The sequence below is a fragment of the Comamonas sp. C24C genome (genome assembly GCF_053345995.1).
In genome coordinates, this window is the sequence record NZ_JBKFBC010000007.1 from 112,168 (window position 1) to 166,605 (window position 54,438).

Here is a 54,438-nt window from a genome sequence, read left to right on the forward strand (position 1 = left end):
GGCCTGCCTGTTTGCAGGTCTGGGCGGAGCGCTCTGGTATGGCATGAGCATCAGCCGCCCCCAAAAGGCCGAAGAGCCCGTCAAGGTGGCAGCGCCTGCGGCAGACACCAGGGCCGTGGTGGTGGCTGCCAAGCCTGGCGAATTCACACCTCCCGGTGTGAGTGACTACCCGGAAGGCCCCATGGGCGAGTGGGTGCGCCGCGGCGAAGCCATCTTCACGCGCACGCCGACCAATGCCGTGGGCTTCTCGGGCAATCCGCTGAGCTGTACCAACTGCCACCTCGATGCGGGTCGTCTGAAAGGCGCTGCTCCGATGTGGGGGGCCTATCCCATGTACCCGGCCTATCGCAAGAAGACCGACCATGTGGACACGTTTGCCGAGCGCATGCGCGGCTGCTTCATGTACTCCATGAACGGCAAGGCGCCGGATGACGGTCATGATGTTCTGGTGGCTCTGGAGTCCTACGCCTACTGGATGGCCCAGAAGGCGCCCACGGGAGAGAAGCTGCCCGGTGCCGGCTTCAAGAAAGCGGGCCAGCCCGAAACGACACCCACTTACGAAGCCGGAGCCAAGGTGTATGAAGCCAAGTGCGCGCTATGCCATGCTGCGGACGGCAAAGGCCAGTTTGTCGGCGATGTGGCCGTGTTCCCGCCGCTGTGGGGCAAGGATTCCTATAACTGGGGGGCCGGCATGCACGATATTGACAAGGCGGCCAACTTCATCAAGAACAACATGCCCTACGGCAATGCAAGCCTGAGCGATCAGGAAGCCTGGGATGTGGCCACCTTCATCAACAGCCAGGAGCGTGGTCAGGACCCACGCTTCAACGGCAATCTGCAGGCCACGGCCGAAAAGCACCACGGCAAGTACTCCATGTACGGCAAGGAAGTGAACGGCAAGCTGCTCAAGGGCCTGTAAATGGACACTTGATCGGGTCTGCTGGATGCATGACCGGGGCCAGTCCTGTAGCAGGGGCTGGCCTTCTTTTTTGATAATCCCGGTGACGAGAATCTGCGCCCCGCCAGGTCTTCGCCGAATCATTAGCGCCGCGTTCAGTCTCGGTCACGAACCTGTGAAGTGGCCGGGTAAAGCAAAAATTTGAATAAAATTGCGCTCAAACGCAGACCCATAAAGCGCTGATAGCTCACTTTTTGTGAGTCGCAAAAAAGCCCGGTGAACCGGGCTTTGGCATGGGCGAAACCTCAAAGATCAGGCCATGAACAGATAGTGGTCCACGAGCAGGGCGAGAAACAGCAGGCTCAGGTGAAGCAGCGAAAACCTGAAGGTGCGGCGCGACAGCTCGTCCGAGTAATTGCGATACAGAGCCACGGCATAGACGATAAAGCCGGCGCCCAGCACGACAGCCGCAAACAGATACAGCCAGCTGCTCATGCCGTACATAAAGGGCAGCAGACCAGCCGCAAACAGCACCACGGTGTAGAGCAGAATCTGCAGGCGCGTGTATTCGCTGCCATGGGTTACCGGCAGCATGGGCAGGCCGGACTGGCGGTAGTCCTCGACACGATACAGGGCCAGCGCCCAGAAGTGGGGAGGGGTCCAGAGGAAGATGATGAGGAACAGAATCAATGCCTCGGGGCCGACATTGCCCGTCATGGCGGCCCAGCCCAGCACGGGGGGCATGGCGCCAGAGGCTCCGCCGATCACGATGTTCTGTGGCGTGGCGGGCTTGAGCACCACGGTGTAGATCACCGCATAGCCGACAAAGGTGGCCAGCGTCAGCCACATGGTCAGCGCATTGGTCCAGAGCAGCAAAATTGTGGCACCGATCATGCACAGAATGGCCGAGAAGGCCAGTGCCTGCTGACTGGAGAGCTCGCCGCGCGCCGTGGGGCGCCAGGAGGTGCGCTTCATCTTGGCATCGATATGACGCTCCACCAGGCAATTGAAGGCCGCAGCGGCAGCTGCTACCAGCCAGATGCCGACGCAGGCAACAACCATATGGATCCACTGATTGGCCGTGGGCCATCCGGGAACGGCCAGCACCATGCCGATCAGGGCGCAGAACACGATGAGCTGCACCACGCGCGGCTTGGTCAGCGCGTAGAACTGGCTGATTCGCGAGGTGTTGTTCAACAAGGCTTCACTTTGACTCATGCAATCACTCTTTTACGCTATGCCTCAGGCTGGGCGGCGCGCCATTTCAGGGTCGGGGGCGGCGACGGCATTTGCGCGTGTCACGGCCAGACTCCAGACCACAATCGTTACCAGGGCCGCGGCTCCACCAGTGTGAAGCACGGCCGCAACCAGAGGCCAGTCCAACACCACGTTGGACAGACCCGTCAAAACTTGCAGCACTGCAAAGAAACCCAGCAGCCGTCGCTGCTTGGCCAGCGCAGGAGCGTGGCGCAATGCCCACCACAGACCGGCCAGTGCCATAACCACCACATAGGCCGCGAGACGGTGGGTGTAGTGAATGGCGGTCAGCGCTTCGAAGCTGATATGGCTGCCGTCCTTGAGCATGCCCAGAGGGCGCCAGATCTGCAGCGCTTCGGCAAAATTCATGGTCGGCCACCAACTGCCCTGACAGCCGGGGAAGGTCGTGCAGGCCAGGACGGCGTAATTGGTGCTGACCCAGCCGCCCAGGCTGACCTGGACGACGAGCAGCGCCAGGCAAAGCCACAGCGCAATGCGCAAGCCTCTGGCGATCAGCGCTGGAGACAGGCCGGCTTGCTGCAGGCTCAGGCCCGAAGCAGGAATGGCCAGCAATGCCAGCAAGCCGGTACCGCCCAGCAAGTGCAGCGTGACGATGGCCGGAAACAGCTTCATGGTGACCGTCAGTGCCCCAAACGCACCCTGGATGCAGACCCATACCAGTGCCAGAGTCGGCCACCAGGGGTTGGCAGCGCCACTGAATGATATTTGCCGACCTGCTCGCCTGGCGGCGCTTGCCTGCTTCCAGCTCATGACCGTCATCGCAATGATGAGCACGCCGACCGTGGTCGCCAGATAGCGGTGAATCATTTCCACCCAGGCCTTGCCATGGGTGACCGGGCCGGTCGGCATGGCAGCCTGCGCTTCGGAGATCTGGGCATGTGCCGCGATGGGGCTGGCCGTGCCATAGCAGCCAGGCCAGTCCGGGCAACCCAGGCCTGAGTCCGTCAGACGGGTGAAGGCGCCGAACAGAACCAGATCGAAGGTCAGAAACAGCGTCAGCACACATAGCGCCTGGAGGCGCCTGCCGGAGCCGGTGCCGCGATTGCGCCACCAGACCCAGCATAAAGGCCCCAGAGCCAGGACCAGACCAAAAGCCATCAGCTCCAGTGCAGGAGCCAGGTCGTATAGCTGCTGCTCTGTCATGCCATTGCTCCGGGGGCCATCTTCCGGCGCTTGGCCGCCTGCACTTCAGGCAGGGCTGGGCGGTCGGCGGTCAGGGCAAAATCGCAAAAGCAAAGCAGCATGGTTCGGCAGGGGCGGCCAGTGCTTGGCCTGTATTTACAGAAATTCTTGAAGATCTTGGTCAAGCGCAGAACGAGAGAAAACCTGACTGTACGTAGCGAGCCTTGTGCGCTCCGGGGCCAGGACTCTGCTCGACGCTTGGAGCAGCAGTTGAATGCAGGCTCTTTGATCCCGCACAATTTTACCCATGTGATTTGAGGCTAGGCAGCCGTGACCTGAGTGCCCCTAACAAAGTGGAAGAAAGACTTGCCTTCCAGACCCGCTTTCGGTGAGGCCAGGATGCAGGAATTGCCTTGATGCTCTGACCTTGGACGAAGGCCTGGGGCAAACCTGCTGCCGAGCATCCGAGAGGATCTAAGGCATGCAAGGCTGGCCAGTGCAGCAAGCATGGCTGGTATCTGTGGTCATTGAGGTCGCAAAGCTGGCGGGGAATGGTCAGCCAGATACGTTGTGCCGTGAAACCCGGTCGCGTGCCTGCTCCCGGCCGAACGCGATCTGTGCCAGGCAGGGGAGCGGCTCAAGCCTGGAGCTGCCAGTGCTCAGTCGCGACCAGACTCCCAACCCGAAGTCGGCGGCGACCACCATCGAGGCGGCCGCGGCCCACTCCCGATCCAGGCTTCAGATCATTTGTCCGACATCGATACGATTGCCATCGGGGTCTTCAAACACGAATGCCCGCAGACCATAGTCCTTGTCCTGAAGGCTCTTGACGATTCTCAGGCCGTATTGACTGCAGATTGTGTGCAGCGCATCAACGTTGTCGACCAGGAGATGCGCGACATTGAATTTCACGGCTTTGTGGCTGGGCTGCAGGCTCAGGTGCAGCTCGCCATGATGCCGCTTCAGGATCATGAACCCGACAGGGCTCCCGTTTTCGAAGACTTTTGTGAACCCTAGAACCTTGGTGTAGAAATCACAGGCTCTGGCAATGTCCTTTACCGGAATCGTCGTGGCGATTCGGCCGAACTGGACACCGTGATCGGTGGTGTTGCTCATTAGATGGTCTCTGCTTGCAAGGCGCGATCAGCTTCCAGGCGGTGCTGTATGACTAATGCGCTTGCGGTTGAGGTCAGCAGGACGGTGCCCACGCGAGGCAGTGTAGCTCAGGGGAGCCCCGTGACGGCGCGTCAATCCACCGCCGCGATCAGGTCGATTTCCACCGGAGCATTCTTGGGAAGTTGATAGACCCCCACAGATGTTCGCGTATGAATGCCGGCGTCGCCCAGCACGGAATACAGCAGCTCGGACGCGCCGTCCGCCACTTCGCTTTGCAGGCTGAAGTCCTCTGAGCATTTGACAAACACGGTGATGCGCAGAATGCGTGAAACCCTGTCCAGAGATCCCAGCTCTTGCCGCAGCAATGCCAGTGCACGCATGGTGCAAATCTTTGCGGCATATCGTGCTTGCTCGACCGAGACTTCAGCGCCGACTCTGCCTGTGACGACCACGCTGTCACCGACGCGAGGGATCTGGCCGCTGACAAATAGCTGCCTGTCGTGGCGAACCACGGAGACATAGTTTCCGCCGATCTTTATCTCGCCGGAAAAGCTCAGGGAAAGTGCCGCTTCCATTGCAGCGAACCTGGAATCTCGTGATTCGGACATGATGTTCTGCTTTCATTGCTGACAGTGAAACTGAGGCCCGCCTGGGCTCAAGCGCCAACAGGCGAAGCGGACTAACCGGGCGCCGCCTCCACACGGGGGCGAGATGCAGCGTTTGCATGGGCGGGATGGACCTGCTCAGGGCGTGCCGTTTCTTCCATGCTGCAGGAATCCCGAGCGAAGACTCAGGCGTTCGTAGTATCCGCGCACCGCAGGCAAGTCCGGATGCTCAAGCGGAGTTTCAAACCAACGGTTCACCGACAGTCCTATAGGTATGTCCGCCAGAGAAAACTCGGTACCGCCTACGTAGGCTCCGGTGGAGCCCAGTTGTCGCTCGAGGATTTCCATGTGCCTTGCCCAGTCCTTGCAAGACAGGGCCAGTGCACGGCGGTCCTGGTGCTCAGGCGATTGCCTGACAAGGGACATGAAGGCATAGCTCCATGACCTGTTGAGGTCCGACGCCTGCCAGTCGATCCATTGATCAATCCGCGCCTTCGCTTTGGTGTCGATGGGGTAGAGCCGGGTCCCGTTGTAGCCATTGGCCAGATAGCGAATGATCGTATTGGACTCCCATAGCGTGAAATCGCCGTCCTGGATCACAGGGACCATGGCATTGGGATTCAACTCGAGGAATTCGGGACTGAGCGTCGACTGGAAACCGCTGCCCCAGTCTTCCCGCTCGAAGGGAATGTCCAGCTCGGCACAGGCCCAGAGTACCTTGCGAACATTGATTGAGGATGCCTTGCCCAAAATGCGCAACATTTCATCTCCGGGTCATTAAGAGGAATGTATTGAGGAAGCGGGAGCTGCGAGCATCGGTGTATCTGTGACCTCGCCCGGAGGCGGTATACAGAATACAAAAAATGAAGCCGCTTGCGGCAGGTACTCTAATTGGTTGAAGCGAGGCTTGTGAGCGTTGCATGGACTTTTGCTCCTGCAACGGATAGCGTGGGATCGATAGCAATCGATCCCTGGCAGTCATACAACGGACGATAAGACTTCTATATTGCAGAGCTTCTACAGCCATCAACCCGCTGAATATATGCTCATAGCCATCGTCATTTCTTAGGTATAGATGCTATGAAGATCAGTGCTCGCAATGTCTTGCAAGGCAAAGTCATCTCGATTGTCACAGGCCCGGTCAGCACGGAGTTGACACTGGAAATTGCTCCTGGTGTCAGGGTCACATCCTCCATCACCTCGACTTCAGCCCAGTCGCTGGGGCTGAAGGAGGGCGACAATGCCTACGCGGTTATCAAGGCGTCGTCGGTGATGGTCGCCGTTGATTGATCGCTCCAGGCTCCGATAGGAGCCTTTTCTATTCTTTGGTCATGGAAGCGTTCCGGCAATCGGGCGCGCGTTCTGAGCGAACCCCGCCTGTCGTAGCCAAGACGTCCGAGCTGATCAGATTTCCAGGAATAGCTCTGCCAGGGTTGAGCGCAGCCATCGGTTTGCCGGGTCCTGCTGATAGCGTTCATGCCAATGCTGCTTGATGGCGAACTCTGGAAGCCTGTATGGTGACGCGATTGCCTTGACCTGGGCGATCTTTACCAGTGTCTGCGCAATGCGATGCGGAACCGTGGCGATGAGATCCGTATGAGCCAGCAGGTTGCCAACCCCCGGGAGTGTGGGCAGAGACAGTGCAACATTGCGCTGCGCCCCTTGGCGCTTCAACTCTTGCTCGACTATCTCGTTACCAGTTCCAGGAGCCGTGATGATCACATGGCGCTCCTTCTTGAACCGAGCCATCGTCAGGTTCTTGTCGATTCGAGGATGCGATTTGCGCACGACGCAAGCAAACCCATCCCTGAACAGCTTCTGCTGGTAGAAGCCGGCATCGAGTTCCGGCATATAGCCTATCGCCAAGTCTGCATCGCCTGCCTCCAGCAATCTGGCTGTGTCGGCCGTGATGCGCAGCACTTCGACTCTCACCTTGGGCGCGATATTCCCTAGCTTGTTCATCAAGGCAGGCAGGAATTCCAGGTGACTGATATCGGTCATCGCGAGCCGGAACGCTCTGCTGGAAGAGGCTGGATCGAATTCCGCTTGCTGCCTGGTCGCTGATTGCAGCAGTTCCAAAGCCTGTCGCAGCTGAGGAACCAGTGCGGCTGCACGCGGGGTGGGAAGCATCCCTTCACTGGTGCGGACAAAGAGCTGGTCATTGAAAGCTCGCCGCAGTCTGCCGAGTGCCAGGCTGACCGAGGTCTGAGCCAGACCCAGGTTCTCTCCTGCCCGGCTCACGCTTCGTGTTTTATAGATCTCGTCGAAGACCGAGAGAAGCTTCATATCCATTATTCGATTTTCCGCTAGGAGATATTGCTCATTATCAATCGACGCAATGATGCTGCTTGCCTAGAGTTCGAACCAGGCGATGAGGAACTCGCCCTGAATACCTAAGAACCTGGAGACATTGTTGTGAAATCGCGCTTGCTTCTATCCCTTTTTTTCGCCTGCATTTCCATCACGGGTGGCCATGCTTACTCACAGGAATGGCCCAAAGTCCCTGTCAAAGTCCTTGTGCCCTTCGATGCTGGCTCGACCCCTGATCTGGCGGCCCGCGTCATCGGCGATAGGTTGGCCAGCAGGCTGCATCAAGCTTTTGTGGTGGAGAACAGGAGTGGCGCTGCCGGCAATATCGGCACCGACATGGTGGCCAAGGCCGAGGGGGATGGACGCACCATCGGTGTCAGCATTGCCGGACCTCTTGGAGTCAACGCGCTTCTGTTTCGGAAGATGCCCTACGACACGTCCAGGGATATCGGGCTGGTGAGCATTGCCGTGTCCCAGCCTTCAGTGCTGGTCGTCGGCTCCAGGCTGTCCACCACAGATGCCAAGCAACTGTCGGCTCTGATGAGGGACAAATCCAAGCTCAGCTTTGCGTCGATTGGTGCCGGCTCCATCTCGCATCTGGCAATGGCTGCACTGGTAGCCCAGGCGGGCGGCGATGCAGTGCATGTTCCATATCGCGGATCGGGTGGTGCAGTGACCGCTCTTCTGTCGGGTGAGGTGGACATGGCCTTGCTACCTGCCGCAGCCGTGATGCCGCATGTGAAAGCCGGGAAGTTGCGTGCCCTGGCCGTGGCGTCCCCAAGCAGATCACCATCACTTCCCGATCTGCCAACTCTGGCTGAGAGCGGCCTTCCTGACATAAAGGGAGATGCCTGGATCGGTTTCATCGTGCCCGCGAAAACGCCTGCAGCCATTGTCGATGCGCTGCGCGACCAGATTGCGCAAGTCCTGGCCGAGCCCGCCGTGAAGGACAAGCTGCGCATGCAGTACATGGATCCGGTGGGGAATTCGCCCGAGGAATTTCGCAGATTGCTGGCTGCGGATGTGGCGCGGTGGAAGCCTGTCGTCGAACGCAACAAGATCACATTGGACTGAAGCAAGAAACCATGAAATCCACGCAAAAATCCCTTCTGGAGCCGGCTCGTCATCTTCCGGTTCAAGGTGAATACGATGTAGTCGTCATCGGTGGCGGTCCGGCCGGACTGGCTGCTGCCGCCAGCGCTTCCCGGCTTGGGGCGCGAACCCTTCTTGTGGAGTCCTACGGTTTCCTGGGAGGAATGGGCACTGCCGGCGGCGTTACCAACTTCGCAGGACTTTATGGCCGTCATCAAGGGGAAATGCGCCAACTGGTGCATGGAGTGGTGGACGATCTGCTTTCACGACTGCAGGCAATGGGTGGGCTGAACAAGCCTCAGGACGGTATGCAGGGCAGGATTCGCGTCCGCTCCTATGACACCTCCATCTATAAATGCGTGGCGGACCAGTGGATGCTGTCTTGCGGCGTGCATTTGCTGTTCCATACCAGGGCCTCATCTGTGCTGATGGATGCCTCACGCATTCATGCCCTGGTCATAGAGACCAAATCAGGACGTCAGGCAGTTCGGGCCAATATGTTCATCGATTGCTCGGGCGATGCGGACATCGCCGCCCTGGCCGGCGTTCCCTATGAGGTGGGCGACGGGCATGGCAGCGGCCTTTTCCCGTCCACGATGTTCCGCATTGGCCATGTCGACGCATCGCAGGCCCTGCCGGCTGTTGGCGATTTCAAGGCAATCAATGACTTCATGGAGCGTTCTCGGCTCCGCGATCCAGGTCGCTACAACTTCCCTCGCGAAGGAGCGATTCTTCGACCGCAGATCAATCCGTCGGAGTGGCGCGCCAATGTCACCCAGATTGCGAATTCGAGCGGTCAGGCCATGAATGCCGTGGATGCGCAGGAGCTGAGCGCAGGAGAGGTTGAGGGGCGGCGTCAGATTGTCGAGTACTTCCGCTTTCTACAGGAACAGGTACCGGGGTTTGCCGACTCGAGAATCGTGGAGATTGCCCCTCAGGTCGGCATTCGAGAGACACGTCGAATCCAGGGGCTCTATGCGCTGACTGGCGATGACATCCTGAATTCGGTCCGCCTTGATGACAGCATTGGCATCAATGCGTGGCCGATGGAGCTGCATCGTGCCGGAGGCATCACATGGGGGTTTCCGTCGGATCCCGAGCGGGGCTATAACGATCTGTCCTGGAGAATGCTGGTGCCGCAGACGGTTGAGAACTTGCTTGTCGCAGGACGTTGTGCTTCCATGACCCACGAGGGGCAGTCTGCTGCTCGTGCAAGCGGAGGATGCTTTGTGATGGGGCAGGCCGCAGGCACCGCGGCAGCGATGGCAGGCAGCGTTGCTGTTCAAGGGATAGACCCAAAGCGTTTGCAGCGCGTCTTGCGTGAAAGCGGCTGCTTGCTTGAGCCTTGAGCGCGCATCTTTTCAGATGAGCTGGCGGGCCGAAAGCAGGCACTAGCCATGTCGCGGATGGTGCTTGCTTCAAAAACATGGCGGGTCGATGATTGGCATCATCAACCACTGGCGTGGATAGGCCTGAGCTTGAAACCCTTGGGCCGAACATCAGCCTGAATGGAGCATGATCATGAGCACCCGGAGCAAGGCCGCTATTGCTGCAGACTTCCTGACCCTGTGTGCAACAGGGCGGGTAAGGACAGCCTACGATCTGTACGTGTCGGAGAGTTTTCACCATCACAATGCGTATTTCCCTGCTGACCGGGAGTCCTTGCTGCTTGGCATGGAACAAAGCGCTGAATCAGAACCCAATAAATCGTTCCTGATCAAACAAACCATTGAATCCGATGACCGTGTGGCGGTCTATTCACATTTGCGGCGTGAGAGAGTCGATATGGATATTGCGGTCGTGCATATCCTTCGATTCGAAAATGGCAAGATCGTCGAAATGTGGGATATAGGACAGCAGGTGCCCAAGGACTCACCCAACAAACTGGGCATGTTCTAAGCATCGCGGACCAACTGATACTTTGGTCCGAGCCTGTTTTGTGGTGCCGACATGGCTCAGGTTTTGAAGCACTGCATATTCTTTTGACTCGGTCGGTCATTGGTTGCCAACATCGGTTGCACTCGATTCTGCTAAGTTTTCAAGGACTTGGTGCTGGCGGCTGCTACGACTAAGAGGCCGTCCAGGCAAATACGTTCAGTGGGCAAATTGTGGATGCGCGCAATGCAGCATCTGAGAAGTGACCGAGCGGACACCGTCACTGATAAGCTGTAGCAATGCGTTTGGCACTGTGCAGAATATCCCGCATTGGCCTATTTATTGAGGCCTGCTTATTTCAGCAAAGGCCAGACTTTCCTGAGCCCGTGTTCGCTGAAGATTTTTTTTTTCCAGTCATTTCCTCAAGGGCTTGAGCAAATGTGCGTTGAGATGCTTTTATGGCATATCAAATCGCAGTCGGTGCGTTACTGGTAAATGTAGAGCGTCATCACCAATGACATCCATGAAAGGCAAGACCATGAATCGTGCAGAGTTCATCACCCGTAGTCAGTCCCAGGCTCCCGTTCGCGTGGAGGCGAATGTCGGCGAGAGCTTTTGGCGCAAGAGTGCGAAAGATACCTTGCCTCCGCCGGACATGGTCGGTCCGTACATGCGCAATCGTCCGGTACCGACCGGGCAGACGTCGGGCCGCAAGGCATGGATCATAGGCAGCGGCATTGCCGGACTGGCGGCCGCCTTCTATCTGATACGCGACGGAGGAATGAAGGGGGAGGACATCACGATTCTTGACAGCCTGAGCATTGCCGGTGGTTCGCTCGATGGCTCGGGCAATGCCGAGGATGGCTACATCGTGCGCGGTGGCCGCGAGATGAACTGGAACTACGACAACTTCTGGGATCTGTTCCAGGATGTCCCGGCGCTGGAGCTGCCTGAAGGCTACAGCGTGCTCGATGAATACCGCTGGATCAACGACAACGATCCCAATTGGTCCAAGGCCAGGCTGATGCACAAGCAGGGGCAGATCCGCGATTTCGCTACGCTGGGTCTGAGCAAGTCGCACCAGTGGGAGATCGTCAAGCTGCTGCTCAAGCGCAAGGAAGACCTGAACGACATCACGATCGAGGAGTACTTCAGCAAAAGCTTTCTCGAGACCAACTTCTGGTATCTGTGGCGTTCGATGTTCGCCTTTGAGAACTGGCAAAGTCTGCTGGAGATGAAGTTGTACATGCATCGCTTCCTTGATGCCATTGATGGCCTTACCGACATGTCGGCCCTGGTGTTTCCCAAGTACAACCAGTACGACAGCTTTGTCGTGCCGCTGGCCCGCATGCTGCAGGAGCAGGGCGTGCGTGTGCAGTTCGACACCCGTGCCCACGAACTGGACATGCGTGAGGAGGAAGGCAGCCGCACCGCGACCGCGATCCGCTGCAAGGTTGCGGGTCGCGAGGAGACCATCACCGTCGGCACCGACGACGTGGTGTTTGCGCTGACCGGCTCGATGACCGAGGGCACGGCCTACGGAGACATGGACACGGTACCGGTACTGGCGCGTGGCAATGGCGAGCCGGGAGAGGGCAGCGACTGGACGCTGTGGCAGAATCTGGCGAAGAAATCTTCGATCTTCGGCAAGCCCGAGAAGTTCTGCGGTGATGTTTCCCGCTCGATGTGGGAGTCGGCCACGCTTACCTGCAAGCCTTCTCCCTTGATCGACAAGCTCAAGGAACTGGCGATCAATGATCCTTACTCGGGTAAGACGGTCACCGGCGGCATAATCACCTTCACGGATTCCAACTGGGTGATGAGCTTCACCTGCAATCGCCAGCCGCATTTTCCCGATCAGCCTGACGACGTGCTGGTGCTGTGGGTTTATGCGCTGCTGATGGACAAGGAGGGCAACCATATCAGGAAGCCCATGCCCGCCTGTACCGGACGAGAGATCCTGGCCGAGTTGTGCTACCACCTGGGTATCGATGATCAGCTCGATGTAGTGGCCGCCAACACCAAGGTGCGCCTGGCTCTGATGCCCTACATCACTGCGCAGTTCATGCCGCGCGCGGCGGGTGACCGGCCTCATGTGGTGCCGCAGGGCTGTACCAATCTGGCCTTGCTGGGCCAGTTCGTGGAGACCAGCAACGATGTGATCTTCACGATGGAGAGTTCGGTGCGCACCGCGCGTATAGGCGTCTACACGCTGCTGGGACTGCCCAAGCAGGTGGCCGATATCAGCCCCACGCAGTACGACATCCGCAATATTCTCAAAGGCGCGCGGGCGCTGAACAACAACGAGCCTTTTCCTGGAGAGCGCCTGCTGCACCGGGTGCTGGGCAATAGCTACTACGCCCATATATTGCCGCCGCTGCCTGAAAACGAGGAGACGCTGCGCGAGCGTGCCGAGACGGAGCTCTCTTCGCTGCTGGGCAAGGGCAGCCAGGCACTGGTGGCAGCCTCGGGCTGGCTGGCGCGCTGGAGCGAAGGCCTGCGCGATAGATCCAGATAGCAGCGTTTGCGCATGACGCGCCTGCCAGACCTCGTTTTGGCGAAACAACCAGGGTCATGGGCGCATCCAAGGCGTGCTCATGGTTCTTCTTCCGTCTCCATGCTGGAGCGCATCGAATTTGGCAGGTCATTTTGTCTTTTCGCGATCAGCGTGTGCGAGGCCATCAGCCGTTGTCCGGTTCGTCTCACCCGCGTCGGTAGTCGCGGCCCATAGCAGCGACGCTGCCCAAGGCCTGCTTTGGGAGCCCGCACTGGCCGTGACGTGTTTCTAACGCGCGAGCGGGCGCCTCAATCAGGCGGTTACGGAGCCAATTGCTTTCGCAAGGTGGCCAGTATTTCTTCAGAAAGAGCCGGGTTGCCCGCTGCTGTTGCGCGAGCGAGAACCAGTGCACCCACCATGCTGCTGAGGGTCACGATAGTCTGGGTACGCCTGGTCTCTTCTTCGCCTTGGAGCACGCCCATAAAGCGTTGGATGTTGCGTTCCACGCCCAGCGCAAATACCTCTGACATTTCGGGGCCTGCTCTGGCGGCATCGGCGGCCAATGCAGCAGCAGGGCAGCCCTCTCCAGGGTGGTCGCGGTGGGTTGCGGAAAGATAGCCATGCACTAGTGCGCGAAGGCTGTGTGCAGATGCGGCGTCGGCCTCCGAAGACTCCAATTCGTCCAGCGGGGTGATTGTCCACTCAAATGCGCGCAGGCATGCCTCGCGTGCGAGGGCATCCTTGGACTCGAAGTGCCGGTACAGCCCGCCATGTGTCAATCCTGCGTCGCGGGTGATCTCCGCCACGCCCACGCCATCCAGGCCTTTTTCTCGATACAGACGTGCAGCAGCATCCACGATTCCCTCGCGATTCTCGGCTGCCTGTGCTTTGCTCACTTTCATGAGTTAGATGATAGCCGTCATCAAAACTCATTTATGATTGCGATCATCATCAATAAAGTCATGCTCAGTCCCTGCTGGAAACTGAGCTTGACAAGCGAAAGGTGCAGCATGGGTCGTCGGGTGGTTATTACCGGCTTGGGTCTGGTATCTCCTTTAGGGTGCAATGTGGAACTGGCCTGGCAGAGACTGCTGGCCGGCCGGTCCGGGGTGCGGACTCTGAGTGCTGGTACTGCCGAAGGGACCGGCGTCTGCGTGGCTGGGCGTGTACCAGGCCAGCAGGAGGATCCAGAGGCTGGGTGGAATGCCGAAGCCATCATTTCAGCGAAAGAGCTACGCCGCATGGATCGCTTCATTGCATTTGCATTGGGCGCAGCCGACCAGGCTCTGGCCCATGCGCAGTGGGCTCATCCATCAGCCGAGCAGCGGGAGCGCGCGGCGACCATCATCGGCTCCGGCGTGGGCGGATTCAGCACCATCGCAGAAGCCGTGCGAACCACGGATGGCAAGGGACCCCAGCGCCTGTCACCCTTCACGGTACCCGCTTTTCTGGCCAATCTGGCCGCGGGGCAGGTATCGATCAGACACCAGCTCATGGGGCCGTTGGGGGCGCCGGTGACTGCTTGTGCCGCCAGTATTCAAGCCATTGGCGATGCGGCGCGCTTGATTCGCAATGACGAAGCGGACATGGCGCTCTGTGGCGGTAGCGAAGCCACGATTGACCGCGTTGCGCTAGGCAGCTTTGCTGCGGCAAAGGCCGTGACGACTTTTTGCGGCGGCGATCCTGCGAGGGCTTCCCGACCTTTCGATCAGGCACGGGATGGCTTTGTCATGGCCGAAGGTGCGGGGCTGCTGGTGCTTGAGGCACTGGATCACGCATTGGAGCGAGGCGCCAAGCCACTGGCGGAGATCGTGGGCTATGGTACCTCTGCCGATGCCTACCATGTCACTTCCGGTCCGGAGGATGGAGCGGGCGCTGCTCGTTCGATGCGCGCCTCGCTGCGTCAGGCACAGCTGCAAGCTGTTGACATTCAACATCTGAATGCCCATGCGACCTCTACACCCGTAGGTGACCGAGGCGAGCTGGCCGCCATTCGTCAAGTGTTTGGCGCAGACTCCGGTCCTTCGATCACGGCCACTAAATCCGCCCTGGGCCATATGTTGGGAGCTGCTGGCGGAGCTGCTGCGATCTTCACCGTATTGGCCTTGCGCGACCAGATCGCACCACCTGTGCTGAACCTGAAGCACCCAGATCCTATGGCTGCAGGTCTGGATCTGATCGCCGGTCAAGCACGTGCCCATGCAATGGAGCACGCCATGCTCAACGGATTTGGGTTCGGCGGTGTCAATGCTTCCCTGATTCTGAAGCGATTTGCGGCCTGAACCATAGTGCGCCGGAGACTCCACGAGGTCGCAACAGACATGTGGCTTCCGGGCGGTGGTGCAGGCTCTCAAGCTGAGCGGTTGCCAATGCGCGAAATGGACAAAGAGCGCCGTGCCTGGATCGCGGATATTGCGCCTGGGCATTGCGACAGCGGATGCAGGACAACGTCCGATCGCTGCGGGGTATTCGGGCAGGGGCGTAGAAACGGAGCTGAGTGCGGTTTTGACAACCGTTGTGCTTGCACCTCCGGAGCTGGCCGAATGCAGTCGTCCCGGTCAGCGGCGTGCCTGCGGCCCCCCGCATCTGTGTTGCGCTGACAAGACTACCTTGTTGCGCCCAGTCATCTTGGCGTTGTAGAGCGCCTCGTCGGCATCGCGGATCACCGCTGCCATATCTGCATCGGCCCGTTCTGGGCCCCATGTGGCACACCCTATGCTGACCGTGATGTGACCGAAAGCGCTTTCTGTATGTTCAACGGCAAGCTTGCAGATTGCGAGACGAATATTCTCAGCAATGAACTCTGCGCCGTCCGAAGACGTGTCGGGCAAAACGACAAGGAACTCCTCGCCTCCATAGCGAGCGGCACTATCTCCGGGGCGGCGAATATTGTTGGCAATGCATTTCGCCACGGTCGCTAGAACGGTATCGCCAGCTTGATGCCCGTAGTTGTCGTTGTAGGCCTTGAAACAGTCAATATCCACGAATAGCAATGACAGGGCACTTTGATGCCGTCTGGCTCTTCGCCATTCCTGATCCAGGATTTCATCGAGCTTGCGGCGGTTGCTCAAGCCCGTCAGCCCATCGGTACGCGCCAACATTGCCAGCTCAGCCTCTGCGCGCATTTTGCGCTTGAGCTGTACTCCAAAAGCGCAGGACAGACCGATGAATGCCAATGTGAGCGTCCCCATGACAGAGGCAATGAGCAATGTTCTTTGCCGCCAAACCGCATAGATATCAGAGTGCGCCTTTGCCACCATGATGATGAAAGGCAGGTTAGGCAGAGTCTTGAAGAAATACAACCGTCTGGCACCGTCGATATATGACGTATCCGAAAAGCTGCCCTCTGGCGCCGCCATGAACCGCTTGAATGTGCTTGCGCTACTGATATTGCGACCTATGACTTTTGCATCGTAGGGCTGCCGCATCACCATGGTCCCGTCCTTCCTGATCAGTGCCAGCGATCCATGTGTGCCTAGTGACAGTTCAGAAAATAGCTTCTGGAAGTACTCCAACTGGATATCAATCATCACAATTCCAGCGAAAGAGCCGTTCGCATGAGAAATCCTGCGACTGAGAGGAATGCTCATCGAGTCGCCATGTAGTGGTGATACATAGGGGTCACCCACATAGAGACCCAGGTTGGGACTTTCCTGGTGTGCCTTGAAAAAATCACGATCAGAGAAGCTGTCGTTCACCAGACTCTCTGCACCCGCCTTGAGGGTGACTTTCCCCTCCGCATTGAGCACCAGAATGGATCCCAAATAGGTCGCGCTCGCCGCCTTGTCGAACAAGGCTGCTTTGCGAACATGTGGCGACGCGGCCATCAATTCAGGATCGCTCAGGCCCTCGACCACGGCTTGCAGCGACAGCGCATAGAGCTCGAAGTTTCGAACCAGGTCATGTTCTGCAAGCAGGGCAACATCCCGCGATGTCTCCACGGCATGCTCCATCGCATCCAGGCGGCTTTGATAAAGGACGAAAGTACAGATCGCCGTCATCGATAGCGCAACAATCCCTCCTACCAGCGGCATCGCATAAGAGGCACTAAGAATGAAGTTGCAGTGACCGAAAAATGCCGACCAGCGAAAGTTCTTCATGTTGTTGCTTTAATGGAGCGCATTAATCTCATCCACTCTGTTTCCCTTTGCCGATTATCTGTTGCAAGTAAATTTCAGGCACTGCTCCATACCTCGTAGTTCTGCACCACAAGCATCTCGTGGCTGAGATCATCAGCGATGTGCCCCATAGTTAAGCGGCGACTGTCAGCGCTTCGCGATAGCGCTTTCAATGTTGATGCGCCTGCTCTCTTCAGCGAATAGTGAGCTTTTGGCGATTTTGGGTTGATGTGTTCAACATCGCCAAGCTGCGGCCTCGCGCTCGCTCAATTATCAAGGTCTGTGTGCAGGTCCTTTCAGTTCCAGCTGATTGCCATCCGGATCGTGGCAATAGATGGAAGGGCCAGTGCCGTCCGCTCCAAAGCGTTGTTCGGCTTTCTCGGCCTTGAGGCCGTGGCCGTTCAAATGGGCCAGGATGGCTGACTCATCGAATGGCTCGATGCGCAGGCAGAAATGGTCCACATTCCTGCGCTCTGTTGAGGCAGCAGGGCCGCCCTCACGTCCAATCGGGCCATGGATATCTACCAGATCAATCATGGATGTACCGGCCCGAAGATGAACCATACCCAGGTCATCACGACGTTTTGCAAGTGCGCAGCCAAGCACTTCCTGGTAGAAGCGGATGCTTTGCTCCAGGTCACTGACGCGCAGCACGATGTGGTCGATGTGTTGAACGCGGAAAGTGCTCATGGCGATCTCCAGTGCAGACTTGGCAGGGGTAATCATAGGCACTATGAGAACGTGCACTCCAAACCAATGAGGTGGGGGCCGGGCAGACCGCACCTGCAAGCATGACATTGAGCACTCTGCTCATGGCCGGTAGTGGATGCTGCCGTTCAGTAGGCTGCGGTCGTTTGAGACTCGTCGGTCGGCAGACATTGGAGCTGCTTGTGGTCTTCTTGTCACTATTTGATAGTCTCTCGGTCGCGCTCAGTCGAGCGGCCCGGCATTGGCAGCCAGTTGCAGCAGGCGAGGCGCCGGAAGTCCGTCATCCTCGCCTCTGAACCGATGTGGCCAGGCAGCAGCAGACTCAGTTTTCGTAATCGGCTTGCATCACCCTGAGGTGTTTGATGCTGGATTCAGAAAGCAGCCGCTGGCAGACAACGGCAAAGCCCAGCAGTAGCAGCAGCACCGGCTGGAAGGCTTGCGCCCCCCAGGCCACGACCAGAAGTCCCCCAGCCAGACCTCCGCCGGCGATGGCAGAGTTCCACGTCGTCACGAGCAGGGACTGGGCCAGGTCGACCTGTTCCCCCGCGACTTGCGCGAGTGAGGTCTGAAACAAGGTGGCTGAACCGCCGAAGGCGAATCCCCAAACTGCCAATGCTGCCAAGGCCAGCGACGAACCGCCCCAGCTCAGCCCCAGCATCAGAACAGCGCAGCAGAAAAGCAGAATGCTCGCCATCGACAGGCGATGCAGATGCCGGTCAACGAACAACCCCGTCAACCAGATTCCAGGCAAGGCCGCAATACCGAAGACCAGCAACGCCAGGTCGATGCGGACATGCACTCCACTGGCCGCCAGAAAGGGCGCGATGTAGGTATAGAGGATGTTGTGGGCAAGTACATAGAAGAGCACCACCATCAATACTGCCAGCACGCCGGGGGTGCGCATCACGGCAGCAATAGGCTTGCGCTGCTTCTGGTCCTGCCCCGGAAAATCCGGAAGCCGCAGCCACATCCACAGCCACAGCAGCAGGGCCAGGGTACTAGCCATGCCGAAGCACCAGCGCCAGCCCCATGCCAATCCCAGCCAGCCGCCTGCGGGAACGCCCAGGGACAATGCCAGCGGCGTGCCAGCCATTGCTATGGCAATGGCGCGGCCACGGAACTGCGGTGCAACCAGGCGGGTGGCGTAGCCCGCCAGCAGCGCCCACAGCATTCCCGCAGCCATACCTGCCACGATGCGCGCGGCCATGATGAGGGTGAAACTGTCCGACAAAGCCGTCACGCTGTTGGCCAGCGCAAAACCCAGCACGGCAGCCATCAGCAGCGGGCGCCTGCGCACGCTGCGTGTCATCGTCACAAGCGGAATGGCAGCCACCAGCGAACCGAATGCATAGGTGGTCACGGTCTGGCCGATCCAGGCTTGAGAGACTCCGAGGTCTTGTGCCATCTGCGGCAGCAGCGCGGCGGGCAATGCTTCAGTGAGGATGGTAATGAAGGCAGCCATGCTCAGGGCCAGCAAGTTAGCCCAGGGCAGACTATTTTGAGAGTTAGAGGCACTCATTCTTGAAGGCCCCGGTAAACCGCATCCCGCAATGCCGAGACAAAACGCCCCGACATTCCCTCATACAAGGTGTTGGTCATGGCAACCACCGTCAGACCCCGGGGGCGGTCCACCCACCAGGCATGTCCGTAGGCACCACCCCAGCGCCAGGTGCCACGGGACTCGGGTGACTGGGCCAGTGCCGGGTCGCGTAGCACGGAAAAGCCCAGGCCGAATCCCAGGCCCGGGCCGGCGGCCAGCTCCTGTCCCTGTGTCTGGTCCCGCGCCATCTCGGCGACCAGGTGCTCGGGCATCCAGCCATCCCGACCTGTGCGCAGCGCCTCCAGCAGACGCAGCAAATCATCGGCAGTGCCCACCATGCCGGCGCCGCCGGAGGGAAACGCACGTTCATCAAAAGCGCGTGAAGGGCTGTAGGCAATACCCACCGTGCCTTCGAAGGGCGCCACGACCTCGCCTTCCTGCAAGCGATGGGGCACCGGGTCGCCATTGACGTAAGCCGTCGTCATACGCGCCGCATCCAGGCAGGTGAAGCCGGCATCGACCATGCCCAGGGGGCGCGTCACCAGAGTCTCGATGGCCTGCGGCAAGCCCATGCCGCACACTGCTTCAACCACCGCGCCTAGTACATCCACGGCCAGTGAGTAGCCCCAGCCAGTGCCAGGTGCATACAGCAGCGGCACGCTGGCAATGCGGCGCAGATTCTCCTGCAGGTCAATACCGCTCGCATCCATGCCATCCGATACACCAGCCCGCGTGTACGGGCCGTGTGCGTCGGGTTCCAGAAAGCGGTAGCCAAGGCCTGCGGTGTGGCTGAGCAACTGGCGCACCGTGATGTTCGTCTCACCGCCATCGGGAAGCCGGGGGCGAAAGGCTGGCAGCCAGGTCGTGACGGGCTCGTCCAGCGCGATGCGTCCCTGGGCCACCAACCGCAGAACGGCAGCGCTTATCACCGGCTTGCTGGCCGAAGCCCAGCGGAACACCATTTTTTCCGACATTGCGACGCCTGCCTCACGGTCGGCCCAGCCGGCGGCCATGCGGCACAGCGTTTGACCGTGCTGATAAGCGAGCACCACGGCGCCCACCAGGCGCTGCTCGGCAAGGGCGTGGTGCACTGCATCGCTCACCAATGCCAGCGGCTCGGAAATGGGGTGCTGCACGCTTTTTGTAGGCGTGCAGGAAAGTGAAGAAGTCATCGGATCACAGTCCTCTTTGCTTGGAAGCCATGACCTTATGCGGCATGCAATCCGAGAAAAAGTAGGATAGAGTTCCGCTCTTCAAGGACGAATATGTCCGCAATCAAGAGACACACTGCCGAAACGAAAATGGCGATGCATGGATAGCCTCAACGCATTTACGGTGTTTGTGCAGGTCGCCGAGACCCGAAGCTTTGTCGCGGCTGGCCGCCTGCTGGGAGTCTCCGCTTCTGCGGTAGGCAAGAGCGTGGCGCGCTTCGAGGAAAAACTGGGCGTGCGCCTGTTTCATCGCAGCACCCGCAGCATCACGCCTACCGCCGAAGGTTTGCTGCTGCTGGAGCGCAGCAGGCGCATTCTTTCAGAGATCGAAGCGGCACAGGCGGAACTGTCTCAGGCCTCATCGGCTCCAAGAGGACGCTTGCGTGTGAGTCTGCCGCTGGTGAGTACCCTTGTGCTGCCGGTGCTTGCCGATTTCATGCACGAGTATCCGGATATTCAGTTGGACCTTGATTTTTCAGACCGTCTGGTTGATGTGGTGGAGGAGGGCTTCGATGCCGTGGTCCGCACCGGAGAGCCTGCTGATTCCCGTTTGGTGGCGCGTAAGCTCGGTCATTTCAAGATGGTGCTGGTTGCGTCTCCCGAATACCTCGCTACCTATGGCAGTCCGAGCAAGGTGCAAGACCTCCAGTCCCATCTCTGCCTGCATTTCCGTTGGCCTCACAGTGGCAAGCTGGAGGCTTGGCCACTTCCTCCAGAGCCGGACGGCGAGCCTCTGAAACTACCGGTATCCATGGTCTGCAACAACATCGAGACGCGTGCATGTTTTGCCCTGCAAGGGCTAGGCATCGCCTGTCTGCCGGACTTTGCCATTCGTGAGGCGCTGGCCGACGGAAGACTGGTGCGTGTCATGCCTGAGCAGGCGCAACGCGAGGGGGTCTTTCACATTTTGTGGCCGGCAGGCAGACATGTTTCGCCCAAAGTCAGAGCCCTGGTGGATTTCCTGTGCTCGCGGGTATTTGCCTCCAACTGACGGGCAGGAGTGCCGAGGTCCACGCAAAGAGCGGGCCTGAGATTGCTTCACTGCACCGAGTTTTTTCGGGCTTGTCGCTATGAGGTCTTCTTTTCACCAAACTTGTCGACAGCTGTTGCCGGTTGTTTGAGCACCCGCACAGCAGCTCTAGGCTGGTGCTTTATGTGAGGCTTGCATTTCCGGACTTCAGCACTCGGTCCCCGCATGAAAAGTCACTGGGTGAATGAACTCACAGGCATTGGCAGGCGCGGCTCTTCCCATCGGTAGGTCTTGCTCAAGACATTGCGCTCAAGGGATTGGCTGCTCCAGCGTATATCCAGCAGATCCGCGATAGTCCATGCGGCCCAATCGGAGCGGAAGGGCCTCTGTGCAACGTCTTCAGGCAGTTTCGGCGAAGAGGGTGTTCGCCAGATAATCGCGGGAATACGGTAACCGGCCTCGGTGCTCTTGCTGTGTCCTGCATGGTTGCGGACATGTCCCACTTCCTGACCATGGTCGGATAGATACATCCATGCCACCTTGCCTTTTGCCAAGGCAGCTGATTGGGTGAGGCGCAGCGTTTCCGCCACCACATAATCGTGATACAGCAGCGCCGCATCATATTCTTGGCGTTGCCGGCGCACCCATAAGGAGGTGCCCTTGCTCTTCAGCGATGCATCAATCGCATCTGCTTCATCATCAAATGGATTCTGGCCCTTGGGGTAGCGCAGGCTGTAGTGCGGATGGGCGCCCAGCATGTGAACCACGATGAACTTGCGCTCGGAAGGCGCATCAAGAGCCGTCTTCAGCTCATCGACCATTTCCCCGTCCAGAGACACAGAGGAGCGCCCGGGAGTGCGATTTACCATCTGCACGATGTCAGCCAGCCTGGCATGCTGCTGCTCGATCCCTACGTCGTCGTGGTTGCTGATCCACCAGACTTTGTAGCCCGATGCGCGAGCTAGTGCGACCAGATGATGGGACTCCGTCGCGCCCGGGGCTCCGAAGCCAAACAAGTTGCGCACTGCGGGCAGAGTACTGGCATCCACAGACCATGCATTGCGCAGCACGGTCATCTGGGCCCCTGAAATCCTTTGATGCTTCTGGAGCTGGGGCGTCGTCTGTCTGTCATAGCCATAGAGCGACAGGTTGTCGCGATTGATGCTTTCACTGAGCACCAGCACGACGGTGGATGGCCCGCCGTCCGCCAGCGTAGGCCTTGCTTGAATGGCGTGATCCAGCAGCCTTGCACGCTCCTCATGCTGGTCGGCGAGGCTGGCTTTCAGTTTTTGAGTGGAGTGAGCCCATTGGGTCCAGAAAATCGCGGGATGCAGCCTGCGCCAAGGCTTGCTGGAATAGGCCAGCGCGCACACAAGGGCTGCAACCAATGAAAGCACCGCCAGCCTTCTGTCCCGGCGCAAGGCCGCCAATGTAGTTCGCCCCGTGAGATGCCACACCAGCAAAGCGAGCAAGGCAAGGCCGCCTCAGATAAGCACAACACTGCGCCAGTGCATTGACAGATATTCGGAGCTTTCTCGCCAGTTGGTGTTGGCCATTGCGCCGATCACCATGGCGCCCTCTGGTGATGACTGGTACAGCTCCATCAGGTAGGCGCGCATGGTGCCGTCCAACGCAAAAAGTATCACCCAGGCAAAGGAAAGCCAACGTCGCACCTTGAGCCATGCAGGGCTGCGTATCGGCCAGGCCAGACTGACGAGCACAGGAACCATGAGTATCAACAACTGTGCAACACGTCGGCCGTCATGCCCCAGAACAATGAAGAACAGGACAATGGCGGCCAAGCCGCTTAGCGCTGACCAGGATACGCGCATGCCGTGAGACGCAGGGGAATCACCGGGGATGGATGTTTGGGACAAGACACTTGACTCATGAGGTTCAACTACCGCAGCAAAATGCTCTTCAAGCATTGGAGGGGTGATAGCTTCACTCCCCGAGCTTTCTTGCTGCATCGAACGCAATAGCTTTTCGACCTGCCTTGTGAATCAGGTGGGCGAATACTTCTGCGGAGTTATGTGTCTTTGGTGCTGAAGTCGGCGCTAGCGGCGCGATCCTAGCATTTTTTGTTTCATCGCAAAGCGGTGCTGGGCGAAGTTGGCTGAGCCCGAAACGAATTGCCAATCAGGGGCGATGCAGTAGCTCGGCATCTGCAAAAAAGCGTCCATTGAGGCTGTGCTGTACCTGGAGTGTGCGCTCAACGACAGCTTGCGCTTGGGAAGGGCTGCCTCAGCTTGAATGTCTTGGCATGTCTCATCGACTCGGCCTTCTTGCAGAGGCCAGGAATTGATGGTGGCACTCGGCATGAAGCCGAGTTGGGCGTCGATTCACTGAAACGGCGCTCCATTGAGATTAGAGTCAGCGGGGCGTTGTTGCGCAAATCGCCTGCGGCCCTCGGGTAGCCTCGGGCAATGAGTCAGCCCGCGTCGCCCAAGCACCGCTACCGCACCACCAACTTGAAGCAGCACAACGCAGCACTCAAGGCTGCCGGAGAACCTATGCCGACTCGCGCAGAGCAGGCGGATTTCATGGGATTTCGTTGTGCTAGAATTTTCGAAGCACAACATTGTTATTTCCAGTAGAGACAATGGTTTGCGGCAGATTTTGCAATGAAATCATGCGGTTAACGTTGTGCGGGCGTCGTTCAATGGTAGGACTCTTGCTTCCCAAGCAAATAACGTGGGTTCGATTCCCATCGCCCGCTCCAGCTTTGCCTTTTAAGAACAAAGACTTATCGCGATCTTTGTTTTTTCGGGGGAGTTCTTGGGGAGTTTTGTCCGATGAAGGACTCCAGCTTCGCCTGCTCTATATCCCCCTGGCCGTCGTCCAGCCACTTGGAATAGACGTTCAAAAACATCTCCACCGAATGCCCCATCTGCTTGGCTGCATAGGCCGGCGTGGCTCCTGCCATGAGCAGCATCGTCGCATAGGTGTGGCGCATGTTGTTGGGCGGGCGGTAACGAATGCCCAGCGCCTTGAGCATCGGCACCCAGAAGGGGTTACGAAACCGCTTGTCATCTGCCCAGGGCTCTCCATGCGTAGGGTCGGCGAAGATCGTTTGTGAATCCTTGGGCGCGGCCTGGTTCATGGCGTCGCTGGCCATGTGGCCGAGTTGCGCCCTCGGGGTCTGCTCCTTTTGTCTTTCCAACGCATCCAGGGCCCGGCTGTTTAGGCTGACCAGGCGGGCCTTGTTGGTCTTGGTCTGCTTGCGCAGACCCTTGACGACTGCTTCATGGATCAGCACCTGCTTCTTGCTCCAGTCGATGCTGTGCCAGCGCAGGGCCACCATCTCGCTGGTGCGCAGGCCTGAGAAGAATCGGAATGCGATCAGATTGGCGACCGTGGGCGCAAATTTGGCACGCGCGTAGTCGATGATCCTCTCCACTTCCTCGCGGTCGAAGGGGTCGGGCGGCTCCCGCTGCCACTTGGCGCTGGGGACCGCCGCGACCGGGTTCTCGCTCAGCAGCTTGTCGAGCACGGCCAGGTCCATCGCGGATCGGAGAGCCGACACATAGTTGTTGACGGTCTTGCCGCTCAGATCCGGCCGGGTCTTGATGGCGCGAAGAATATCCGAGTGCTTCAGGGCTGAGACCTGCTTCTCGCCAATGAACGGCTTCCAGAATTTGACCGCGCTCAGGTAGCCAGCCAGTGTCGAGTTCTCTGCCACCTTCACGGACAGCCAGTGATCCAGCTGGTGGGCCACAGTCGTGCCGGCGGCCACCGTGCCGCCTTCCGGAAAGTACTCGCGCATCACAAAGTTGCCCGCACGGATCTTGAGCTTGATCTCGGCCAGCAGCCGGATGGCATATTTGATATTGGCAGGCGTTGGCGCAATGGCCTTGCCCTCCACCAGAAGAGTGCGGCGAATGCGCTCTCCCCGGTAGGCGAACGAGAGCCGAATGCCGCTCTCGCGGATCTCTACACCCCGCGCATTACCCATTTCTGGACTCCTTCACGGTCGATAAAAATGTGCGAGTCGGGCGACCTGAAGTACTCGCGCCGCTCGATCCAGACGCCGCTCTCGATCTTTCGGCGGATGGCCTTCTCGGTGAAGCCCGAAATGGCCGCAAAAATCTTGATGGTGACAAAGCGGTCCGGTGCCAGAAAGACCGGTGGCGGCTGGGTGGCGGTCAGAAAAGAGTCCATGTCATACCTCCTGAAAAAGAAGAACCCTGCAGAGGGGAGGGGCAGGGCTCGGGTTGCTCGATCGATTGCGTGGGTCACATCGCATGCTGCGGCTGCGTATGCCGCGTTGAAGTACTGGCAGGCTCCCGGCTGCGCGCCGGCACCAGTGCGCAGTGGATGACGCGGGCATGCACCTCGCTACGTGGCGGGCGGCAGGCCAGCGTGTGTATGCGGGCGCGCTCCAGCTCCACCACCAGGGCGGCGCCGGGCAGTAGCGCGGCATGGTGCTCTTGCCAAAAGCGCTGTGCAGCCAAGCCCGTCCAGGTGGCGCGCCATGGCTCGGTGTGGTGCGGGCCCAGGCGGTCCAGCAGCAGCAACTGCAGCTGAAAAGCGCCGCACAGCGCCGTGCTGGCCTGCGGCGGGGTGCGGCTAAGGAAAAGCGTTCCGGTATGGCGCATGCATGCCTCCTTTCTCGGCAATGAAAAAAGCCCGCGCGGCGTGGGCCGGGCGGGCTGGGGTTTGAATGAAGTCAGGCTCTAGCGTTGATGTATCAAGCGCTGGCAGCTATGAAATTGATAAATCTACTGCAGCTGCAGACGGCCTTGGTGGCTGGATTGAGCGGGCTGAGGGGGTTGTGCGGGCTGGACCTGCTGCAGCGCCTGCAGCTCGGCGCGCGTGGCCATGCGCTGGGTGCAGGCTGCTGCCAGTCGGGCCAGCGTGGTATCGCTCACGATCAGATCGGTGCGCACGGCCTGGGTCAGCTGGGCCAGCGTCATCACCATGGCGCCGGCCTCGATGGGCTGCACATACGGGTTCATTGCACCGCCCGCGCCGTGGGTAAAGGACAGCAGCATGCGCGTGGAGTGGGGCGCTTCGCCCTCCAGCATCACGGCATCAAACACCGCCTGATAGACCTGCAGCGTGGCCGCATGGGCCAACTGGTGGGCGTGCTCGACGAGATGAACGTCGCGCTGCGGGGTGCCATAGCCGCCGGTCTGGCGAATAGTGGGCAGTACCTCGCTGGTCACCCACTTGGCAAACTTGCGCGCTTCGGGTTTGCGGCTGCGCAGGACAAGGGCATAGAGGCCGGATTCGCTGATAAACAGCATGCTTCCGCCACGCTCTAACGGTTCGTTATACCGCTCGTCTTCGTCGATGTGATCGCTGATTGCCTTGCTGGTGTTGCGGTAGCCGAGGGCTTCGCAAACGTCGTTGGCGACAAACCAGGGTTGGTTGTCGTGCGTGGTGATGCGAACGGCATGTGTGCCGAAGTTGAAGGGGGTGATGTCAGCCATTGCGGCCTCCGTGAGTTGTGCGTTTGCTACAACCACCGCCTTTGACGCCAACCAAAGGGCGGTGACTCGAAGAGGTTGGCGTACCGGACAACCCTGCGGCAAACCGGCGAGCCTCGCGGCTCCCCCTCCGAGCCACCATAAAACTGGGGGCCACAGACGACAAAGCCGCACGACTGCGGTTCAGGTGCGGCTTTGTTGTCACCGCTAGATTGTTTCAGGACGCCAATCCCGATCACGCTTTACTGGCGTGACGTTGTGGAGTGTAGCGGAATCGATGCCCAGACGCAAAAAAGCCCGCGGGTGCGGGCCGTGGATTGAGTCGCTTTTTAAAAGCTATTTATTTTCGATAATTTTTTGTATTTCTTGACGGTAATTTTTAGCATCGTTCATAATTTCCACGATATTTGGGTTCTGGTCATTTGCGAACCGCTTTTCAGCTTGCTCAAGAACCTTAATGGCTTCTTTGGTACGTTCAACTTCATCTAGTGTTAGGCCTAAGTATAGGAGAGCTCTTGCCACGTTTTCACGTGTTTTCGGTGATTTGTCGCTACTATATTTTCTATCAATTCTTCTATAAATTTCTATGGACTCTGTGCTGCGCCCCAGAGAATCTAACATGACGCCCTTATTACCGAGAGCTCTGGCAACAATTTCGCGCAATTCATCACTATCTTCATTTGCGTAGCGTTTTTCGATTTCATCGTATACTGCGATGGATTCTTCTATGCGCCCTAAATGTCCCAATGATACACCCATGTTAACAAGGGCTCTGGCAACTTTCTCCTGCAATATAGGGTTGCTATTGCCTGAGTATCGAATGTCGATATTTTTGTATGTCTCAATCTCTTCTTCACTTCGATTGAGTTGATCTAATCGTAAGCCCTTGCTTATAATTGCTTCAGCTACTAATGCCTGGATTTCAATGCTGTTGTCATTGCCGAAACGTTGACTGAGCTTTTCGTAGATCTCAATTGCTAAGTTGTGGTCTAGTTGATTTGATGCTTCTCGTAGTAAATTTTCAATTTCTGCAATAAGAGGGTTAGCACTAGAAGAGGGGGCTCCATCCTCGATGGGGGACGCAACTTTCGGTGAATTTAAATTTCGCAATAATTCAAAGGAACTGGATTCTGTGGCCTTTTTTATAAGCTCTCTTGCATTGTGTGCAGTGGCTTTGACACTAGATTCCTCTTGATTTATTGAATCCTGAATAGTTTTTGAGGTTCTCTTAAGTTCGAGAACTAAAACCTGCAGTGCATCAGTTTCTTCTTGAAAGGTGGAGAGCTTTCTCTTGATGTCATCACGGCTTTTTTCTAGATCTGCTATTTGTCTGGTGTGGTTTGCACTGTTTTCATTAAACCACTTTTCAACAGCCTCCTTAGCCTCAGTGACGGCTTTGCGTTTGGCGCTTACATAACCAATAAAACCTGCAACGAAGGTAATGACTGTAATCGCAAAGCCTACGATTGTTGAGAGATTCGATATTGCTGAGAGATTGTTGGCAGTAGATGCATTTAGATCATTTACGCGAGAATCTTGGATGCTCAATCGGTGAAGAGTGATCTCTCGAAGTACGGAGAGGTCTTTTTCCTGCGTCCGTAACTGCTGATGGAGTTGCTGGATGTCAGCCTGCGTGACAGGCTGGGTGGGCGCTGCAAATGAAGTAAGTGCCGCAAGGCCAAGGCTAAGAAATAAAAGGATTTTTCGCACGATCATTTGGATTGGGTAGGCCGCAATGTTGTCTCAGTGGTCTGAAACAATTGTAAGCGTGACCCATCACAGCAATCTTTCAGTTCGCGTTGATGCAAAAAAGCCCGCCGAGTTTGGAACCTTGCTGGCTTTTGTTTGGGTAGGGACTTCTCAATTTGTGAGCGCGCTGCGCTTGCTCTAGCTGCATTTGAAAGTAGTTTGCAGCCGATAGCGTTACTGAGCTGGCGGTAGCCGCTTTGCTTTCCATAGCGCGTAGCAGGCGGCTGCACTGGTGGCCGCGGTGTTGCAGCTCATGCAGCACGGTTCGGCAGGGTGTCGGCTCTCCTCTCAAGCCGTCGGCTGCGGCCATACCGGCCCCATAATGCGCCACCCATTGCTATCAAGAATTTGGCTTCTATGTCTTCCAACGGCTTTCACGTCCACGGCCCGCACGATCACGAACTAGAACATGCCGCCCAGGGCGAACATGGCGCAACGGCCCACCACGGCATCGGCGGCGGCAGCCTGACCAACCAGATCGCCATGTGCACCGCCGTCATCGCCACGGTGGGCGCCATCTTCTCGTACATGGGCGGTGCGACCCAGGCCAATGCCGGGCTGTACAAGAACGACGCAGCCATCAAGAAGACCGAGGCGGCCAACCAGTGGGCCTTCTACCAGGCCAAGAGCACCAAGCAGTCGATGGCCGAGTTCGCGCGCGATCTGGTGGCCACCGAGGACAAGCGGGCTGCCTACCAGGCGAAGGTGGAGCGCTACGAGAAGGAAAAGGACGACATCAAGCGCGATGCCGAGCGTTTGGAAGCGGAGGCCCGGCAGTGGGACGAGCAGTCCGAGATGCAGATGCACCTGCATCACCGCTGGGCCCAGGCCACCACGGCGCTGCAGGTCGCCATTGCCCTTGCAGCCATTGCGCTGCTGACCAAGAAGAAGTGGCTCGAATACGGGATGCTTGGCGTGGCCGCGCTCGGCCTTGGCGTGGGCGGGCTGGCGATGCTGCATATCTAAGCGTTTTTACGGTCTGCTGAGCAGTCGCGCCAGGAATGCGACTCCTTGGTGATCAACAAAGCCCGCCGGGTCTGGAACCTTGCGGGCTTTTGTTTGGGTAGTGACTTCTCAATTTGTGAGCGCATTGCGCTTGCTCTATCTGCGTTTGAAAGTAGTTTGCTATCGATAGCTTTGCTGGGCTGGCGGTAGCTGCTTTGCTTTCCATAGCGCGTAGAAGACGGCTGCGCTGGCGGTCGCGGTGCTGCAGCTCGTGCAGAAAGGTGTCTATCGGATGCATCGGCATGAGATCCCCAAGCCCAGGTGGCCCAGCTCGGCAAAGCCGTGGTCAAACGCTTCGGCGGCGCTGCGGGCTGTGTGTTGGATGGAGACGCAGCCGCATTTCAGAACAAAGATGCGCATGGCGACTGCTCCTCGAAAAGCGGCAAATTCAGGTGGTTGGCGGTGCCGGCGCGCACGCGGTTGATGGTCATCAGGGCCGGGCCATGCTGGTTGCGGCGTCGTGGCTTGCTGGCCGCAGCTACCTGCTCGGCCGCCATGCGTGCCCTGGCCTTGGCGAAGGTGTCGGCAATGTTGGTGCTGGCCGAGTTGCTGTACTGGAATGCCGCGCTGGTGATCGGCACGCTTGGCAAGGTGGGGCGAGCTGCTTGCATGGGTTCTCCGGTTGAGGGCAAAAGAAAAGCCCGCTCAGCGGTTGCTGGCGGGCTTGGAGGGGGCTTTCTACAGAGAAAGAAGGTGAATCAACTTATGTCGGCGAAGATAAGTTGGGTAAGGACATCGCTTGCATGTTGTCGAATAGCTTCCCGATTTCGTTGCGCTTCTCGTCTTCTTGGGCGATCAGTTTTTTCACTGCATTTTTTGTTCCGCGGGAGTGAGCGTCTGCAAGTTTGATGACAGATCTATCCAGGCCAGGAATGATTGCCTCTTTTACAAAGCTCCTCATTTGAGCGAATGCAGTGTGATCGATGCCGTTTTCTAAGCACAATTTATCCAGCAGGCCAAGATATTTTTGGATTTCATTTTTTGAACGCATCTGAAAGGCCAGGACAGGGTCAAGGCCCTCTAGGATATCAATCGCTTTCTTGTAACGACTGTGAACCTCCTCGTCCATAGGGAAGAGGTTGTGAAACTGGGCTTCTATGAGTTGCAGCTCTTGCTGAGTGAGGGGGGCTCTTTTCTTGATTTCCGCCAAAACCGCCCCAACGCCAACTATGTGATACCTGACTTCAAGAAGATTAGCCAAAGCGCTTGCTAACGTTCGTTTTCTGTCGATACGTGCTTTGAACCAATGTCCGAAGCCAGAAATGATTCCTCCCAACAGAACGCCAATCAAAGGGATGACGAGCTGAAAAATATCCATAAACCTCTAACTTTCTTGGTCAGATTGATTTTTTGCAGTGTGTTGCAACATGTAATGTTAAGGCACTGGAAAGCTTTGAGGTTAAACCGCAGCGCCCTGGTGCAAGACGCTCTGGTTTGGCCCCGATGCGCACGGGGAGGGCGGTGCCGGGATTCCAACCGGCGTTGCCGTTCTTGCTCTTGGCCGCATTCGCCTCACCCTTTTGACCGTGTACGCACTTTGGCGGCTGGATACGGCAGGGATGCCGCGCAGAGCAGCGGCCGTGCCCGCTGATGCGATGGAGCCCGGGGACGCTCCGCGTGGGTGAAGCGAACGACATGGGCAGGTGACTTTTGAAAGACCGGGCCTGACCCGGTCGATGCCGTGGCGCCCATCGCGTCTGCAAGCTCTGCTGCACTCCCTTGATGCCAACTGCGCGCTAGCGTTGGTGGCGTTGGCCCTGTGTTGAGGGGCTTGGGGGTGCTGTCGAGGTTGTTGCGATGGGTGAATTTAACCATGGTTAAATCATTTCAGTCAACCATGGTTAAATTTCTTTGTGAAGTTTTCTTCAATTGAAGATGCAGAGATGAAAAAGCCCGCTGCTGCGGGCTCGTTAGCGAGGCATTTATCCGTGGCTTCGAAATCTATCGTGTCTATTGGATGAGTAACCTAGATTGCGCCTCTGATCGCTTGCGCTACGACCCAACTCTGCATCGCCAAGAACGCGCCGAAAAGTAAAATTGCAGCCATGTAAAGGCTACTGACAAGGAGGCGCGACACTAAGTTTTGCCGCCCTTGCCAGCTTGCGATTGCTTCGGCCAATCGCTCAATGTCGATCACCTCATACAAGGTATGCCAGCCATAAATATGCTGCACTGCTAGAGGTGTGTCAGCAAGTGCTTCTGATTTTGTTTGGAAACCACTGGGGTTCCAGCTGATGATGATTGAGCCTGGTGGTATTTCATGATGCGTTCGATTTTGAGGCCTTCCTGCTGGGGACTGTGCAGCATGTCGCTCCCTATAAAAATCTTCTTCTTCCTTGGAAGCTTGACGTATTGATAGCTTTACGATATACGGCTCGCGTCCCCCCAATCTTATGCCTGCATCGTTGATTGGTGATAAACGCCGAGGGTGACTACTCGTCTCTTCATAAACCGCAATTCCTTGTTGATGAGCACAGGCGATGATTGCTTTTTCAAGCTGATATCTTCCATGCGCGCAAAAACCACTTTGATAAGGAACGAAGCCTCCGAGGAATAACTGCCGTGCTTTTTTCGAATATTCTCCAGGCTGAAACTCATCGAATGCTAAATCTATTGGGTATTTTATGGTGGTGACTAAGTTATAAATTTCTTCTTCAATTAAAACTCGCCAGTGTCGTAAACGATCGGGGTCATAATTAGTTTTTTGTTCAGAAACTTCTTTGACCAGATCTGGGCAGCGCCAAAATGCCAGTGCGCAAGCCAATACATATGCGAGGCCGGAAAAAAATAGAAAGCCTAGTTGGAGGGGAAAGGACTTGGCGTATTGTGTGCCACTATGTAGCACAAGCCATGCTACTAACGGCGCTATAACGATCCCACCAAGGCCGAGTTGATATGTTCGCTCACTGCGCTTTCGGAGAAGCGAGAACCATGAGAGGCGTCGTACAAACCTGGCGCGAGCGGCTTCCAGTTTAGTAGGTATTGGGAATAGCTGATAGTATCTGTCGAACGGTGCTGGGTGCAAAATCCATCCCAGACGACTTTTTTCCATGAAGTGGCGCAGCCGCTCTCGATTATTTTGTTGGCGACGTTGCCTCTTGAGGTTTAAAAGAAATTTTTCGGAAAGTCGGGCAGATTCTGCGTCTTGGTTATTATTGTCTGAATGCAAAAATTTGTTCCTACTTTGATGAGTTGCTTCAATGGTTGGTTAAATTGGTATTGTACTTTTTATGTGTGCGATAAATTATTTTTGTTTAGTATGAAATAGGTGGGCTGATACATTTATATATTTATTATATTTGTTATTAAAATCAGATCGATATTATTGAAAAGGCACTCTGGATAAAATAATAAATCTGAACTCAGTTAATTTTGGAATTTATCTACAGCTTCTGTCCATTCCATGCCCAGACGACTCGACCCAGTACGCGCACCTGGTGATCGCCGTTTAGTTCATCTACGGTCTTGATGTTGGGATTGTCGGAGCTGACTTCCAAGGTGCCGCTCATGCGCATGCGAACGCGCTTGATATAGGTCTGGCCGTGCACATCCAGCACATAGACACCTTCATGGCTGGCGGGGTCGCGCGAGCCCACATCTACCAGCAGCACATCGCCGTCGCTGAAGGTGGGCGACATGCTTTCACCTTGGGCGTGAATGAATTTCAGCTCCCGGATGTTGCCGGGCTTGATGTGCTGGTTGATCCAGTGTGCTGAGAGTGCCAGGTCGCCCACCACATAGTCCGCATCGAGCGTGTCATTGCCTTTGCCCATGCTGCCGCTATTGGCCAGTATGGGGATGCGAACCAGATCTTCGTTGTCTTCTGAAAAAACAATGCTGTTCGCGTTGCGAGCCATGTCGCCCATGCCAGTGGCAAGCCAGTCCGACGACACATTCAGGCGTGCGGCGGCTTTGGCGTTGTTTTCGGCAGTGAAAGCCTTGCTCTCGCCCTCAAGGACTTTGCGCGCAGCCTGATAGGAGACGCCAACAGACCTCGCGAGCTCTGTGATGTCTACACCGGCAGCCTTCATTGCCTTCTCTAGGCGTTCTTTGTAATCAACCATGGTTGAAATCATGGCGGAATCAATGCTAACTATGGTTGCTTTCATGTTTTAACTAAGGTTAAACTTGAGGCATGACGATCCGTAAAACAGAGGCCATAGAAATGCTGGGTGGCTCCACCAGAGAAGTGGCGGCCGCTTTGGGTGTGTCTTACCAGGCCGTCGACAAGTGGCCTGAGGTCCTCAGCGACAAGGTTGCAGACCGCGTACTTGCAGCCTGGACTCGTCGAAATGTCGAGGGTTTGCCGCCGCCGTTTGCGAAGTCAGTCGCTCTGCCGCAAGCCGGGCAGGAGGCTGCTCATGGCTGAGTTATGCCATGCCATGTTCAAGAATTTTTGCTTGGTCGCGTATGGCGCGCAACAAGCTGTAGCGCATCTCTCGCATGACGCCGTCTGCGCCGCCTTGCTCGGTTTGGTGCTTGCGGGCACTGAAGTAGATGCCTGCACGGCTCGCCAGCCGAGAGGCATTACGGGTGATGTACGAATCAAACCCCATGAGCTCGTTGGCCAGAAACTTGATGCGGCGCAGGCGCATGTCATCGGCCTGGGGCATGGCATTGGTCAGCAGTTCCTCGATTTCATTGCAGATAGAGAGGGTCTTTTCCAATGACTGCTTCATGTGCTGATCCTTTGTCGGTTCGTTTGGCCAAGGTGATTTTGGTGGTCTTTGTTCGGGGCGAGGGTGATAGGCGGCGCGAGGTGTTGCAGGTGTTCAGCGAGGTGGGAGATTTACTTGCTGAGCATGACGCAATTCATTGCGACCCAGTGTATGCGTCCTACTTCCTTCGCGATCAGGTGACTCCAGAGATGCTTTCGATCTGGGGTGCCTCCGCAGGGCAAAGGCTGGGGCAAGCTGAGGTGGAGGCTGCTCATGGCTAAGCGCATCTCTCATCGTCGCCGCAATCAGGCCGGCGCTATCTGTGCCCAAGCCACGTTGAAATTACATGGATTGCAGCCTGCTGCGGTGGCTGCATGTGCTGCTCGTTGGTTCATTGCAGCTGGTTCACATATCGCGTTTCATGCCTGTCCAACGGATGTGGCAAGGGAGGAGGGGTCTGCCCGAGCAGGCTTTTTGGCCGCCGCCATGGAGCTGCGAGATTTACTGGCCCAGAGCTCGGATGGTAGGCAGGCCTTGCGTGATCTCGGTTTTGAGCCACTCCTTCAAGACGTCGAAGGTGAATGACATGGATGGCTTCATTACGTTCTCTTTGGCTTTTTTCCAAAGAGTGTCGCTTCGTACAGCCTCAGCAAATTCGCAGCCTGTCCATGTAAGCCGCCAAATTTGGGCGAAGTCCGCTGGCGCACGACCGTCGTTCGGATGGAGTGTGGCTGTTAGCAGGCCCGCCTCTTGCATCCATTGCGCATGGATGGCGAATAGCTCTTCTTCCACCCCGTCCAGCTTGTTAAGCGCTTCCCCTGGTCGCAATGCTTCTGTTGCCAGCGCAATGCGCCGGATTAAGTCCATGTCTCGTTTCACTATTGTTCCCTCTGATATCACTGGTAATGCAGCCATCGTATCCAAGAGCAAGGGAAGTTTCATTTCGGCCCCAAAGCTTCACGTCAGCACCCGCACGGCCACGCGCTGCAGCTCTTCGATGACGGGCAGGGGCACGCTGCCAGTGCGCAGCATTTCGTGGATGCACTGGTTGTTCCAGCGGGCGACTTTGCGGGTGGTGAAGCTGTCGCGGCCTTCGACGTCGAGGACGAAGACGATTTGCTGCAGCAGCAGCTCCATGGCGTGGGCCCACTCGGGTGTGGGGACGATGGGGGTTTGCTTGGCTGTCTGTGCAGCGGCCGTCAGCGATGCGCCTGAGAAGTGAGGTGTGGTCATGAGAAGCAGTGTCTCTTTCCCTCCTCACGCAAACAATGGCGAAGCAGGCCGTCCAAACGACATGCGGATGCCGGCCGACGTGACGGATGCGGCATACCTGATCGCACACAACCACCCGGGCGGCGTGCGCGTGCTGGCCGAGCGCATGGGCGTGAGCGCCAATACGCTGCAGAACAAGCTGAACCCGAACAACACGACGCACCACCTGACGCTGCGCGAGTCTGTGGCGCTGCAGGTGATGTCGGGCAACCCGGCAATTCTGCATGCCATGGCGGCGGCCCTGGGCTACACCTGCGTGCCCGCGCTGCCCGACCAGGCCGCAGGCGACCCGGTGGAGGCGTTTGTGGCCCTGCAGCAGGAGGTGGGCGAGTTCACATCCGCAGCGGCGGACGCCTTTCGTGGCGGCAAGGCAATGGTGAGCCGCAACGAGATCAAGCGTCTGCAGTACCGCTACAACGAGCTGATATCTGCCTTGAACCAGCTGCTGGCCACGGCGGCAGCGCGCGTGCCGGCGCCGGTGGAGGAGGGCTGATATGCATATCCAGCTGAGCGCGCGGGTGCTGAACCAGGCGGAGCTGCTGCGGCAGATCCACGGCCTGACGGACGCACAGGCCGCCAAGGCCTATGCCAAGGCGCTGAACGATACGGGCTTCGAGATCCGCCGTGCCATGCAGGACGAGATGCGCGCGGTGTTCGACCGGCCTACGGATTACATCCTGCGCAGCCCGTTTGTGCGCATGGCCACGGCCACCAGGCTGAGCGTGACGATCGAGCCCACCTACATGGGAGGCAAGGGGATCGATCCGCAAAAGATTCTGGATGCCCAGACCTGGGGCGGCCGCCGGCGCGACAAGCGCAGCGAGGTGGCGCTCAAGCGTGCGGGCATCTTGCCTGCCGGTTATCAGACGGCGATACCCGATGAGGCCAGAGGCGGCCCGTACCCCGGCAGCGATGACGGCAAGGGCAACTTGCGCGGACCGTTTCTGGTGCAGCTGATCAGCTACTTCCAGGCGTTTGGCGAGCAGGGCTACAAGGCCAATATGAGCGACAAGGGCTATCTGCGCGTGCACCGCGGCACGAAGAAGCAGGCGGGCCGTCGCTATTTCATTGCCTATGGCGGTGAGCGCGATTCGCCGCGCACCAACCGCAAGGGTGAGCCGGACGGGCGTACTTCTCATTTGGCTCGCGGCATCTGGGCTGTCAGCGGCACGGGCGGCGCGCTTGTTCGCCCTGTCTTGCTGTTTGTGAAGCCAAAGCTTGGCTACCTGCCGCGCTTTGACATGGACAAGGTGGCCAGGCGTGCCGACGCCACGGCCTACCTGGAACGCCGTATCCGCTACCGCTTGCGCGAGGCCGCAGGCGTATGACTTCCATGAACCCAGCAACGACTTTGAGCGCAGGCGCGCAGCCGCCTGTGCAGATATCAGGAGGTTTGACCATGCAGCAATCCCAACCCGTAGTGACTGGGCGCGACACCAGCGCCGAGGCGTTTGCCGCTCTGGGCAATGAAACGCGCCGCCGTTTGCACGAGCGCCTGTACGAGTCGCTGCGCCATGCCCACCAGCAAGGCGTGCGCGACATGAGCCGGCGCGAGCTGCGCGACTACCACAACACCCAGACGGGCGAGTGGCTGGAGCTGTGCAGCGTGGCCAGCACTGTCAATGCCCTGCTGGCTGCCGGACGGCTGGAGGAGGGCGCCGCGCGCCGCTGCAGCCTGTCGCCGCGCCAGCGTGACGTGATGCCTGTGCGCTGCAAGGCGCGACAAACGGCCTTGGCCTGATCGGGAGAGAAGTATGAGCACCATCATCATGTCGGCCTGCTGGCCGCTGCAGGGCATGTCTGCTGCGCAAAAGGCGGTTCTGATATCGCTGGCGGATCAGTCGAATGACGACGGCGTGTGCTGGCCTGGTGTCGGCACCATTGCCAGGCGTACCTGCCTGTCTGAGCGGGCCGTGCAAGAGGCGCTGTCGTGGCTGCAGAAGGTCGGTTTGGTCTTTCGGGAATATCGCCTGAACGCCAGCACCAGCTACACCATCACACCGGGCAGTTTTGACCCGACGAAGGCACCTGCCGGTCGCAGTCGGAGCAAGGCAGGTGGTGCAGTTGGCGCACCCCCCGCAGATAGCGCACCCCCCGCACCAGGCGCACCAGGTGGTGAACCAGGCGCACCTGTACCCCCGCACCAGGCGCACCCCAGGGGTGAACCAGGCGCACCCAAATCATCATTGAACCGTCATAGGAACCATCAAAGAACCAACACACCTGCGCTTGAGCGCGCAGGACCTGTCGCCCAACCGGAGGATGTGACCGACCAGACCTGGGCCGACTGGCTGCAGCTGCGCAAGGTCAAGCGGGCACCCGTGACGGAGACCGTGCTGAAGGGCGCCAAGGCCGAGGCGGCCAAGGCCGGCATGACGCTGGAGGCCTTTCTGCAGCTGTGGTGCATACGCGGCTCGCAAGGGCTGCAGGCCGCATGGCTCAGGCCTGCTGCAGCACCGGCAGGTGGTCGTGCGCCGGCGTTCAACGCGAACAAGCACGCAGCTGCGGCAGCAACGATCTTCGACGGGGTGTGGGATGCATGACGTGGCGACGTTGACGGCTGAAGCGATCCAGCAAGCGCAGGCACGCGCCGCGGATCCGGCAGACGGGCTGCGGGCCGGCCCTGCGGTGCGAAAGCTGTTTGTGCTGCTGCAGGGCAGCTACGGCAGCCTGTTCCTCAGCAAGTTCGCCACCGGGCTGAAGGACGGCCAGGGCCACGACAAGGGCATCCGTGCGGCCATGAACGTCTGGCAGGCGCGCCTTGGTCGCTTTCCTGCCGATGTGCTGGAGGCCGCGGCCGCCCGCCTGGCTGCAGAGCACCCCGACTTCCCGCCCAACCTGCCGCAGTTCGAGCTGATGTGCGATGCCGCCATGCCGCGCCAGACCTATGCCCAGCAGCAGGGCCTGCCTGCCTTGCCCGCGCCCGTGGTCGCGCCGCCTGTGAAGGTCAACCTGCAGGAGCGCAACGACGGCAAGGACTGGGCACGCCGCATCGTGGCCCGCATGGAGGGTGGAGACACCAGCATCTCGTACTACGCCGGCAAGTCCGCACGCATGGCCCTGGGCCTGGAGGTGAAGGTTTGATGCATTGCACAAAAAATAGGCAGTGTGAGGGTCGCGGGTCCTTCCGGCGAGCCTCTGAAGCGGGTAATTCGAGCCGCGTTGTCGGACTGTTTCGTGAGTTTCCTAAGGGGGTTAAGTGAAGGTTCTGCCTTATTTGGATGCTATCGTTTCGCAAGCAGAGTTTGCGCAGATGGTGGGTGTCAGCGAAGCCAGCATCAGCAAGCGCGTGAGCGAGGGCGTGTTGACCCGTGGTGAAAACGTCCACGCCTGGCTGGTGGGCTACTGCGAACACCTGCGCGACCAGGCCGCGGGCCGGATCGGCGAGACCCTGGGCCTCGACCTGGTCCAAGAACGCGCCGGTCTGGCCAAGGCCCAGCGCGAGGCGCAGGAGCTGAAGAACGCCGTCGCCCGTGGCGAGTACGCGCCCATCGGCATCCTGGCCGACGTGCTCGGGCTGGCCAGCTCGGCCATCGTCGATCGCATGGACCAGTTCGAAGGCCAGGTGCGCAAGGCCTGCCCGGACCTGCCGCAGGAGGTGCTGCTGATCGTGCTTCGCATCATGGCCGACGCGCGCAACGAATGGATCCGCTCCACCTCCCAGCTGGTCAACAAAGAGGTCGAAGCCATGGCGCAGCTCGATGCAGACGAGACCGTCGCATTTGATATCAGAGCAGGTAGCGTTGAGGAGGGCGACGCCGCATGAGCGCACCCCTCAGCCCCGAAGCCATGGCCGCCATCCAGGCCGCAAATGCACTGGGCCTGTCCAGCCTGCGGGCCGATGCGCCGCAGACCCTCAGCGAATGGGCTGCAGAGCACTTTCTGCTGGCGGGAGAATCCAGCCACCAGAAGGGCGGCTGGGTCGGCTGGCCCTTTCAGCTCGGCATTCTCGACTTCATGAGCGACGACCGCATCGAAGAGCTGGCCGTCAAAAAGAGCAAGCGTGTGGGCTATACCAAGATGATCACCGCCTTCGTCGCCTACAACATCGCCCACCGCCGCCGCAAGCAGGCGCTGTGGCAGCCTACCGACGACGACCGCGACAGCTACGTCAAGAGCGAGATCGAGCCCGTGCTCGACGGCGTGGCCGCCGTGCAGGCCGCGCGCCGCCAGGGCAAAGGGGTGGAGGACACCATCAAATACAAGCCCTTCCGCGACAGCGTGCTGCACTTGCTGGGCGGCAAGGCCGCGCGGGCCTACCGCCGCATCACCGTGGCCGTCTCCATCCTCGACGAATGGAGCGCCTTCGACCAGAGCATCGAGAAATCCGGCGACCCCGGCAGCCTGGCCAAGGGCCGGCTGGAGGGCGCGCCATACCCCAAGTTTGTCGGCGGCAGCACGCCCCGCGTCAAAGGCATGTGCCATGTAGAGCGCGCTTGCGAAGAATCCGACGCCTACGTCCAGTACCACATCGAATGCCCGCGCTGCAGCGCGGAGCACCCGCTCGTCTGGGGCAGCAAAGAGCTGCCCTACGGCTTCAAATGGGTCAAAGGCCAGCCCGCCAGCGTGCACCACGTCTGCCCCCACTGCCTGGAGAGCATCACCCAGGCCGACTACCTGCCCGGCGGCTGGCCGCTCACCGGCACCTGGGTCTGCAAAAAGACCGGCCGCCGCTACGGCGCAGATCGCATCTGGCGCGATGCGGCGGGCCAGCCCTGCCGCCCGCCGCGCACCCTGGGCGTGCATGTCTGGGCCGCCTACAGCCCCCAGCGCACCTGGGTCAGCATCGTCGATGAGTTTGAAAAGGCCCACCGCGCCCTGCAGGCGGGCGACGTCGGGCCCATGACCGGCTTCACCAACGAAACCCTGGGCGAGACCTGGGAGCTCAAGGGCGACAGCAGCGACGAACACGCCCTGCAGGCCCGGGCCGAAGACTACCCCCTGGGCCGTGTGCCCGCCGGCGCGCTGCTGCTCACCGCCGGGGTCGACGTGCAGCGCGATCGGTGGGAGATCGCCATCTGGGCCTGGGGCCGGGGGCTGGAGAGCTGGGCCGTTGCCCACCAGGTCATCCACGGCAACCCCGCCAGCGAGGCCGACTGGGAGCCCGTCACCCAATACCTGCAGCAGCGCTACGTGCAGGCCTGGCACTGCGGCAGCCTGGGCCTCAGTGCCATCAGCATCGACTCGTCCGACCAGACCCAGGCCGTCTACAACTGGGTGCGCAGCGCGCAAGGGCAGCTTGCCGGCCTGCGCGCTATCAAGGGCGACAACAACGACAACCGCAACATCGTCGGCCCCAGCAGCCTGCAAGAGGTCAACTACCGCGGCCGCAAGATATCGCACGGCATCAAGCTCTGGCTGGTGGGCGTGGACAGCGCCAAAGACCTGCTGCTGGGCCAGCTCGCCATCGACAAGCCCGGCCCCGGCTACGTGCACACCAGCCAGAAGCTGCCGCGCGAATGGTACGAACAGCTCACCGCAGAGCAGCGCGTGCTGGTCAAGGTCAACGGCAAGGACGTGTACCGCTGGGTCAAGCGCAGGCCGCGCAATGAGGTGCTGGACTGCCGCAACTATGCCCTGCACGCCGCCATGTGCCTTGGCGTGCACAAATGGCCAGAGGCCCGCTGGCTGCAACTGGAGCAAACCGTGCAGCCCCCGCAAGACCTCTTCAACACCGCCCAGGCCCAGGCTGCCCAGCCACAGTCGCAGGGCGATGAAGCCGCGCCGCCACGCGCGCCAGCGCGACCCAGCCCGTCGCGCCAAATGGCGGACGAAGAGCTTTTCAGCCCCATCAGCCTTTATTAATAAAAACCAATGCAAACGCAGGCACAGCAAGCGCAACCAGCTATCAAAAAAATGAACGACAAAGACGCAACCTCTACCCCTTCGGTATCTGGCCACAACAAGCTGGACCCCATTGCCGTGCTGCGCGAAGAACTGGCCGCCGCCGCGCTATGCCATGGCGTGGAGCGGGTGGAGGATTTGACGGAAGAGCTGGTGCGTCGCTATGTGCAGCGGCTGGGTGGGGTGCAGGTGTATGTGCCTATTGAGCGTACTCTGAAGCGTGAGCGTGTTGCAAAAGAGATACGCGCTAGCTTTGATGGGGGCAATGCCCGTGAACTTGCGCGCATGTTTGGCGTAAGCCTAAGACATGTGCAAAGGATTTTATTAGATTAAAGAGATAAAGAGGGTTCTCAATCCTGATTAAATCTTTGAAATATTTTCTCGCTAGTGGACTCTGATGTACTGTAGCCAGAATTTACGGATGTCATTCCTGGTATGTACTGCTCTGCTGAAGCTAAAATCATTCCCATTGATGCATCGAAATTTTTAATATTATCTTCAGAGGCGAAGAAATTAAAAATATGGATTTTTATCATTATTTCTTCATTGGCTCTGCTACAAACAACGCCAGCAGGTGATCTGTCATTAAGAATGTTAATTAATTTTAATATTTCTATGTTATTTTCTTCCTGGCTAATCCCGGTGTAAAGATGTATTACTAGCATCTCTGTGACAAACATGCAGTAAATTTGATATTTTATCGATCCTAAAGAAATATCAAAAATTATATCTTCATCTATTATTTCGACAGATGTGTCATATTCTTTTTCTATGTGATTTTTCAGAAATATCTGACAAGACTTCTCAATGTTTTTCATGATTTTAGTTTAAGCAGCTGCTGTATTCTGGTCGGCGAATAATTCTAGTTGAATTTTTGTGAGGTCTTGATATATCAACGCCAATATCAATGTAGTCGGATTTTCTCAGTTCAGGCGTATCAAAATGAGGCCCAACCCGTTGAGCATCTTGCCAAAGTTGAAGAACTCCTTCGACTGGACCAGAAACGGATACTTTTTCCAGAATAGACGAATAAGTTTCTTGTATTCCTCGGATGTGAGCTAGTCTTAGAAAGCTAACTCCACTTTCGAAATTAGAGACTTCTTTAAGCTTGGCCTTCTCAAGATGAGGCCAGAGTAGTGTTCCAGATTTAGGCTTTTTATTTGCTGGAATGTTTTCATAACCATCTTTAATTAAAGTGGTTGATTTGTGATTCTCTTCGAAATCAAAATCAACTATCCAGAGAAGATTCTTTTTTAAGACCATATCAAGAGAAGATGTGCCATTCTTAAGGCTAAAGATCTCCTCCTCAGTTGTTATGCAGATAATTAATCTATATTCTTCTTGAGAATAATCAATATCACTAAAGTATGCGAAAAATAGGATATTTTTTTTCTCAAATGTGAAAATTTTTGGGCCGTCGAATTCGTAAAGAATTTCTTTTGTTTGAAAATCTTTGAAGCTTATATCTAATATGTCTTCATTATTGATTTCCCACATGCGAGACCTCCTTTACTATTCTGAAATTAACGTGACGATTATCGTTTTTATATGGCCACCAAGTATGGTGTTTAGGATTGAGGAATGTTTGCTTTATATATCCGTCATTTTCATCAAGCTTCGCACTTGCAATTCTTGTTCCAAGGGCAGGTATTGCATTTAATTGATGTTCGCAGCTTTCAATGTCGCTGAATACAGATAATCCATGTTTGGTGCAGATTTTAAATGGGTCAGTAATCTTTTTGTATTTATTGTTTTCTTTTGCAGTTTTGAAGCCTGGATCATTTGAAGATATTTCAGTACATATCAAGTAAACATCACCATCGCATGGATTCGCTCCTTCAAGTGGGCATTGATCTGGAAAATCTTCAAATTTTTTTATTTCAGTCGAAGAATTGGCTGGTAGCCGATTAACCTCTTGTGAATCCTCTACAACTTCAACTAATTTTAAATTTGTGTTCATTTTTCTTGAAATTGGTCTCTCTTGCGCGCGACTCTATCACAGCGTGGATTTCTCTATTCAAAGACATTTGGAGTGAGCCGCCTTCTGCTATTCCGGAAAGTTCTCTTGAGGTAAGATCAATGCTCACGCCCGTAAGCGTGACCTGGGCTTGGCGGCCCGGAACGTAGGCGCAGCAGCCGCGCCCATACAAACAATGTTGGTTTGCGGCTTTTTGCTTTCTTGAGCATGCTGTGCACGCATGGCTCCGCTTTACGGTGGGCCGTGTGGGGACACCCGCGAGGGTGTGCCGGTTCCTACGGCCGGTCCGCCAACCCTGCACGGTCCATCACCTCTGTTTGGCGGCAGTGGGGATGGGTTGACAACTTGTTCCGTAGGAGCCTGTCATGGCTAACATCACCACTGCTTCGTCTGTAGATGTCGTTTCTGCTCGCCCCGAGCTTTCCATCCATAACGGCATCGTCACCACCACAAGTCTTCAAGTCGCACAGTTCTTTGGCAAACGCCATGACAACGTGTTGCGCGCTGTCCGTGCTTTGATTCGTGAAATGGCTTCGGAAGACCGCCCCCTCAATTTTGAGGAGACGGTCGATGTTCGAACCAATCCCAGCGGTGGTGCGCCAATTTCGACACCTGCCTACCGCATGACCCGCGAAGGCTTCATGTTGCTGGCTATGGGCTTCACCGGCAAAGAGGCACTGCGCTGGAAGCTGGCCTATATCGCCGCCTTCAACCGCATGGAGTCCGAACTGCAAAAGCCTGCGCAAGACCCGCAGCGCATCCAGCTCGCCCAGCGTCTGGCCACCCAGGCGGCAGCGCAGGTCACGCAGGCCGTGTTTGACGCCGTAATGGCAGCAGACAACACCGATTGGCGCCATGCCCGCTACCTGCTCAACCTGGGCTACGACCGCGAAGGCCAGCCCAGCGTGCCCCATGCCCAGCCCATTAGCGACGACCAGATGATCGTCTCTTTCAACGCACTGCCAGAGCGCATCGCCAGCGGCGAGATCCTCTCCGCCACCGACGCCCAGCTCGCCACCCTGGCTACCGCATGCACCCAGCGCCTCACCCAACGCGCCCAGCACCGAGAAAAGCAGGCTGCCAAGCCTGGCCGTCCCGCCACGAAAACTGCACCCAGCATGCCGCCTGGCACGCTGATGATGACCTTCAAGTAATCAGTTGTGATAGCTGATAGCGATTGATGGATAAGCGCTAGAGGCTTGTTTGGCTTGATTTTTTTGAATGCCTCGGACCAAGCGCCGGGGCTTTTTATTGCTTGTCGTCTTTGCGATCCCACATCAGGGATGCCAAGCCTCCAAGCAAGACGCCCGCAGCAAGCGTAGGTAGCGATGCGATGGGGGCTGCAGAACTAGCGGGTGTGGTCTGAGTCGGTGTGTTTTGTTCAGACGAAGTTGCTGGTTCCTCTTTGGGCTTGGCGGTGGGGTCGTACAGCAGCACCAGGTCGCGGAGCATGCGGTTAAGCATGGTTTTGTTGCCAGCCTGGCTCCAGCCGATCTTGCTGAACCAGTCTGTGATCACTACAACGAGTTGCTTGAGTGCCGTAACGAAGCCCCAGAGGATGACGAAGTAGTACACACCTTTGATAGCGAGAACTGTGCCAAACACCCATGGACCACCTTGGTTGTGTATTTCTGCGATCAAGTCGGGCAGTGGGGCAGACTCTGAGCCTTTGAGCAGTGTCACGACCAGAGCAGCAAGTGCAAGAAATAGGGAGAGGATGCGGGCTTTGGAGTCCGGGTCGTAGATAGAGCGCAGCATGTCTTGAAGATCTAGGTCGAAGACGGATCGGCTGCCTTTTTCAAGATTTCGTAGGTCCGATATTTCCTTGGCAATGGCATTGAAGTGGCTTGTGTCTTTGCCACAGATCTCGCTGAGTACAACTTTTTTGGCAAGCTGCTCTTTTTTGTAGAGGGACAAGTCAGCTACGTTGGTCGGAGCTGATGGATGTAATAGAAGTTGTCTGCTTTTGTAGATCTGTATTGCAAACACCGAAGCGAGGAATGCCAGTTCCCAGCAGAACAAGGAGATCCAATAGACATCGATGGGCTCAAGAAAAAGTGCACTCCATGCCAGGGTGACCACGTAGTACCCAAAGCCCGTGACACTGATAGCCCAGATGACCCAATGGATGCTGAGCAACTTTGGGTAGAGATGCCGTCCTTCGATTTGCTTGAAATACGCAGCGGCCATTTCATAGTATTTCTCCACGCCCGTTCCCCCTCCGTATCGTTTTATGTTGTCGTGTATCTTAACTTTGCTATCAATTTGATTGCTGATGTTATTGCTGCATAAGCGTTCGTAGCCTGCGACATGTTTTTGTGACAGCCGTCACATGGCTTTGTCGCAGCCATCCGCCGACCATCGGCGCATGGGTCTCTACAGCCACCTCACCACCGAACAGCTCACCGCCCGGCGCGACAGTTATCTGGCCGCCATCGATGCGCGACTGACCGGCCCCACACAGGCCAGCCACAGCACCGACGGCGTGGGCGCGCGCTCCGTGCAGTTCAATGCCGACACGACGCAGCTGCGCCGCGCCATTGACGATATCAACGCCGAACTGGCCCAGCGCAACGGCCAGACCATGCGCAAGCCCATCTACCTGGTGTAAGCATGGGCCGCAAGAACCAACTAAGCCGTCAAAGCCGCAGCCGCACGTCGTTTGCGGCGTCCCTGGGCGCAGCGCCGCTCAAGGGCGGGGCTGCCATGTCTGCCTACCAGGGCGCATCGCACGCCGATCTGGCCCTGAGCGACTGGCAGCCCATGGCGGGCAGCGCCGATGCCGACCTGCTGCCCGAGCTGGGCACGCTGACCAGCCGCGCCCGCGACCTGGCCCGCAATGACGGGCTGATGGCCGGCGGCCTGCAGACCCACCGCGACAACGTGGTGGGCGCGGTGCTGCGCCTGTCTGCCGTGCCCGACTACCGCCTGCTGGGCTGGACGCCCGAGCAGGCCCGCGAGTGGGGCAACAAGGTAGAGGCGCACTTTCGCAGCTGGGCCGACACGACGGATTGCGATGCCGCCCGCACGCTGGATTTGCTGGGCCTGACGGTGCTGGCCCTGGGCGGCGAGATGGTCAACGGCGATGCCGTGGCCATTCCCAAATGGCTGCCCCGGCCCGACAGCCCCTGGGCCACGCGCCTCAGCGTGATCGAGGCCGACCGGCTGGAGACCCCGCCGTACCTGGAGGGCATGGCCCGCATTCGCCGTGGCGTGGAGCTGGACGGCGAGGGCGCGCCCGTGGCCTACCACTTTCGCGCCGCGCACCCTGGCGATGCGCTGTACCTGCGCGGCGACGAGGCGCAGGACCTGAACCGCTGGGAGCGCGTGCCCGCCTTTACCCCCTGGGGCCGCCGCCGCGTGGTGCACCTGCATGCCAAGGAGCGCACGGGCCAGAGCCGGGGCAAGCCCATCGTCAGCGCCGTGATGCGAGAGTTTCATATGGCGGGCAAATACGCCCAGAACGAGCTGCAGGCCAGCCTGGCCAACTCGCTGGTGGCGGCGTTTCTGGAGTCGGATCTGAGCCAGGAGGCGGCGTCGTCGTTGTTTGGCGATCAGGCGCGCGATGTGTGGAAGGAGTCTGTCACCCAATCCCGCAGCATCGGCAAGCTACAGGCCGGGGCCGTGATCCCGCTGCCCGTGGGGGCGCGGCTGCAGTCGTTTGCGCCGGGCCGCCCCAATGTGGCGTTCGAGGCCTTCATGCTGGCGGTGGAGCGGCGCATTGCCGCAGGCATGAACCTGCCGTACGAGCTGTTTGCCAAGGACTTCAGCCGCGTGAACTACAGCAGCGCCCGCGCTGCGCTGCTGGAGGCGTGGCGCTACTTTCACGGCCGCCGCCGCTGGCTGACCGCCACCTGGCTGCGGCCTATCTACGAGCTGTGGCTGGAAGAGGCAGTGAACGCGGGCGTGATCGACGCGCCCGGCTTTTACGCCAACCGCTATGCCTACACCCGCTGCCGCTTTGTGTTTGGCGGCAAGGGCTGGGTGGACCCGGTAAAGGAAGTGCAGGCCGCCAAGCTGCGGCTGGAGATTGGTGTCTCCACCCTGGAGCAGGAATGCGCCGAGCAGGGCCTGGACTGGGAAGAGGTGCTGCACCAGCAGCGCCTGGAGGCCGAATGCCGCCGCGAGCACGGCCTGCCCGAGCCCGGTGCCACCACCTGGATAGCCAACACCGCAGACAACGGCGGCGACAAGGAAGAGGGCGCACCCGCCCGAAAGGATGCGCCATGAGCCGTCAGATGAGCAGACCCTATCCGCATTTGGCCGACCGCCTGTTCAACACCCCGCTGCTGCTGCACCCGCAAAAGCTGGACGCCATCATCGCCGGCCTGGGCCAGCGCCTGCTGAGCACCGAGGGCTTGCAGATCGATGCCGCCGCCCTCAGCCCGCGCGCGGCTTTGCCCGCAGAGATGTTCACCACCCGCAAGGGCGAGCGCACCGAGCGCGGTTACCGCGTGAACGAGGGCGTGGCCGTCATCAGCGCCATGGGCGGCCTGGTGCACCGCACCCGGCTGGAGGCCGACAGCAGCCTGCTGATTGGCTACAACGACCTGGCCGCCGACATGGAAGACGCCCTGGCCCAGCCCGAGGTACATGCCATTGCCCTGGTGCTGGACAGCCCGGGCGGGGAGGTGTCGGGCGCGTTTGAGCTGGCAGACCGCATTTACGCCGCACGCGGCCGCAAACCCATTGTGGCCGTGGCCGACGGCATGGCGGCCAGCGCTGCCTACCTGGCCGCTAGTGCTGCAGACGAGGTGGTGCTGACCACCACGTCTTACGTGGGCTCCATCGGCGTGGTTATGCGCCATGTGGACTACAGCCGCGCGCTGGCCAATGAGGGCATCAACGTGAGCCACATCTTTGCCGGCGAGCACAAGGTGGACGGCAACCCCTACCAGCCCTTGCCCACATCGGTGCGCGAGTACCTGCAGGCCGACATCGAAGGCCTGTACCAGATGTTTGTGCAGGCGGTGGCCAAACACCGCGGCATGCAAGAGCAGGCCGTGCGCGACACGCGCGCCGCCGTGTACCGGGGCGTGGCCGGCGTGGCTGCACGCCTGGCCGACCGCATCGGCACGGCAGATGCCGTGATTGCCGACCTGTCTGCGCGCCGCACTCGCAGTTACCCCGCAGGGGCGGGGATGTCTTTTCAACTTGAAGGAGCTTCTATGGGCGACCCCCAAACCATTCAACCGGCGGCGGCTGCGCCTGCCGAACCTTCCACGGCAACGGTTGCGGCCCCCGCCGCTGCATCGGCTGCCGCACCTGTTGCAGCAACTGCGCAAGGCCTGGAGCAAGCCCGCGCCGAAGGCGCACAGGCCGAGCGTGCCCGCGTCAGCGCCATCCTGGGCCATGCCAATGCCGCAGCCAACCCGACCCTGGCGCAGACCTGCATTTCGGGTGGCCTGACGGCAGAGCAGGCCCAGGGCGTGCTGGATGCCGCACCGGCGGCTGCCGTGGCCGCTTTGGCCCCCGCTGCCAGCAACCAGTTTGCCCAGGCCATGGCGGCGCTGGGCAACCCCAATGTCTCGGGCGTCGAGGCGGCCAGCCCCGACGGCTCTGCACAGGCGGCCACCCAGGCCGCAGCCGGTTGGGGCAAGGCCTTTGGCACCGCACCGTAACGCAACCCCCACCCATAGGAGCACACACCATGCAAGTGCAAGAACTCGGCCCCGGCACGGCCTGCTATCTGGTCAGCGAGGCCAACGGAACGCGCTCGCGCGAAGTGGTCACTATCGCGCAGGGCCAAAACCTGCTGCCCGGCGCTGTGCTGGGCAAGGTTACTGCCACTGGCAAATACGTAGCCGTAGACCCCGCCAATGGCAGCGGCGAAGGCGGCACGCCCGACGGCAGCCAAACCGCCGTGGCCGTGCTGTTTGCCGCCGTGGACACCACCGCCGCTGAAAAGCCCGGCGTGATTACCGCCCGCGACGCCGAGGTGGCCGCCCATGCGCTGGCCTGGCCCGCAGGCACCACCGAACCCCAGAAAACCGCTGCCCTGGCCCAACTGGCCGCCGTGGGCATTGTTGCGCGCTGAAGCCGCGCGAGAAAAAGGACTACCGATATGGCCGATCTCAATATCTTTGCGCACGAGGCATTCAGCATGACCTCGATGTCCACCGCCATCCAGGCCGCGCCCTATGCGCCGCAGCTGCTGGGCCAGCTGGGCATCTTTACCACCGAGCGCTCGCGCACCACCACCGTGGCGATCGAGGAAAAGGGCGGCGTGCTGTCCCTCATCAAGACCAGCCCGCGCGGCGCGCCCATCGAAGAAGGCAAGGGCGAAAGCCGCCGCATGCGCCACTTCGACACCCTGCGCATTGCGCGCGGCAAGACGCTGTACGCCTCGTCGGTGCAGAACATTCGCGCCTTTGGCTCCGTCAGCGAGCTGCAGGCCGTGCAGAATGAGCTGGCCGACATCATGAACGGCAAGACCGGCCTGCGCGCCGCCGTGGAGCTGACGCACGAGCACATGCGCCTGGGCGCCGTGCAGGGCAAGGTGCTGGACGCCGACGGCACCGTGCTGGTGAACTGGTATGAAGAGTTCGGCATCGATCAACCTGCCGAGATCAACTTCGACCTGGCCAACGCCACGGCCGATGGCGGCGAGATCCGCAAGCAGTGCAATGCGCTGATTCGCGCCATGATGCGCGCCAGCCATGGCGCCTGGCTGCCCGGCCAGACCTATGCCGTGGGCCTGTGCGGCGACAACTTCTTCGACGATCTCACCGCCAACGCCGAAACCCGCAGTACCTACCTGAACCAGCAGGAGGCACGCGACCTGCGCAACGATGTGGGTCAGGTCTTCGGCTCGTTTCGCTACGGCAACATCCTGTTCATCAACTACCGCGGCACCGACGACAACAGCACCGTGGCCGTGCACCCGGACAAGTGCCAGTTCTTCCCCGTGGGCGCGCCGGATGCGTTTCGCGTCGGCTTCTCGCCGGCCGAATCCTTCCCCTTCGTCAACACGCCCGGCCAGGACGTGTACGCCATGGTGGTCACGGACAAGGACCGCCAGGAGTGGGTGCGCCCCGAGGTGCGCAGCTACCCGCTGTTCATGTGCACCCGCCCCGGCATGCTGCAGCGTGCCAAGCGCAAGGCCTGAGCATGTTGGCAAGTTCTGCACCTTTTGCGCAGGTGGATGCGCTGATCAACCAGGGCGTGAGCCAGCTGCTGGCCAACGCCACGGCCAGCTGGCAGGGCGGCAAGCCGTTTGGCGTGGTCTTCAACCGCACGCCGCTGGAAGGTTTTCTGGCCGATGCCGCCACCGCCGAGCGCCACACCGTGGCCATGCCGGTGGGTGAGGCCCCCGGCATTGCCGAGGGCAGCACCGGCCTGCTGCTGGGCGGCCAGCCCTGCCAGGTCACGGGGCCGGTGGTGCAGGACGCCAGCGGCTGGGCCGTGTTCCCCATCGTCTTTCTGAACTGACCGCCATGTTGTTGCTTGAGCAAATCATCAAGTCGCGCCTGGCAGGGCGCAGTGCATTGGCCGCCTGGCAGGTGCGCGGTGCATCGCAGCTGTGCGACCGCACGCAGGTGCCGGCCATCGAGGTGCGCATGTCCGGTGCAGGTCTGGGCGATGTGTCGCGCGAGGCGGCCCAGCTGGAGCCGCGCTGGTCCTGCGTGCTGGTGAACCGGCGCAGCGACACCGCTGCTGCCGAGCTGGACGCCGCCATGGAAGAAGTGGTGGGCTGCCTGCACGGCTGGCGGCCTGCTGTGCCGGGCGGGCGGGCCTGGTCCGAGCTGCGCGCCGCCGGCGTGCGCGAGGCCGAGTTTGTGGACGCCGGCCTGGTCGGCTACGCGGTGGAGTTCACCACCGTCTCTGTTTTCGAGTCGCTGGACGCCTGAGGCCGGCGCCATTCAATCTTTCATAGGAGCTAGCCATGGCTGCACTGCCCCGCGTCAAGAAGGAATACCAGATTCCGCGTGGACGCCTTGTTTTCTATCCGTTCGATGCGGCGGGCCGCCTGCTGGGCGGCCGCCAGTTCGGCAACTGCCCGGCCTTCTCTTTGAGCGTGGAGGGCGACAAGGCCCCGCACTACAGCTCGCAGGGCGGCCTGCGCGAGAAGGACGAAGAAGTCCTGATCGAGATCACCCGCAAGGCGGCAATCACCACTGACAACATCAGCGGCAGCAACCTGCGTATGTTTCTGTCCGGCACGGCAGAAACGCACACACAGGCCACAGCCACGGTGACGGACGAGGCGCACACGGTGGAGCCGGGCGGTATCTACCGCCTGGGCGTGACCGCAGCGGCCCCCACCGGTGCACGCAAGCTGAGCGCCGTTACCGTCAAGAGCAAGGACGGCACCACGACCTTTGCAGCGGGCACCGATTACACGGTGGATGCCGACCTGGGCCTGCTGCAGATCGCAGAGGGCGGCGAGATCGATGCGGGCACTGAGGTGCTGTTGGGCTACACGGCGGCCGAGACCAGCTGGGAGCGCATCAAGTCCGGCAACGGCGCGGATCTGAAGGGCGCGCTGCAGCTGATTGCCGACAACGCCCACGGCACCAATCGCGACTGGTGGTTCCCCAGCGTGGCGCTGTCGCCCACGGGCGAGCTGCCGCTGATTCAGGACGGCACCGATTACAGCCAGTTCGGCTTCGATGTGGAAGTGCTCAAGCCCGACAACGGCGAGGCCGTCTATGTGGATGGCCGCGCTGCGCTGATTCCTTAGCCCATCTCCATCCAGACCTCCCGGCGTGCCGGGGCGGTTTGCACTGCGGCCAGCAAGTGCCGGCTGCAGCGCAAACCGAAGCAACTACTTTCACTCAAGACGAGACGCCATGGCCTTCAAGCCCATTCAGATCGTGATCAACGCCAAGGACGATGCGTCTGCGGTGCTGAGCCGCCTTGGGCGCAATGTAAAGCTGCTGGGCGCCACGGTTGCTGGGTACTTCGGCATCAAGGCATTTGCAGGCGTGGTGCAGAGCGCGGCAGACTTTGAAGCGGCCATGAGCCGCGTCAAAGCCGCCACCGAAGGCTCGGCCGCCGAAATGGCCGAGCTGACCAAGGCCGCTCAGGCGGCGGGCAGCAATACCAAATACACCTCGGTGCAGGCGGCGGGTGCGCTGGAGAACCTGGCCAAGGCGGGCCTGAGCGCGGGTGACTCCGTCAAGGCGCTGCCCGCCGTGCTGGCCTTGGCCCAGGCAGGTGATATCGAGCTGGGCAAATCCAGCGAGTACGTGACCAAGGCCGTGATGGGCATGGGCCTGGCCTTTGACGATGCCGGCCGTGTGGCCGATGTGCTGGCCAAGGGCGCCAACGCCACCAACACCAGCGTGGAAGGGCTGGCCCAGGCGCTGAGCTATGCCGCGCCGGTTGCCAACACCCTGGGCGTAAGCCTGGAGAGCACGGTGGCCATCATCGGCAAGTTTGCCGATGCGGGCATTGACGCCAGCCGCGCGGGCACGGCGCTGAACTCCATCATGAGTCAGTTTGCCAACCCGCTCTCCAGCTTCCGCAAGGAGCTGGGTGCTGCCGGCATCGTCACCACCAACTTTGAGGAAGCACTGCACCAACTGGCCGCCAAGGGCAAGGACGGCGAGCGCGCCATCAATGCCGTGGGCCTGGAGGCTGGGCCTGCGCTGCGTGCCTTGCTCAACCAGGGCATGGGTGCGTTGGATGAGCTGACCGGCAAGCTGCGTGAGGCGGGCGGCAGTGCCGAGGCCACGGCCAAGACCATGGCCGACAATCTCAACGGCTCGCTCAAGGGTCTGAGCAGCATGTGGGAGACCGTGACCCAGGTGCTGGGCAAGCCCGTGCTGCCGGTGGTGCGCAAGGGTGTGGACGAGCTGACTGGCACACTGCGCAAGGCGGTCGAGAGCGGTCTGGTGGAGCGCTTTGGCCAGACCCTGGCCACGGCCTTTGAAAACGGCCTCAAGTTCTTCCGCGCGTTTGCGGCCAACGTCAACTTTGATGCCGTGATCCTGCGCCTGCAGGTCTTTGCCAGCGAGACGGGCGAGACGCTGCAGCGCATCGGCCAGTACGCCACCAATGCCGGCAACACGGTGCAGTTGGCCTGGGGCGTGATGACGGCGGGCGTCAATGGCGTGCTGACTGCCATCTACGGCCTGGGCGCGGCGTTTGCACAGATTGCTTCCAAGGTGATGGAGGGCGTGGCGGCGCTGCGCAGCGGTCTGGCATCCGTCACCTTTGGAGGCCTGAGCGAAAGCTTTCGTCTGGCGGCGGCGGATGCCGAGGAGATGGCGGGAGCTTTTGCCGCTTCTGCCGAAGCCCTCAAGGCCAAGGCTGCTGAGTCTTTTCAGGGCATGGCCGATGGTGCCCAGACCGCGCGCGATGCCTGGGACGGGTTGACGGGCGCAGTCGAGGCGGTCGGCAATGCTGCCGCAGCGGCAGCCCCTTCCATCGAGGCGGTGGCTGCCGGCATCGAGGCCACGGGCAAGGCCGCAGCCAAAGCGGCCAAGGAGGCGGCAGCCAAAGCCGAGGCCGACCGCATTGCGGCCGAGAACCTGAAGAAGCTCAGGGCCGAGTACGAGCAGCTGATTGCCAGCGGCAATCTGGACGCCGCCGGGCGCAAGTTGCAGGAAATTGCCAAGGCCCAGCGCGCGGCCGCCGGCACGGCCCAGGATGCGGCGCAGTCCACAGCCTTGCTGGAGCAGGCCTACAAAGACCTGGGCATGACCACTAACGAGGATCTGCAGCGCATGGCCAAGCAGGCGCGTGCTGCGTTTGATCAGCTAGAAAAAGACGGCAAGCAGCCGCCCATGCGCATTGCCGAGGCCTGGAAGTCCATGGCTGACAAAGTGATTGCGGCCAATGGCGGTATTGCGCCTGAATGGCTCAAGACCCAGGCTGCGGTCAAAGGCTACGAGGTCGCGGTGGACGATGCAGGCAAGGCCGTGCTCAACACCGACCGCGCCACGGCCAGGGCAGTTAGCAACATGGTGGGTGGAATGGGGAGGGTGCGCGATGCAGCCGATGGCGTGCAGGAGAGCATGCGCGGCATTGAGCGTGCGTCGGGTCGTGCAGCCCACGCTGCCCGTGAATGGGAGCAGGGCGGCCCGCGTAACTTTGTCGAGGAGCGCAATGCCGGCGTGAATGGCTCGCCAGGTGTCATGCGCCAGAACATCGGCCCGCTGAGCCTGGTTCCGCAGTTCCAGACCCGCCAGGAGCTCGAAGCCTGGTGGACGC

Annotated in this window: 59 protein-coding genes, 1 tRNA gene and 1 pseudogene (1 of these 61 only partly in view); 31 read left to right on the plus strand and 30 right to left on the minus strand. The window is 59.2% G+C overall.

The genetic code is table 11. The annotated features are described in order from the left end of the window. Positions 1-919 (plus strand): c-type cytochrome (locus ACLBXN_RS14350; protein ID WP_447612563.1); only part of this gene is annotated, 919 nt, incomplete at its 5' end. Positions 920-1,210: 291 nt separating this feature from the next. On the opposite strand, the gene cyoE is transcribed toward ACLBXN_RS14350, so the two are convergent. The 5 genes from cyoE to ACLBXN_RS14375 form a co-directional block, all read right to left on the minus strand. Further along, on the minus strand, positions 1,211-2,116 hold the full coding sequence (gene cyoE / locus ACLBXN_RS14355) for a heme o synthase (RefSeq protein ID WP_447612564.1): 906 nt from the start codon (positions 2,114-2,116) through the stop codon (positions 1,211-1,213). 24 nt (positions 2,117-2,140) lie between these two features. After that, on the minus strand, positions 2,141-3,319 hold the full coding sequence (locus tag ACLBXN_RS14360; protein WP_447612565.1) for a COX15/CtaA family protein: 1,179 nt from the start codon (positions 3,317-3,319) through the stop codon (positions 2,141-2,143). Between the two features lie 717 nt (positions 3,320-4,036). Further along, on the minus strand, positions 4,037-4,414 hold the full coding sequence (locus tag ACLBXN_RS14365; RefSeq protein WP_447612566.1) for a VOC family protein: 378 nt from the start codon (positions 4,412-4,414) through the stop codon (positions 4,037-4,039). Between the two features lie 131 nt (positions 4,415-4,545). Beyond that, positions 4,546-5,022 carry a RidA family protein gene (locus tag ACLBXN_RS14370; protein WP_447612567.1) on the minus strand — a complete coding sequence of 159 codons (477 nt, stop codon included), beginning with the start codon at positions 5,020-5,022 and terminating at the stop codon, positions 4,546-4,548. A 135-nt stretch (positions 5,023-5,157) separates the two neighbouring features. Next, entirely contained in the window at positions 5,158-5,781 is a 624-nt protein-coding gene (locus ACLBXN_RS14375) for a glutathione S-transferase family protein (protein ID WP_447612568.1), read from the minus strand. Positions 5,782-6,099: 318 nt separating this feature from the next. Here ACLBXN_RS14375 and ACLBXN_RS14380 point away from each other — a divergent pair, with 318 nt between their 5' ends. Beyond that, entirely contained in the window at positions 6,100-6,309 is a 210-nt protein-coding gene (locus ACLBXN_RS14380) for a TOBE domain-containing protein (protein ID WP_167002359.1), read from the plus strand. Positions 6,310-6,423: 114 nt separating this feature from the next. On the opposite strand, the gene ACLBXN_RS14385 is transcribed toward ACLBXN_RS14380, so the two are convergent. Beyond that, positions 6,424-7,305: a LysR family transcriptional regulator gene (locus ACLBXN_RS14385; protein ID WP_447612569.1), complete on the minus strand. Its 882-nt coding sequence runs from the start codon at positions 7,303-7,305 to the stop codon at positions 6,424-6,426. 231 nt (positions 7,306-7,536) lie between these two features. Here ACLBXN_RS14385 and ACLBXN_RS14390 point away from each other — a divergent pair, with 231 nt between their 5' ends. The 4 genes from ACLBXN_RS14390 (at position 7,537) to ACLBXN_RS14405 (ending at position 12,814) form a co-directional block, all read left to right on the plus strand. Further along, positions 7,537-8,403 carry a Bug family tripartite tricarboxylate transporter substrate binding protein gene (locus ACLBXN_RS14390; RefSeq protein ID WP_370527704.1) on the plus strand — a complete coding sequence of 289 codons (867 nt, stop codon included), beginning with the start codon at positions 7,537-7,539 and terminating at the stop codon, positions 8,401-8,403. An 11-nt stretch (positions 8,404-8,414) separates the two neighbouring features. Further along, positions 8,415-9,770 (plus strand): FAD-dependent oxidoreductase, encoded by a 1,356-nt coding sequence (locus tag ACLBXN_RS14395; protein WP_447612570.1) that lies wholly within the window; start codon positions 8,415-8,417, stop codon positions 9,768-9,770. A gap of 172 nt (positions 9,771-9,942) precedes the next feature. Next, positions 9,943-10,320, plus strand: a complete 378-nt coding sequence (locus tag ACLBXN_RS14400; protein WP_447612571.1) for a nuclear transport factor 2 family protein — start codon at positions 9,943-9,945, stop codon at positions 10,318-10,320. A gap of 499 nt (positions 10,321-10,819) precedes the next feature. Further along, positions 10,820-12,814 (plus strand): oleate hydratase, encoded by a 1,995-nt coding sequence (locus ACLBXN_RS14405; RefSeq protein ID WP_447612572.1) that lies wholly within the window; start codon positions 10,820-10,822, stop codon positions 12,812-12,814. Positions 12,815-13,113: 299 nt separating this feature from the next. Here the strand turns inward: ACLBXN_RS14405 and ACLBXN_RS14410 are convergent, their stop codons facing one another. Continuing rightward, positions 13,114-13,695 (minus strand): TetR/AcrR family transcriptional regulator, encoded by a 582-nt coding sequence (locus ACLBXN_RS14410; RefSeq protein WP_447612573.1) that lies wholly within the window; start codon positions 13,693-13,695, stop codon positions 13,114-13,116. A 108-nt stretch (positions 13,696-13,803) separates the two neighbouring features. Between ACLBXN_RS14410 and fabF the strand changes: the two genes are divergently transcribed. Next, complete coding sequence (gene fabF, locus ACLBXN_RS14415) at positions 13,804-15,075, plus strand: beta-ketoacyl-ACP synthase II (RefSeq protein ID WP_447612574.1); 1,272 nt, start codon at positions 13,804-13,806, stop codon at positions 15,073-15,075. 276 nt (positions 15,076-15,351) lie between these two features. Here the strand turns inward: fabF and ACLBXN_RS14420 are convergent, their stop codons facing one another. The 4 genes from ACLBXN_RS14420 to ACLBXN_RS14435 all read right to left on the minus strand — a co-directional run bounded on the left by ACLBXN_RS14420 (position 15,352) and on the right by ACLBXN_RS14435 (position 20,331). Then, positions 15,352-16,893, minus strand: coding sequence for a sensor domain-containing diguanylate cyclase (locus tag ACLBXN_RS14420; RefSeq protein WP_447612575.1), 1,542 nt, complete (start codon positions 16,891-16,893; stop codon positions 15,352-15,354). 291 nt (positions 16,894-17,184) lie between these two features. Then, positions 17,185-17,601, minus strand: coding sequence for a VOC family protein (locus tag ACLBXN_RS14425; protein ID WP_447612576.1), 417 nt, complete (start codon positions 17,599-17,601; stop codon positions 17,185-17,187). A 340-nt stretch (positions 17,602-17,941) separates the two neighbouring features. Next, a complete protein-coding gene (locus ACLBXN_RS14430) occupies positions 17,942-19,138 on the minus strand; it encodes an MFS transporter (RefSeq protein WP_447612577.1) in 1,197 nt (398 codons plus the stop codon). After that, positions 19,135-20,331 carry a serine hydrolase domain-containing protein gene (locus ACLBXN_RS14435; RefSeq protein WP_447612578.1) on the minus strand — a complete coding sequence of 399 codons (1,197 nt, stop codon included), beginning with the start codon at positions 20,329-20,331 and terminating at the stop codon, positions 19,135-19,137. Before ACLBXN_RS14435 ends, ACLBXN_RS14430 begins: the two co-directional genes overlap by 4 nt. Positions 20,332-20,470: 139 nt before the next feature. Between ACLBXN_RS14435 and ACLBXN_RS14440 the strand changes: the two genes are divergently transcribed. Then, entirely contained in the window at positions 20,471-21,361 is an 891-nt protein-coding gene (locus tag ACLBXN_RS14440) for a LysR family transcriptional regulator (protein ID WP_148729492.1), read from the plus strand. Between the two features lie 212 nt (positions 21,362-21,573). On the opposite strand, the gene ACLBXN_RS14445 is transcribed toward ACLBXN_RS14440, so the two are convergent. Then, on the minus strand, positions 21,574-22,812 hold the full coding sequence (locus tag ACLBXN_RS14445; RefSeq protein WP_447612579.1) for a phosphoethanolamine transferase: 1,239 nt from the start codon (positions 22,810-22,812) through the stop codon (positions 21,574-21,576). A 12-nt stretch (positions 22,813-22,824) separates the two neighbouring features. After that, a complete protein-coding gene (locus tag ACLBXN_RS14450; RefSeq protein ID WP_447612580.1) occupies positions 22,825-23,268 on the minus strand; it encodes a hypothetical protein in 444 nt (147 codons plus the stop codon). A gap of 720 nt (positions 23,269-23,988) precedes the next feature. Between ACLBXN_RS14450 and ACLBXN_RS14455 the strand changes: the two genes are divergently transcribed. Further along, positions 23,989-24,062 (plus strand) — tRNA-Gly (locus tag ACLBXN_RS14455). 24 nt (positions 24,063-24,086) lie between these two features. Here the strand turns inward: ACLBXN_RS14455 and ACLBXN_RS14460 are convergent. The 5 genes from ACLBXN_RS14460 to ACLBXN_RS14480 all read right to left on the minus strand — a co-directional run bounded on the left by ACLBXN_RS14460 (position 24,087) and on the right by ACLBXN_RS14480 (position 28,488). Then, entirely contained in the window at positions 24,087-25,295 is a 1,209-nt protein-coding gene (locus ACLBXN_RS14460; RefSeq protein ID WP_447612581.1) for an Arm DNA-binding domain-containing protein, read from the minus strand. Next, positions 25,274-25,501, minus strand: coding sequence for a hypothetical protein (locus tag ACLBXN_RS14465; protein ID WP_003054634.1), 228 nt, complete (start codon positions 25,499-25,501; stop codon positions 25,274-25,276). The genes ACLBXN_RS14460 and ACLBXN_RS14465 overlap by 22 nt, the downstream gene beginning before the upstream one ends. A 74-nt stretch (positions 25,502-25,575) precedes the next feature. Further along, on the minus strand, positions 25,576-25,938 hold the full coding sequence (locus ACLBXN_RS14470) for a hypothetical protein (RefSeq protein ID WP_447612582.1): 363 nt from the start codon (positions 25,936-25,938) through the stop codon (positions 25,576-25,578). A gap of 123 nt (positions 25,939-26,061) precedes the next feature. Next, positions 26,062-26,775, minus strand: coding sequence for a BRO-N domain-containing protein (locus tag ACLBXN_RS14475; RefSeq protein WP_447612583.1), 714 nt, complete (start codon positions 26,773-26,775; stop codon positions 26,062-26,064). 333 nt (positions 26,776-27,108) lie between these two features. Next, positions 27,109-28,488, minus strand: coding sequence for a tetratricopeptide repeat protein (locus tag ACLBXN_RS14480; RefSeq protein ID WP_447612584.1), 1,380 nt, complete (start codon positions 28,486-28,488; stop codon positions 27,109-27,111). Between the two features lie 390 nt (positions 28,489-28,878). On the opposite strand from ACLBXN_RS14480, the gene ACLBXN_RS14485 reads away from it, so the two are divergent. After that, a complete protein-coding gene (locus ACLBXN_RS14485) occupies positions 28,879-29,487 on the plus strand; it encodes a DUF4337 domain-containing protein (RefSeq protein ID WP_447612585.1) in 609 nt (202 codons plus the stop codon). Between the two features lie 380 nt (positions 29,488-29,867). Here the strand turns inward: ACLBXN_RS14485 and ACLBXN_RS14490 are convergent, their stop codons facing one another. The 4 genes from ACLBXN_RS14490 to ACLBXN_RS14505 form a co-directional block, all read right to left on the minus strand. Then, positions 29,868-30,137, minus strand: a complete 270-nt coding sequence (locus tag ACLBXN_RS14490) for a hypothetical protein (protein ID WP_447612586.1) — start codon at positions 30,135-30,137, stop codon at positions 29,868-29,870. A gap of 92 nt (positions 30,138-30,229) precedes the next feature. After that, positions 30,230-30,844, minus strand: a complete 615-nt coding sequence (locus tag ACLBXN_RS14495; RefSeq protein ID WP_447612587.1) for a hypothetical protein — start codon at positions 30,842-30,844, stop codon at positions 30,230-30,232. A 648-nt stretch (positions 30,845-31,492) separates the two neighbouring features. Further along, complete coding sequence (locus tag ACLBXN_RS14500; protein ID WP_447612588.1) at positions 31,493-32,695, minus strand: hypothetical protein; 1,203 nt, start codon at positions 32,693-32,695, stop codon at positions 31,493-31,495. Positions 32,696-32,909: 214 nt separating this feature from the next. Continuing rightward, positions 32,910-33,635 carry a LexA family transcriptional regulator gene (locus ACLBXN_RS14505; protein WP_447612589.1) on the minus strand — a complete coding sequence of 242 codons (726 nt, stop codon included), beginning with the start codon at positions 33,633-33,635 and terminating at the stop codon, positions 32,910-32,912. Positions 33,636-33,661: 26 nt separating this feature from the next. Between ACLBXN_RS14505 and ACLBXN_RS14510 the strand changes: the two genes are divergently transcribed. Continuing rightward, complete coding sequence (locus ACLBXN_RS14510) at positions 33,662-33,895, plus strand: hypothetical protein (protein ID WP_294259136.1); 234 nt, start codon at positions 33,662-33,664, stop codon at positions 33,893-33,895. Position 33,896: 1 nt separating this feature from the next. Here the strand turns inward: ACLBXN_RS14510 and ACLBXN_RS14515 are convergent, their stop codons facing one another. Next, positions 33,897-34,205, minus strand: coding sequence for a hypothetical protein (locus tag ACLBXN_RS14515; protein ID WP_155293317.1), 309 nt, complete (start codon positions 34,203-34,205; stop codon positions 33,897-33,899). Here ACLBXN_RS14515 and ACLBXN_RS14520 point away from each other — a divergent pair. Continuing rightward, positions 34,193-34,465, plus strand: coding sequence for a hypothetical protein (locus tag ACLBXN_RS14520; RefSeq protein ID WP_447612590.1), 273 nt, complete (start codon positions 34,193-34,195; stop codon positions 34,463-34,465). The two genes, ACLBXN_RS14515 and ACLBXN_RS14520, sit on opposite strands and share 13 nt — an antisense overlap. A 220-nt stretch (positions 34,466-34,685) precedes the next feature. Here ACLBXN_RS14520 and ACLBXN_RS14525 read toward each other — a convergent pair whose 3' ends face one another. Together ACLBXN_RS14525 and ACLBXN_RS14530 are read right to left on the minus strand one after the other, a co-directional pair. Continuing rightward, on the minus strand, positions 34,686-35,126 hold the full coding sequence (locus ACLBXN_RS14525) for a DUF2513 domain-containing protein (protein WP_447612591.1): 441 nt from the start codon (positions 35,124-35,126) through the stop codon (positions 34,686-34,688). A 15-nt stretch (positions 35,127-35,141) separates the two neighbouring features. Next, complete coding sequence (locus ACLBXN_RS14530) at positions 35,142-35,417, minus strand: hypothetical protein (protein WP_148729850.1); 276 nt, start codon at positions 35,415-35,417, stop codon at positions 35,142-35,144. Between the two features lie 61 nt (positions 35,418-35,478). Here ACLBXN_RS14530 and ACLBXN_RS14535 point away from each other — a divergent pair, with 61 nt between their 5' ends. From ACLBXN_RS14535 to ACLBXN_RS14550, 4 genes and pseudogenes are all read left to right on the plus strand, one after another. Then, on the plus strand, positions 35,479-35,949 hold the full coding sequence (locus tag ACLBXN_RS14535) for a phage regulatory CII family protein (RefSeq protein ID WP_087864709.1): 471 nt from the start codon (positions 35,479-35,481) through the stop codon (positions 35,947-35,949). A 1-nt stretch (position 35,950) separates the two neighbouring features. Beyond that, on the plus strand, positions 35,951-36,784 hold the full coding sequence (locus ACLBXN_RS14540; RefSeq protein WP_447612592.1) for a hypothetical protein: 834 nt from the start codon (positions 35,951-35,953) through the stop codon (positions 36,782-36,784). Positions 36,785-36,855: 71 nt separating this feature from the next. Next, positions 36,856-37,197 (plus strand): hypothetical protein, encoded by a 342-nt coding sequence (locus ACLBXN_RS14545; protein WP_043005042.1) that lies wholly within the window; start codon positions 36,856-36,858, stop codon positions 37,195-37,197. A 55-nt stretch (positions 37,198-37,252) separates the two neighbouring features. Next, positions 37,253-37,396 (plus strand): annotated as a pseudogene (locus ACLBXN_RS14550) (helix-turn-helix domain-containing protein); the annotation flags it as partial. A 55-nt stretch (positions 37,397-37,451) separates the two neighbouring features. On the opposite strand, the gene ACLBXN_RS14555 reads toward ACLBXN_RS14550, so the two are convergent. Continuing rightward, positions 37,452-37,640: a hypothetical protein gene (locus ACLBXN_RS14555; protein ID WP_447612709.1), complete on the minus strand. Its 189-nt coding sequence runs from the start codon at positions 37,638-37,640 to the stop codon at positions 37,452-37,454. 80 nt (positions 37,641-37,720) lie between these two features. Between ACLBXN_RS14555 and ACLBXN_RS14560 the strand changes: the two genes are divergently transcribed. The 5 genes from ACLBXN_RS14560 to ACLBXN_RS14580 all read left to right on the plus strand — a co-directional run bounded on the left by ACLBXN_RS14560 (position 37,721) and on the right by ACLBXN_RS14580 (position 41,633). Next, positions 37,721-37,999, plus strand: a complete 279-nt coding sequence (locus tag ACLBXN_RS14560; protein ID WP_066482591.1) for a hypothetical protein — start codon at positions 37,721-37,723, stop codon at positions 37,997-37,999. After that, positions 37,992-38,540, plus strand: a complete 549-nt coding sequence (locus ACLBXN_RS14565) for a hypothetical protein (RefSeq protein ID WP_447612593.1) — start codon at positions 37,992-37,994, stop codon at positions 38,538-38,540. Before ACLBXN_RS14560 ends, ACLBXN_RS14565 begins: the two co-directional genes overlap by 8 nt. 133 nt (positions 38,541-38,673) lie before the next feature. Next, positions 38,674-39,222 carry a hypothetical protein gene (locus ACLBXN_RS14570; RefSeq protein WP_447612594.1) on the plus strand — a complete coding sequence of 183 codons (549 nt, stop codon included), beginning with the start codon at positions 38,674-38,676 and terminating at the stop codon, positions 39,220-39,222. Next, positions 39,219-41,261 carry a phage terminase large subunit family protein gene (locus ACLBXN_RS14575; protein WP_447612595.1) on the plus strand — a complete coding sequence of 681 codons (2,043 nt, stop codon included), beginning with the start codon at positions 39,219-39,221 and terminating at the stop codon, positions 41,259-41,261. Before ACLBXN_RS14570 ends, ACLBXN_RS14575 begins: the two co-directional genes overlap by 4 nt. A 9-nt stretch (positions 41,262-41,270) precedes the next feature. Beyond that, on the plus strand, positions 41,271-41,633 hold the full coding sequence (locus ACLBXN_RS14580) for a Mor transcription activator family protein (protein WP_447612596.1): 363 nt from the start codon (positions 41,271-41,273) through the stop codon (positions 41,631-41,633). A gap of 17 nt (positions 41,634-41,650) precedes the next feature. Here the strand turns inward: ACLBXN_RS14580 and ACLBXN_RS14585 are convergent, their stop codons facing one another. From ACLBXN_RS14585 to ACLBXN_RS14595, 3 genes are read right to left on the minus strand one after another with little or no spacing between them, the layout of a single operon-like run. Beyond that, positions 41,651-42,118 carry a hypothetical protein gene (locus ACLBXN_RS14585; protein ID WP_447612597.1) on the minus strand — a complete coding sequence of 156 codons (468 nt, stop codon included), beginning with the start codon at positions 42,116-42,118 and terminating at the stop codon, positions 41,651-41,653. Positions 42,119-42,122: 4 nt separating this feature from the next. Next, the gene (locus ACLBXN_RS14590; protein WP_447612598.1) at positions 42,123-42,797 is read right to left on the minus strand and encodes a hypothetical protein; all 675 of its coding nucleotides are present in this window, start codon (positions 42,795-42,797) and stop codon (positions 42,123-42,125) included. Beyond that, on the minus strand, positions 42,781-43,260 hold the full coding sequence (locus ACLBXN_RS14595; protein WP_447612599.1) for a hypothetical protein: 480 nt from the start codon (positions 43,258-43,260) through the stop codon (positions 42,781-42,783). Before ACLBXN_RS14595 ends, ACLBXN_RS14590 begins: the two co-directional genes overlap by 17 nt. 383 nt (positions 43,261-43,643) lie before the next feature. Between ACLBXN_RS14595 and ACLBXN_RS14600 the strand changes: the two genes are divergently transcribed. Continuing rightward, a complete protein-coding gene (locus ACLBXN_RS14600) occupies positions 43,644-44,432 on the plus strand; it encodes a Rha family transcriptional regulator (RefSeq protein ID WP_447612600.1) in 789 nt (262 codons plus the stop codon). 94 nt (positions 44,433-44,526) lie between these two features. Here the strand turns inward: ACLBXN_RS14600 and ACLBXN_RS14605 are convergent, their stop codons facing one another. Next, positions 44,527-45,486: a hypothetical protein gene (locus ACLBXN_RS14605; protein WP_447612601.1), complete on the minus strand. Its 960-nt coding sequence runs from the start codon at positions 45,484-45,486 to the stop codon at positions 44,527-44,529. 124 nt (positions 45,487-45,610) lie between these two features. On the opposite strand from ACLBXN_RS14605, the gene ACLBXN_RS14610 reads away from it, so the two are divergent. From ACLBXN_RS14610 to ACLBXN_RS14650, 9 genes are all read left to right on the plus strand, one after another. Continuing rightward, entirely contained in the window at positions 45,611-45,889 is a 279-nt protein-coding gene (locus tag ACLBXN_RS14610) for a hypothetical protein (RefSeq protein WP_447612602.1), read from the plus strand. A gap of 2 nt (positions 45,890-45,891) precedes the next feature. Beyond that, positions 45,892-47,508: a phage portal protein gene (locus ACLBXN_RS14615; RefSeq protein WP_447612603.1), complete on the plus strand. Its 1,617-nt coding sequence runs from the start codon at positions 45,892-45,894 to the stop codon at positions 47,506-47,508. Further along, the gene (locus ACLBXN_RS14620; RefSeq protein ID WP_447612604.1) at positions 47,505-48,899 is read left to right on the plus strand and encodes a S49 family peptidase; all 1,395 of its coding nucleotides are present in this window, start codon (positions 47,505-47,507) and stop codon (positions 48,897-48,899) included. Before ACLBXN_RS14615 ends, ACLBXN_RS14620 begins: the two co-directional genes overlap by 4 nt. Before the next feature lie 29 nt (positions 48,900-48,928). Continuing rightward, complete coding sequence (locus ACLBXN_RS14625) at positions 48,929-49,315, plus strand: head decoration protein (protein ID WP_114863910.1); 387 nt, start codon at positions 48,929-48,931, stop codon at positions 49,313-49,315. Positions 49,316-49,342: 27 nt separating this feature from the next. Further along, positions 49,343-50,386, plus strand: a complete 1,044-nt coding sequence (locus ACLBXN_RS14630; RefSeq protein WP_447612605.1) for a major capsid protein — start codon at positions 49,343-49,345, stop codon at positions 50,384-50,386. Between the two features lie 2 nt (positions 50,387-50,388). Then, entirely contained in the window at positions 50,389-50,709 is a 321-nt protein-coding gene (locus ACLBXN_RS14635) for a hypothetical protein (protein ID WP_447612606.1), read from the plus strand. A 5-nt stretch (positions 50,710-50,714) separates the two neighbouring features. Beyond that, the gene (locus tag ACLBXN_RS14640; protein ID WP_309279532.1) at positions 50,715-51,128 is read left to right on the plus strand and encodes a hypothetical protein; all 414 of its coding nucleotides are present in this window, start codon (positions 50,715-50,717) and stop codon (positions 51,126-51,128) included. Between the two features lie 35 nt (positions 51,129-51,163). Then, positions 51,164-51,961: a phage tail tube protein gene (locus ACLBXN_RS14645; RefSeq protein ID WP_447612607.1), complete on the plus strand. Its 798-nt coding sequence runs from the start codon at positions 51,164-51,166 to the stop codon at positions 51,959-51,961. A 109-nt stretch (positions 51,962-52,070) separates the two neighbouring features. Next, positions 52,071-54,438, plus strand: partial view of a phage tail tape measure protein gene (locus ACLBXN_RS14650; RefSeq protein ID WP_447612608.1) — the 5' portion only. The gene runs 380 nt beyond the window's last position; 2,368 of the gene's 2,748 nt are visible here — the first part of the coding sequence; its start codon is at positions 52,071-52,073; its stop codon lies off the right edge, out of view.

Excerpts from the sequence above, each read along its gene's own strand:
- cyoE (WP_447612564.1), bottom strand. The coding sequence starts at position 2,116 with ATGAGTCAAAGTGAAGCCTTGTTGAACAACACCTCGCGAATCAGCCAG.
- ACLBXN_RS14360 (WP_447612565.1), bottom strand. The coding sequence starts at position 3,319 with ATGACAGAGCAGCAGCTATACGACCTGGCTCCTGCACTGGAGCTGATG.
- ACLBXN_RS14365 (WP_447612566.1), bottom strand. The coding sequence starts at position 4,414 with ATGAGCAACACCACCGATCACGGTGTCCAGTTCGGCCGAATCGCCACG.
- ACLBXN_RS14370 (WP_447612567.1), bottom strand. The coding sequence starts at position 5,022 with ATGTCCGAATCACGAGATTCCAGGTTCGCTGCAATGGAAGCGGCACTT.
- ACLBXN_RS14375 (WP_447612568.1), bottom strand. The coding sequence starts at position 5,781 with ATGTTGCGCATTTTGGGCAAGGCATCCTCAATCAATGTTCGCAAGGTA.
- ACLBXN_RS14380 (WP_167002359.1), top strand. The coding sequence starts at position 6,100 with ATGAAGATCAGTGCTCGCAATGTCTTGCAAGGCAAAGTCATCTCGATT.
- ACLBXN_RS14385 (WP_447612569.1), bottom strand. The coding sequence starts at position 7,305 with ATGAAGCTTCTCTCGGTCTTCGACGAGATCTATAAAACACGAAGCGTG.
- ACLBXN_RS14395 (WP_447612570.1), top strand. The coding sequence starts at position 8,415 with ATGAAATCCACGCAAAAATCCCTTCTGGAGCCGGCTCGTCATCTTCCG.
- ACLBXN_RS14400 (WP_447612571.1), top strand. The coding sequence starts at position 9,943 with ATGAGCACCCGGAGCAAGGCCGCTATTGCTGCAGACTTCCTGACCCTG.
- ACLBXN_RS14405 (WP_447612572.1), top strand. The coding sequence starts at position 10,820 with ATGAAAGGCAAGACCATGAATCGTGCAGAGTTCATCACCCGTAGTCAG.
- ACLBXN_RS14410 (WP_447612573.1), bottom strand. The coding sequence starts at position 13,695 with ATGAAAGTGAGCAAAGCACAGGCAGCCGAGAATCGCGAGGGAATCGTG.
- fabF (WP_447612574.1), top strand. The coding sequence starts at position 13,804 with ATGGGTCGTCGGGTGGTTATTACCGGCTTGGGTCTGGTATCTCCTTTA.
- ACLBXN_RS14420 (WP_447612575.1), bottom strand. The coding sequence starts at position 16,893 with ATGAAGAACTTTCGCTGGTCGGCATTTTTCGGTCACTGCAACTTCATT.
- ACLBXN_RS14425 (WP_447612576.1), bottom strand. The coding sequence starts at position 17,601 with ATGAGCACTTTCCGCGTTCAACACATCGACCACATCGTGCTGCGCGTC.
- ACLBXN_RS14430 (WP_447612577.1), bottom strand. The coding sequence starts at position 19,138 with ATGAGTGCCTCTAACTCTCAAAATAGTCTGCCCTGGGCTAACTTGCTG.
- ACLBXN_RS14435 (WP_447612578.1), bottom strand. The coding sequence starts at position 20,331 with ATGACTTCTTCACTTTCCTGCACGCCTACAAAAAGCGTGCAGCACCCC.
- ACLBXN_RS14440 (WP_148729492.1), top strand. The coding sequence starts at position 20,471 with ATGGATAGCCTCAACGCATTTACGGTGTTTGTGCAGGTCGCCGAGACC.
- ACLBXN_RS14450 (WP_447612580.1), bottom strand. The coding sequence starts at position 23,268 with ATGCTTGAAGAGCATTTTGCTGCGGTAGTTGAACCTCATGAGTCAAGT.
- ACLBXN_RS14460 (WP_447612581.1), bottom strand. The coding sequence starts at position 25,295 with ATGGGTAATGCGCGGGGTGTAGAGATCCGCGAGAGCGGCATTCGGCTC.
- ACLBXN_RS14465 (WP_003054634.1), bottom strand. The coding sequence starts at position 25,501 with ATGGACTCTTTTCTGACCGCCACCCAGCCGCCACCGGTCTTTCTGGCA.
- ACLBXN_RS14470 (WP_447612582.1), bottom strand. The coding sequence starts at position 25,938 with ATGCGCCATACCGGAACGCTTTTCCTTAGCCGCACCCCGCCGCAGGCC.
- ACLBXN_RS14475 (WP_447612583.1), bottom strand. The coding sequence starts at position 26,775 with ATGGCTGACATCACCCCCTTCAACTTCGGCACACATGCCGTTCGCATC.
- ACLBXN_RS14480 (WP_447612584.1), bottom strand. The coding sequence starts at position 28,488 with ATGATCGTGCGAAAAATCCTTTTATTTCTTAGCCTTGGCCTTGCGGCA.
- ACLBXN_RS14485 (WP_447612585.1), top strand. The coding sequence starts at position 28,879 with ATGTCTTCCAACGGCTTTCACGTCCACGGCCCGCACGATCACGAACTA.
- ACLBXN_RS14490 (WP_447612586.1), bottom strand. The coding sequence starts at position 30,137 with ATGCAAGCAGCTCGCCCCACCTTGCCAAGCGTGCCGATCACCAGCGCG.
- ACLBXN_RS14495 (WP_447612587.1), bottom strand. The coding sequence starts at position 30,844 with ATGGATATTTTTCAGCTCGTCATCCCTTTGATTGGCGTTCTGTTGGGA.
- ACLBXN_RS14505 (WP_447612589.1), bottom strand. The coding sequence starts at position 33,635 with ATGAAAGCAACCATAGTTAGCATTGATTCCGCCATGATTTCAACCATG.
- ACLBXN_RS14510 (WP_294259136.1), top strand. The coding sequence starts at position 33,662 with ATGACGATCCGTAAAACAGAGGCCATAGAAATGCTGGGTGGCTCCACC.
- ACLBXN_RS14520 (WP_447612590.1), top strand. The coding sequence starts at position 34,193 with ATGACTGCTTCATGTGCTGATCCTTTGTCGGTTCGTTTGGCCAAGGTG.
- ACLBXN_RS14515 (WP_155293317.1), bottom strand. The coding sequence starts at position 34,205 with ATGAAGCAGTCATTGGAAAAGACCCTCTCTATCTGCAATGAAATCGAG.
- ACLBXN_RS14525 (WP_447612591.1), bottom strand. The coding sequence starts at position 35,126 with ATGAAACTTCCCTTGCTCTTGGATACGATGGCTGCATTACCAGTGATA.
- ACLBXN_RS14530 (WP_148729850.1), bottom strand. The coding sequence starts at position 35,417 with ATGACCACACCTCACTTCTCAGGCGCATCGCTGACGGCCGCTGCACAG.
- ACLBXN_RS14535 (WP_087864709.1), top strand. The coding sequence starts at position 35,479 with ATGCGGATGCCGGCCGACGTGACGGATGCGGCATACCTGATCGCACAC.
- ACLBXN_RS14540 (WP_447612592.1), top strand. The coding sequence starts at position 35,951 with ATGCATATCCAGCTGAGCGCGCGGGTGCTGAACCAGGCGGAGCTGCTG.
- ACLBXN_RS14545 (WP_043005042.1), top strand. The coding sequence starts at position 36,856 with ATGCAGCAATCCCAACCCGTAGTGACTGGGCGCGACACCAGCGCCGAG.
- ACLBXN_RS14555 (WP_447612709.1), bottom strand. The coding sequence starts at position 37,640 with ATGATTTGGGTGCGCCTGGTTCACCCCTGGGGTGCGCCTGGTGCGGGG.
- ACLBXN_RS14565 (WP_447612593.1), top strand. The coding sequence starts at position 37,992 with ATGCATGACGTGGCGACGTTGACGGCTGAAGCGATCCAGCAAGCGCAG.
- ACLBXN_RS14575 (WP_447612595.1), top strand. The coding sequence starts at position 39,219 with ATGAGCGCACCCCTCAGCCCCGAAGCCATGGCCGCCATCCAGGCCGCA.
- ACLBXN_RS14580 (WP_447612596.1), top strand. The coding sequence starts at position 41,271 with ATGCAAACGCAGGCACAGCAAGCGCAACCAGCTATCAAAAAAATGAAC.
- ACLBXN_RS14585 (WP_447612597.1), bottom strand. The coding sequence starts at position 42,118 with ATGAAAAACATTGAGAAGTCTTGTCAGATATTTCTGAAAAATCACATA.
- ACLBXN_RS14590 (WP_447612598.1), bottom strand. The coding sequence starts at position 42,797 with ATGTGGGAAATCAATAATGAAGACATATTAGATATAAGCTTCAAAGAT.
- ACLBXN_RS14595 (WP_447612599.1), bottom strand. The coding sequence starts at position 43,260 with ATGAACACAAATTTAAAATTAGTTGAAGTTGTAGAGGATTCACAAGAG.
- ACLBXN_RS14600 (WP_447612600.1), top strand. The coding sequence starts at position 43,644 with ATGGCTAACATCACCACTGCTTCGTCTGTAGATGTCGTTTCTGCTCGC.
- ACLBXN_RS14610 (WP_447612602.1), top strand. The coding sequence starts at position 45,611 with ATGGCTTTGTCGCAGCCATCCGCCGACCATCGGCGCATGGGTCTCTAC.
- ACLBXN_RS14615 (WP_447612603.1), top strand. The coding sequence starts at position 45,892 with ATGGGCCGCAAGAACCAACTAAGCCGTCAAAGCCGCAGCCGCACGTCG.
- ACLBXN_RS14620 (WP_447612604.1), top strand. The coding sequence starts at position 47,505 with ATGAGCCGTCAGATGAGCAGACCCTATCCGCATTTGGCCGACCGCCTG.
- ACLBXN_RS14625 (WP_114863910.1), top strand. The coding sequence starts at position 48,929 with ATGCAAGTGCAAGAACTCGGCCCCGGCACGGCCTGCTATCTGGTCAGC.
- ACLBXN_RS14630 (WP_447612605.1), top strand. The coding sequence starts at position 49,343 with ATGGCCGATCTCAATATCTTTGCGCACGAGGCATTCAGCATGACCTCG.
- ACLBXN_RS14635 (WP_447612606.1), top strand. The coding sequence starts at position 50,389 with ATGTTGGCAAGTTCTGCACCTTTTGCGCAGGTGGATGCGCTGATCAAC.
- ACLBXN_RS14640 (WP_309279532.1), top strand. The coding sequence starts at position 50,715 with ATGTTGTTGCTTGAGCAAATCATCAAGTCGCGCCTGGCAGGGCGCAGT.
- ACLBXN_RS14645 (WP_447612607.1), top strand. The coding sequence starts at position 51,164 with ATGGCTGCACTGCCCCGCGTCAAGAAGGAATACCAGATTCCGCGTGGA.